Annotated in this window: 60 protein-coding genes and 1 pseudogene; 35 read left to right on the top strand and 26 right to left on the bottom strand. The window is 67.4% G+C overall.

Features of this window, described 5'->3' with window-relative positions; all coding sequences use genetic code 11:
• The first annotated feature begins 148 nt into the window (after nucleotides 1–148).
• The 11 genes from OV208_RS15470 (at nucleotide 149) to OV208_RS15420 (ending at nucleotide 7456) form a co-directional block, all read left to right on the top strand.
• On the top strand, nucleotides 149–1348 hold the full coding sequence (locus OV208_RS15470) for a minor capsid protein (RefSeq protein ID WP_267574611.1): 1200 nt from the start codon (nucleotides 149–151) through the stop codon (nucleotides 1346–1348).
• A 30-nt stretch (nucleotides 1349–1378) separates the two neighbouring features.
• Nucleotides 1379–2128, top strand: coding sequence for a hypothetical protein (locus OV208_RS15465; RefSeq protein ID WP_267574610.1), 750 nt, complete (start codon nucleotides 1379–1381; stop codon nucleotides 2126–2128).
• Between the two features lie 173 nt (nucleotides 2129–2301).
• Nucleotides 2302–3234 (top strand): major capsid protein, encoded by a 933-nt coding sequence (locus OV208_RS15460; protein WP_267574609.1) that lies wholly within the window; start codon nucleotides 2302–2304, stop codon nucleotides 3232–3234.
• A gap of 87 nt (nucleotides 3235–3321) precedes the next feature.
• Nucleotides 3322–3768 carry a hypothetical protein gene (locus OV208_RS15455; RefSeq protein WP_267574608.1) on the top strand — a complete coding sequence of 149 codons (447 nt, stop codon included), beginning with the start codon at nucleotides 3322–3324 and terminating at the stop codon, nucleotides 3766–3768.
• A gap of 19 nt (nucleotides 3769–3787) precedes the next feature.
• Entirely contained in the window at nucleotides 3788–4279 is a 492-nt protein-coding gene (locus tag OV208_RS15450; protein ID WP_267574607.1) for a DnaT-like ssDNA-binding protein, read from the top strand.
• On the top strand, nucleotides 4276–4662 hold the full coding sequence (locus tag OV208_RS15445; protein ID WP_267574606.1) for a hypothetical protein: 387 nt from the start codon (nucleotides 4276–4278) through the stop codon (nucleotides 4660–4662). The genes OV208_RS15450 and OV208_RS15445 overlap by 4 nt, the downstream gene beginning before the upstream one ends.
• Nucleotides 4659–5078, top strand: a complete 420-nt coding sequence (locus tag OV208_RS15440) for an HK97 gp10 family phage protein (RefSeq protein WP_267574605.1) — start codon at nucleotides 4659–4661, stop codon at nucleotides 5076–5078. The genes OV208_RS15445 and OV208_RS15440 overlap by 4 nt, the downstream gene beginning before the upstream one ends.
• The gene (locus tag OV208_RS15435; RefSeq protein ID WP_267574604.1) at nucleotides 5075–5494 is read left to right on the top strand and encodes a phage tail terminator-like protein; all 420 of its coding nucleotides are present in this window, start codon (nucleotides 5075–5077) and stop codon (nucleotides 5492–5494) included. Before OV208_RS15440 ends, OV208_RS15435 begins: the two co-directional genes overlap by 4 nt.
• A gap of 16 nt (nucleotides 5495–5510) precedes the next feature.
• Nucleotides 5511–6659, top strand: a complete 1149-nt coding sequence (locus OV208_RS15430) for a phage tail tube protein (protein ID WP_267574603.1) — start codon at nucleotides 5511–5513, stop codon at nucleotides 6657–6659.
• 42 nt (nucleotides 6660–6701) lie between these two features.
• Entirely contained in the window at nucleotides 6702–7154 is a 453-nt protein-coding gene (locus OV208_RS15425; protein WP_267574602.1) for a hypothetical protein, read from the top strand.
• Between the two features lie 47 nt (nucleotides 7155–7201).
• Nucleotides 7202–7456: a phage tail assembly chaperone gene (locus tag OV208_RS15420; protein ID WP_267574601.1), complete on the top strand. Its 255-nt coding sequence runs from the start codon at nucleotides 7202–7204 to the stop codon at nucleotides 7454–7456.
• A gap of 25 nt (nucleotides 7457–7481) precedes the next feature.
• On the opposite strand, the gene OV208_RS15415 is transcribed toward OV208_RS15420, so the two are convergent.
• Nucleotides 7482–8048, bottom strand: a complete 567-nt coding sequence (locus tag OV208_RS15415; protein ID WP_267574600.1) for a hypothetical protein — start codon at nucleotides 8046–8048, stop codon at nucleotides 7482–7484.
• 107 nt (nucleotides 8049–8155) lie between these two features.
• Here OV208_RS15415 and OV208_RS15410 point away from each other — a divergent pair, with 107 nt between their 5' ends.
• The 5 genes and pseudogenes from OV208_RS15410 to OV208_RS15390 form a co-directional block, all read left to right on the top strand.
• Nucleotides 8156–11878: a phage tail tape measure protein gene (locus OV208_RS15410; protein ID WP_267574599.1), complete on the top strand. Its 3723-nt coding sequence runs from the start codon at nucleotides 8156–8158 to the stop codon at nucleotides 11876–11878.
• A gap of 641 nt (nucleotides 11879–12519) precedes the next feature.
• Entirely contained in the window at nucleotides 12520–12684 is a 165-nt protein-coding gene (locus tag OV208_RS15405) for a hypothetical protein (protein ID WP_267574598.1), read from the top strand.
• A gap of 87 nt (nucleotides 12685–12771) precedes the next feature.
• Nucleotides 12772–13083 (top strand): hypothetical protein, encoded by a 312-nt coding sequence (locus OV208_RS15400; RefSeq protein WP_267574597.1) that lies wholly within the window; start codon nucleotides 12772–12774, stop codon nucleotides 13081–13083.
• Between the two features lie 220 nt (nucleotides 13084–13303).
• Complete coding sequence (locus OV208_RS15395) at nucleotides 13304–13621, top strand: HNH endonuclease (protein ID WP_267574596.1); 318 nt, start codon at nucleotides 13304–13306, stop codon at nucleotides 13619–13621.
• Between the two features lie 34 nt (nucleotides 13622–13655).
• Nucleotides 13656–14102, top strand: a pseudogene (locus tag OV208_RS15390) (transposase); the annotation flags it as partial.
• 350 nt (nucleotides 14103–14452) lie between these two features.
• Here the strand turns inward: OV208_RS15390 and OV208_RS15385 are convergent.
• Nucleotides 14453–14962 carry a hypothetical protein gene (locus OV208_RS15385; RefSeq protein ID WP_267574595.1) on the bottom strand — a complete coding sequence of 170 codons (510 nt, stop codon included), beginning with the start codon at nucleotides 14960–14962 and terminating at the stop codon, nucleotides 14453–14455.
• Between the two features lie 554 nt (nucleotides 14963–15516).
• Between OV208_RS15385 and OV208_RS15380 the strand changes: the two genes are divergently transcribed.
• The 4 genes from OV208_RS15380 to OV208_RS15365 all read left to right on the top strand — a co-directional run bounded on the left by OV208_RS15380 (nucleotide 15517) and on the right by OV208_RS15365 (nucleotide 18558).
• A complete protein-coding gene (locus OV208_RS15380; protein ID WP_267574594.1) occupies nucleotides 15517–16104 on the top strand; it encodes a phage tail protein in 588 nt (195 codons plus the stop codon).
• On the top strand, nucleotides 16101–16796 hold the full coding sequence (locus tag OV208_RS15375; RefSeq protein WP_267574593.1) for a phage minor tail protein L: 696 nt from the start codon (nucleotides 16101–16103) through the stop codon (nucleotides 16794–16796). Before OV208_RS15380 ends, OV208_RS15375 begins: the two co-directional genes overlap by 4 nt.
• Before the next feature lie 261 nt (nucleotides 16797–17057).
• Nucleotides 17058–17426, top strand: coding sequence for a hypothetical protein (locus tag OV208_RS15370; protein ID WP_267574592.1), 369 nt, complete (start codon nucleotides 17058–17060; stop codon nucleotides 17424–17426).
• A 226-nt stretch (nucleotides 17427–17652) separates the two neighbouring features.
• A complete protein-coding gene (locus OV208_RS15365; RefSeq protein WP_267574591.1) occupies nucleotides 17653–18558 on the top strand; it encodes a GGDEF domain-containing protein in 906 nt (301 codons plus the stop codon).
• A 391-nt stretch (nucleotides 18559–18949) separates the two neighbouring features.
• Here OV208_RS15365 and OV208_RS15360 read toward each other — a convergent pair whose 3' ends face one another.
• Nucleotides 18950–19183: a hypothetical protein gene (locus tag OV208_RS15360; RefSeq protein WP_267574590.1), complete on the bottom strand. Its 234-nt coding sequence runs from the start codon at nucleotides 19181–19183 to the stop codon at nucleotides 18950–18952.
• A 46-nt stretch (nucleotides 19184–19229) separates the two neighbouring features.
• Entirely contained in the window at nucleotides 19230–19580 is a 351-nt protein-coding gene (locus OV208_RS15355) for a hypothetical protein (RefSeq protein ID WP_267574589.1), read from the bottom strand.
• A gap of 362 nt (nucleotides 19581–19942) precedes the next feature.
• On the opposite strand from OV208_RS15355, the gene OV208_RS15350 reads away from it, so the two are divergent.
• The 7 genes from OV208_RS15350 to OV208_RS15320 all read left to right on the top strand — a co-directional run bounded on the left by OV208_RS15350 (nucleotide 19943) and on the right by OV208_RS15320 (nucleotide 28899).
• Entirely contained in the window at nucleotides 19943–20635 is a 693-nt protein-coding gene (locus OV208_RS15350; RefSeq protein WP_267574588.1) for a hypothetical protein, read from the top strand.
• Nucleotides 20635–21798, top strand: a complete 1164-nt coding sequence (locus tag OV208_RS15345; protein ID WP_267574587.1) for a hypothetical protein — start codon at nucleotides 20635–20637, stop codon at nucleotides 21796–21798. The genes OV208_RS15350 and OV208_RS15345 overlap by 1 nt, the downstream gene beginning before the upstream one ends.
• A 111-nt stretch (nucleotides 21799–21909) precedes the next feature.
• Entirely contained in the window at nucleotides 21910–22641 is a 732-nt protein-coding gene (locus OV208_RS15340) for a C40 family peptidase (RefSeq protein WP_267574586.1), read from the top strand.
• Nucleotides 22641–23696: a hypothetical protein gene (locus OV208_RS15335; RefSeq protein WP_267574585.1), complete on the top strand. Its 1056-nt coding sequence runs from the start codon at nucleotides 22641–22643 to the stop codon at nucleotides 23694–23696. The genes OV208_RS15340 and OV208_RS15335 overlap by 1 nt, the downstream gene beginning before the upstream one ends.
• A gap of 1 nt (nucleotide 23697) precedes the next feature.
• Nucleotides 23698–26178: a host specificity protein J gene (locus tag OV208_RS15330; protein WP_267574584.1), complete on the top strand. Its 2481-nt coding sequence runs from the start codon at nucleotides 23698–23700 to the stop codon at nucleotides 26176–26178.
• Between the two features lie 9 nt (nucleotides 26179–26187).
• Complete coding sequence (locus OV208_RS15325) at nucleotides 26188–28362, top strand: Hint domain-containing protein (protein WP_267574583.1); 2175 nt, start codon at nucleotides 26188–26190, stop codon at nucleotides 28360–28362.
• Nucleotides 28363–28371: 9 nt separating this feature from the next.
• The gene (locus OV208_RS15320) at nucleotides 28372–28899 is read left to right on the top strand and encodes a hypothetical protein (RefSeq protein WP_267574582.1); all 528 of its coding nucleotides are present in this window, start codon (nucleotides 28372–28374) and stop codon (nucleotides 28897–28899) included.
• A 29-nt stretch (nucleotides 28900–28928) separates the two neighbouring features.
• Here OV208_RS15320 and OV208_RS15315 read toward each other — a convergent pair whose 3' ends face one another.
• Nucleotides 28929–30686 (bottom strand): hypothetical protein, encoded by a 1758-nt coding sequence (locus tag OV208_RS15315; RefSeq protein WP_267574581.1) that lies wholly within the window; start codon nucleotides 30684–30686, stop codon nucleotides 28929–28931.
• 153 nt (nucleotides 30687–30839) lie between these two features.
• Here OV208_RS15315 and OV208_RS15310 point away from each other — a divergent pair, with 153 nt between their 5' ends.
• The 5 genes from OV208_RS15310 to OV208_RS15290 all read left to right on the top strand — a co-directional run bounded on the left by OV208_RS15310 (nucleotide 30840) and on the right by OV208_RS15290 (nucleotide 33061).
• Nucleotides 30840–31376 carry a hypothetical protein gene (locus OV208_RS15310; RefSeq protein ID WP_267574580.1) on the top strand — a complete coding sequence of 179 codons (537 nt, stop codon included), beginning with the start codon at nucleotides 30840–30842 and terminating at the stop codon, nucleotides 31374–31376.
• Nucleotides 31377–31488: 112 nt separating this feature from the next.
• Complete coding sequence (locus OV208_RS15305) at nucleotides 31489–31941, top strand: NlpC/P60 family protein (protein WP_267574579.1); 453 nt, start codon at nucleotides 31489–31491, stop codon at nucleotides 31939–31941.
• 52 nt (nucleotides 31942–31993) lie between these two features.
• Nucleotides 31994–32263, top strand: a complete 270-nt coding sequence (locus tag OV208_RS15300; RefSeq protein WP_267574578.1) for a hypothetical protein — start codon at nucleotides 31994–31996, stop codon at nucleotides 32261–32263.
• Between the two features lie 55 nt (nucleotides 32264–32318).
• Nucleotides 32319–32831 carry a hypothetical protein gene (locus OV208_RS15295; protein WP_267574577.1) on the top strand — a complete coding sequence of 171 codons (513 nt, stop codon included), beginning with the start codon at nucleotides 32319–32321 and terminating at the stop codon, nucleotides 32829–32831.
• A 38-nt stretch (nucleotides 32832–32869) separates the two neighbouring features.
• Nucleotides 32870–33061, top strand: a complete 192-nt coding sequence (locus OV208_RS15290; RefSeq protein ID WP_267574576.1) for a hypothetical protein — start codon at nucleotides 32870–32872, stop codon at nucleotides 33059–33061.
• Nucleotides 33062–33453: 392 nt separating this feature from the next.
• Here the strand turns inward: OV208_RS15290 and OV208_RS15285 are convergent, their stop codons facing one another.
• Nucleotides 33454–33801, bottom strand: a complete 348-nt coding sequence (locus OV208_RS15285; RefSeq protein WP_267574575.1) for a hypothetical protein — start codon at nucleotides 33799–33801, stop codon at nucleotides 33454–33456.
• Between the two features lie 221 nt (nucleotides 33802–34022).
• Between OV208_RS15285 and OV208_RS15280 the strand changes: the two genes are divergently transcribed.
• Nucleotides 34023–34730, top strand: coding sequence for a DNA-methyltransferase (locus OV208_RS15280; RefSeq protein ID WP_267574574.1), 708 nt, complete (start codon nucleotides 34023–34025; stop codon nucleotides 34728–34730).
• A gap of 366 nt (nucleotides 34731–35096) precedes the next feature.
• Here the strand turns inward: OV208_RS15280 and OV208_RS15275 are convergent, their stop codons facing one another.
• The 6 genes from OV208_RS15275 to OV208_RS15250 all read right to left on the bottom strand — a co-directional run bounded on the left by OV208_RS15275 (nucleotide 35097) and on the right by OV208_RS15250 (nucleotide 40858).
• On the bottom strand, nucleotides 35097–35564 hold the full coding sequence (locus OV208_RS15275; protein WP_267574573.1) for an SMI1/KNR4 family protein: 468 nt from the start codon (nucleotides 35562–35564) through the stop codon (nucleotides 35097–35099).
• Nucleotides 35565–35574: 10 nt separating this feature from the next.
• Nucleotides 35575–36213 (bottom strand): hypothetical protein, encoded by a 639-nt coding sequence (locus OV208_RS15270; RefSeq protein ID WP_267574572.1) that lies wholly within the window; start codon nucleotides 36211–36213, stop codon nucleotides 35575–35577.
• 99 nt (nucleotides 36214–36312) lie between these two features.
• Nucleotides 36313–36720, bottom strand: a complete 408-nt coding sequence (locus OV208_RS15265) for a hypothetical protein (protein WP_267574571.1) — start codon at nucleotides 36718–36720, stop codon at nucleotides 36313–36315.
• Nucleotides 36721–36722: 2 nt separating this feature from the next.
• Nucleotides 36723–37757: a hypothetical protein gene (locus OV208_RS15260; RefSeq protein WP_267574570.1), complete on the bottom strand. Its 1035-nt coding sequence runs from the start codon at nucleotides 37755–37757 to the stop codon at nucleotides 36723–36725.
• Nucleotides 37758–37968: 211 nt separating this feature from the next.
• Entirely contained in the window at nucleotides 37969–40332 is a 2364-nt protein-coding gene (locus tag OV208_RS15255) for a PKD domain-containing protein (protein WP_420715023.1), read from the bottom strand.
• A 310-nt stretch (nucleotides 40333–40642) separates the two neighbouring features.
• Nucleotides 40643–40858, bottom strand: a complete 216-nt coding sequence (locus OV208_RS15250) for a hypothetical protein (protein WP_267574568.1) — start codon at nucleotides 40856–40858, stop codon at nucleotides 40643–40645.
• A 192-nt stretch (nucleotides 40859–41050) separates the two neighbouring features.
• On the opposite strand from OV208_RS15250, the gene OV208_RS15245 reads away from it, so the two are divergent.
• Nucleotides 41051–41602, top strand: coding sequence for a nuclease-related domain-containing protein (locus OV208_RS15245; protein WP_267574567.1), 552 nt, complete (start codon nucleotides 41051–41053; stop codon nucleotides 41600–41602).
• Nucleotides 41603–42190: 588 nt separating this feature from the next.
• Here OV208_RS15245 and OV208_RS15240 read toward each other — a convergent pair.
• From OV208_RS15240 to OV208_RS15180, 13 genes are all read right to left on the bottom strand, one after another.
• A complete protein-coding gene (locus OV208_RS15240; RefSeq protein WP_267574566.1) occupies nucleotides 42191–42529 on the bottom strand; it encodes a hypothetical protein in 339 nt (112 codons plus the stop codon).
• 90 nt (nucleotides 42530–42619) lie between these two features.
• Nucleotides 42620–43240, bottom strand: a complete 621-nt coding sequence (gene tmk, locus OV208_RS15235; protein WP_267574565.1) for a dTMP kinase — start codon at nucleotides 43238–43240, stop codon at nucleotides 42620–42622.
• A complete protein-coding gene (locus OV208_RS15230; protein WP_267574564.1) occupies nucleotides 43233–44840 on the bottom strand; it encodes a hypothetical protein in 1608 nt (535 codons plus the stop codon). Before OV208_RS15230 ends, tmk begins: the two co-directional genes overlap by 8 nt.
• An 87-nt stretch (nucleotides 44841–44927) precedes the next feature.
• The gene (locus OV208_RS41365) at nucleotides 44928–45341 is read right to left on the bottom strand and encodes a cell wall protein (RefSeq protein ID WP_420715024.1); all 414 of its coding nucleotides are present in this window, start codon (nucleotides 45339–45341) and stop codon (nucleotides 44928–44930) included.
• 139 nt (nucleotides 45342–45480) lie between these two features.
• Nucleotides 45481–46542: a hypothetical protein gene (locus tag OV208_RS15220; RefSeq protein WP_267574563.1), complete on the bottom strand. Its 1062-nt coding sequence runs from the start codon at nucleotides 46540–46542 to the stop codon at nucleotides 45481–45483.
• A gap of 150 nt (nucleotides 46543–46692) precedes the next feature.
• A complete protein-coding gene (locus OV208_RS15215) occupies nucleotides 46693–47112 on the bottom strand; it encodes a hypothetical protein (RefSeq protein WP_267574562.1) in 420 nt (139 codons plus the stop codon).
• A gap of 303 nt (nucleotides 47113–47415) precedes the next feature.
• Nucleotides 47416–47634: a hypothetical protein gene (locus OV208_RS15210; RefSeq protein WP_267574561.1), complete on the bottom strand. Its 219-nt coding sequence runs from the start codon at nucleotides 47632–47634 to the stop codon at nucleotides 47416–47418.
• A gap of 2 nt (nucleotides 47635–47636) precedes the next feature.
• Nucleotides 47637–48413, bottom strand: coding sequence for an ERF family protein (locus OV208_RS15205; protein ID WP_267574560.1), 777 nt, complete (start codon nucleotides 48411–48413; stop codon nucleotides 47637–47639).
• Between the two features lie 12 nt (nucleotides 48414–48425).
• Nucleotides 48426–48575, bottom strand: a complete 150-nt coding sequence (locus OV208_RS15200; protein ID WP_267574559.1) for a hypothetical protein — start codon at nucleotides 48573–48575, stop codon at nucleotides 48426–48428.
• Between the two features lie 110 nt (nucleotides 48576–48685).
• Nucleotides 48686–49042: a hypothetical protein gene (locus OV208_RS15195; RefSeq protein WP_267574558.1), complete on the bottom strand. Its 357-nt coding sequence runs from the start codon at nucleotides 49040–49042 to the stop codon at nucleotides 48686–48688.
• Nucleotides 49039–49206 carry a hypothetical protein gene (locus OV208_RS15190; protein ID WP_267574557.1) on the bottom strand — a complete coding sequence of 56 codons (168 nt, stop codon included), beginning with the start codon at nucleotides 49204–49206 and terminating at the stop codon, nucleotides 49039–49041. Before OV208_RS15190 ends, OV208_RS15195 begins: the two co-directional genes overlap by 4 nt.
• A complete protein-coding gene (locus tag OV208_RS15185; RefSeq protein ID WP_267574556.1) occupies nucleotides 49199–49462 on the bottom strand; it encodes a hypothetical protein in 264 nt (87 codons plus the stop codon). Before OV208_RS15185 ends, OV208_RS15190 begins: the two co-directional genes overlap by 8 nt.
• A 52-nt stretch (nucleotides 49463–49514) precedes the next feature.
• Complete coding sequence (locus tag OV208_RS15180; RefSeq protein ID WP_267574555.1) at nucleotides 49515–49706, bottom strand: hypothetical protein; 192 nt, start codon at nucleotides 49704–49706, stop codon at nucleotides 49515–49517.
• Nucleotides 49707–49966: 260 nt separating this feature from the next.
• Between OV208_RS15180 and OV208_RS15175 the strand changes: the two genes are divergently transcribed.
• A complete protein-coding gene (locus OV208_RS15175; RefSeq protein ID WP_267574554.1) occupies nucleotides 49967–50314 on the top strand; it encodes a hypothetical protein in 348 nt (115 codons plus the stop codon).
• A gap of 463 nt (nucleotides 50315–50777) precedes the next feature.
• Here OV208_RS15175 and OV208_RS15170 read toward each other — a convergent pair.
• Nucleotides 50778–51081, bottom strand: a 304-nt coding sequence (locus OV208_RS15170) for a hypothetical protein (RefSeq protein ID WP_267574553.1), incomplete at its 5' end; no start/stop codon positions are given.

The following is a 51081-nucleotide window of genomic DNA, read 5'->3' as shown; positions in this document are numbered from 1 at the left end:
TGCAGGACCCGGCACATGACGCCTACTGGTTCCGCCCGAACCGGCGCGGTGCGCGCAAGGTGCGCCGCTGCCTGCGCGAGCTGCGACAGGCGCGGCTCGCCCGCGAGCGGATCTCCAATGCGCCCACCCGGGCAGGACAGGGGACGTGGTGAGCACCTCCCTCCCCACGGTCAGCGAGGCGCTGCTGGAGCGCTCCGTCATGCACGCCGTGCAGTTGGAGCGCTACAAGGCTGGCGTTGCCCGGCGCGTGGTGGGCCTCCTCAACGACACGGAGGAGCGCCTCACGGAGCAGCTCGCCGCGCGCCTCCAGGCGATCGAGGACGCGGGCGGGTATGACGCGGGCCGGGAGACGACGGAGCGCATCGCGGGGCTGCTGTCCGAGGTGCGTGTCCTCCGGGCGGGCGCGTACGCCGCCGCGGCGGGCGTGCTGGCGGAGGAGGCGGCGGCGTTCGCCACCTACGAGGCCCGGTGGCAGGCGGCGCTCCTGGAGGAAGTCCTCATCGTGGACATCTCCATCGCCGCGCCCACGGCGGAGGTGCTGGAGGCGGCCATCTTCTCCCGGCCCTTCAACGGCGCCCTCTTCGAGACGTGGGTGGAGGGCATGCCCCCGGCGGACCTGGCGCGCATCGAGCGCGCGATTCAGGCGGGCGTGGTGGAGGGGCGGACGACGCAGCAGATCGTCCGGGACATCGTGAGCGGAGAAGGCGCGCTGGAGGGCAGCCGCCGTGGCGCGGAGGCCGTGGCGCGCACCGCCCTCAACCACGTGGCCACCCAGGCCCGGGAAGAGGTGTACCGGGCCAACGAGGACCTCGTGCGCGAGGTGCGGTGGGTGTCCACGCTGGACGGGCGCACCACCTTCCTCTGCGCCTCGCGCGACGGGCGCACCTTCCCCGTGCGCGAGGGGCCCCGGCCGCCCGCGCACTGGCGCTGCCGCAGCACCACCATCCCCGTCATCGACGGCGTGCGCCTTGTCGGCGACAGGCCCACCGTCCGCGACACGCGCGACAGGCGAAACCGGGAAATCGACTTCCGCGCCGAGGCCAAGGCCAAGGCCGGCGACGCCTGGAAGGACATGACGGAGAAGGAGCGCGGCGCGGCCGTCACCCGCATCCGCGAGAAGTGGGCGCGGGAGAACATCGGCTCCGTGGCGAAGGGCGTGTCCTACGAGGACTGGCTCCGCCGTCAGCCCACCAGCTTCCAGGACGAGGTGCTGGGTCCCGCGCGCGGACGCCTCTTCCGGGATGGCGGGCTCACCGTCGGCAGCTTCGTCGACGCCAGCGGCAGGACGCTCACCCTGGACGAGCTGCGCAAGGCAGAGGCGTCCGCTTTCAAGAAGGCACAGCTGTAGCCGGCCCACCGGGCCGAGAGAGGAAGGCACATGGAGTTCGAGTGGCAGCCCGAAGTGGAGACAGCGGACGTGGTGCCGGAGAAGTACCGGGCCCTGTACGCGAAGGGGGAGGGCGGGAAGTTCGTCCTCGACCCGGACATCGCGAAGCGCATGGACACCTCGGGCCTCAACGGCGCCCTGGAGAAGGAGCGCAAGAAGGCGAAGGAGCTGGCAGCGGGCCAGGTGGCGTGGACGAAGCTCGGGAAGACGCCCGAGGAAGTGGAGAAGTCCCTCGCGGACGCGAAGGCCGCGCTGGCGAAAGCCCAGGAGGGGAAGGAGGGGGCCGCCAACTTCGAGAAGTTGAAGGCGGACCTCGAAGCGGGCCACACGAAGGCGCTCGGTGAGCGCGACATCCTCGTCGAGCGCATGCGCGGCTCGCTGAACAAGCACCTGGTGGAGGCGGAGGCGACGGCCGCCATCGCGGAGCTGAAAGGAAGCGCGGTGTTGCTCTTGCCCCACGTCCAGAAGCATGTGAAAGTGATTGAGGAAGGTGGTTCATTCTTGGCTCGGGTCGTTGACGCGGAGGGCGATCCTCGCGGCAACGGCAAGGGCGGCTTCCTGACGATTCGAGAGTTCGTCACGGAGCTCAAGAAGGACACCAACTTCGCTCGTGCCTTCGACAGCACGAGTGCCTCCGGAAGCGGGACGCAACCGGGGCCGAAGACGGGCGGGATGCCCAGCGGTAGCGACAAGCTGAACCCGACGCAGCGCATCTCGGCGGGCTTGGCCAATCGCAAATAGGAGTAGGCCCCGAGGACGCGGGATGCGTCACCGAGGCGAACCGGGCGGGATGCCCGGCAGTGCCCCTCTCGTCCAATCCCTTTCATCCGCCCGGGGGCCCTGACACCCCTTCGCCCTTGGCGCGTCTTCCCGCCCTGTTTCACCTCCCTCTCCCCGAGGAGGAGTCCGCCCGCATGCCTTCCATCACCCTCGTTGAGTCCGCCAAGCTGTGCAAAGACGACCTGCTGGCCGGTGTCGTCGAGACCATCATCACCACGGACCGCCTCTATGAGCGGCTGCCCTTCGATGAGCTGGAGGGCAACTCGCACACGTGGAACAAGGAGTCCGTGCTCGGTGACGTGCAGGTGCTCGGCGTCGGCGGCACCATCACCGCGAAGAACCCGGCCACGGTGGAGCAGTCCACCGCGACGCTGACGCGCATCATCGGTGACGCGGAGGTGGACGGCCTCATCCAGGCCACCCGCAGCAACGTCAATGACCAGCGGACGTACCAGGTGGCCAGCAAGGCGAAGGCCGCAGGGCGCCGCTTCCGCAACATGTTCATCAACGGCACGGGGCTCAACGACGAGTTCCCCGGGCTCCTCACCCAGGTGGCGGCGGGCCAGACGCTGGTGGCCGGCACCAACGGCGCCCTCTACGACGTGGGCATCCTCGACGACCTCATCTCGAAGGTGAAGGCGAAGGACGGGGAGGTGGACTTCATCACCATGGCGGAGGTGCTCCTCAACCGGCACTACGCCTACCTGCGCAAGCTGGGGGGCGCGAGCATCAACGACGTCCTCACGCTGCCCAGCGGGAAGACGGTGCCGGTGTACCGGGGCATCCCCATCTTCGTGAATGACTCCATCCCCACCAACCAGACGCAGGGGACGGCCACCGACTGCACCACCATCGCCGCGGGCTGCTTCGACGATGGCAGCCGGAAGGTGGGCATCGCCGGGCTGACGGCGCCGGGCGACAGCGCGGGCATCCACATCAAGACGGTGGGCGAGGCGCAAGCCAAGGACGAGAGCATCGACCGCATCGTCTGGTACTGCGGCATGGCCAACTACAACGACTACGCCCTCGCGGTGGTGAAGGGCGTGCGCGTCGCGCCCCTCGCCTGACGTCGCCTGACGTCGCCTGGAGGAGTCGGCCGCGTCGGCGGCCCCTCCTCCTTCCCTCACACCTTCGGCAGCACAGGAGCCTTTCGCATGGACGGCATTCGTATGGTTTTGGTGGGCCCGAACGCGGGCAAGGACATCGAGCTGGGCGGCTTCACTTTCGAGGATGGAGAGCACATCCTACCCTCGCGCGGCAGTGAGCACGCGCAGCGCCTCCTCACGCGCTACTACAGCGCCTACCCCGAGGGCAGCCTGGAGGGGCGCGAGGCGCACCGCGCCTGGCTGGAGTCCCAGGGGGAGACGCTGTCCGCCCGTGGGGCATCCTCAGCGGCGAGCTCGCGCGACGTGGAGGACCTCGAAGCCCAGCTTGAGGAGGCCCGTCGCGAGCGCGTGGATCTGGAGGCGCGGCTGGCGCGCGCGGAGGCGAAGGCGAAGGCGCCGGCCGCCACCGAGACCGGCGGCAAGGGCGCGGCGGCCACCGAGACGCCTGCCACTGAAGCCCAGGACAAGGCGCCCAAGGCCGCCAAGGCGAAGTAGCCCGCGCGAGCACACCTCCATGGCGCTCGACACCACAGCCGGCGGCCCGTCCGCCGATTCCTACTGCACCGTGGAGGAGGCGGACGCCTACCACGCGGTGCGCGGCCACAACGCGACGTGGGACACCACCGACGTGGCCCAGAAGGAGCGGCATCTGAAGTGGGCCACGTCCCTTCTGGACACCCGCTTCGAGTACCTCGGCTCGCGCGCTGACGCGGAGCAGGCCCTGGTCTGGCCGCGCCGGGGCGTGGTGCTGGACGGGTGCCCAGTGGGGGAGGGCAGCGTGCCCCGGCGGGTGAAGTCGGCCGTGGCGGAGTTCGCCTTCCGGCTGCTGGCCGAGGACTGGACGGCGGGCCTCGGGCCCGTGACGGACGAGGGCGTGCAGGTGGGGCCCTTGAAGACGTCCCCGGAGACGCACCGGCCGATTCCCTCCCAGGTGCTGGCGCTGCTGGGGCCCCTCGTCCTGGGCGGCAACGGCGGCATCCGCAGCCTCACCACGGTGCGTGGATGAGCGCCCAGGCGGACAGGCTGGCCGCGAAGTCGCTGGCGCTGCTGAAGCGCTTCGGCCAGGCCGCCACCCTCACTCAGCGCGCGGCCGGCGTGTACGACGTGGCCACCTCGAAGGTGGTGACGTCGGCCACGGAGCACCCCGTCCAGGTGGTGGTGCAGGCGGACAGCGGCCAGGACAAGGAGGGCGACGGACTCACCGAGGGCGGCACGGCGCGCGCGGACAGGCGGAAGCTCCTCGTCGCGGCCGACGGGCTGCCCGTGACGCCGGCCCCGGGCGACACCGTGGGCCCGCTGGAGGGCCGCACCTGGCGCGTGCTGAAGACGGATCCGCCGACGCAGCTGCAGGGCACCCCCATCCTCTACACCCTTCGGGTGAGCGCATGAGCAAGGTGGACGCACGCATCCGCAAGGGCGCCCGCTTCAGCAAGCAGGTGGAGGCTTTCGCCCAGGCGGCGAAGGGCCGCGCCAACGAGGTGGTGCGCAAGACGGCGCTGGGCATCCTGGCCAACGTCGTCACCGTCTCGCCGGTGGACACCGGACGCTTCCGGGGCAACTGGCAGGTGGGCATCGGCGACAGGCCGGCCGGCACCGTGGACACCGAGGACAAGGACGGCGGCGCCGTCATCTCCCGCGAGGGCGCGAAGCTGGAGGGCGTGGAGGTGGGCGAGACGCTCTTCATCACCAACAATCTGCCGTACGCGCGCCGGCTGGAGTTCGGCCACAGCCAGCAGGCCCCGAAGGGCATGGTGCGCACCACCCTCGCCAACGTGCGGGAAATCCTCGAGGAGGCGGTGAAGTGAGTACCGCCCTCCTCGACATCCCCCAGGCACTGGAGGCGCGGGCCATCGAGGTGCTGACGCCCCTGGTGGGGGCGGACGCCATCGCCTACCCCAACGTCCTCTTCGAGCCGAAGGGGGGTACGCCCTGGGCCCGGGTGGACCACCTGCCCGCGCGCACGTCCCCCGCAGGGCTCGGCCAGGACGCGCAGACGCGCCACCCTGGTGTCTTCCAGGTGTCCCTCTTCTTCCCCCTGGGCGATGGGGCCGGCGCCGCCAACGTGGCTGCGCAGGCCGTCTGCGACGGCTTCGCGCGGGGCACCACGCTTCAGGCGGGCGCCACCCTCGTCCGCATCCAGTCCGCTTCCGCCGGGCCCGCGCTTCGCGAGGAGCCCTGGTGGATGCGTCCCGTCACCGTCTTCTGGTTGGTCCACGCGTAGCACTGAGGAGAAACCCATGCCTTCCGCTTCCGGACAGCGCACCGCGCTGCGCTTCACCCCCGAGGCCACCTTCGGGGTGCCGGCCAGCACCGCCTACAAGGCGCTGCGCTTCACCTCCACCGGCCTCAACCTCTCGAAGGCCAACTACCAGTCCAACGAGATTCGCGCTGACAGGCACCTCTCCGACTTGCGCCACGGCATGGTGAGCGTCGGCGGGGACATCGGCGTCGAGCTCTCCCTCGGCACCTTCGACGACCTCCTGGAGGCCGCCCTCAGCGGCACCTGGGCCACGGCCACCACCGGCAGCGTCTCCCTCGCCGCGGACGCAGCCACCGGCACCCTGGTGCGCACCGCCGGCAGCTTCCTCGCCGACGGCTTCCTGCCCGGGGACCAGGTGCTGGTGTCCGGCTTCGCGGAAGCCGCCAACAACGGCCGCGCCCGCGTCGAGGCCGTCACCGCCCTGGCCCTCACCGTGGACCGGGAGCTGGAAGACGACGTGGCCGCCGCCGGCCGCACCGTGGCGCTGGTGGGCCGCCGGCTGAAGTCCGGCACCGTCCTGAAGACGTTCTCCTTCGAGCGCGCCTTCACGGACATCAACCAGTACGCCCTCTACCGCGGGTGCGCGGTGGACAGCCTGAAGCTCTCCATCAAGCCGGAGGAGATCATCACCGGCACCTTCGCGCTGCTGGGCAAAGACATGCAGATGGCCACGGCGACGCACGCGGCCACCGTCACGCCCCCGGGCACCAACAGCCCCTTCGACGCCTTCACCGGCAGCCTGCGCGAGGGCGGGCAGCTGGTAGCCAACGTCACGTCCCTGGACTTGGACATCACCAACGGGCGCTCCACGAAGGGCGTCATCGGCCAGCGCTCCGCCACGGAGATCCACGAGGGCGGCTTCGGCGTGTCCGGCACCCTCAGCGCCTACTTCATGGGGCAGGACCTGCTGGCGAAGTTCCTCGACGAGGCCGAGTCCTCGCTGGAGGTGGTGCTGCAGGACGTGAACGGGACGGACTTCCACACCCTCCGGATTCCCCGCCTCAAGTACACGGGCGGCGAGCTGGACAACCCGAAGGAGGGCCCCGTCCAGGTGTCCATGCCCTTCACGGCCCTGCTGGACGCCACGTCCGGCGCCTCCATCCTCTACCAGCGCAGCAACGCGTAGCCCTGCGGCCGCGCCCCAACCCCATCTCACCAGGAGCACCGCATGAGCACCGCCCCCGCCTCCAGCTTCGACCTCTCCAGCCTCACCCGCCACGACACCCTGCGCGTGGACATCCTCCACCCCATCACCGGCAAGCCGACGGGCATGGTGGTGGAGGTGGCGGGCATGGACTCGCAGCGCTACAGCGAGGCCACGCGCTCCATCATCGACAAGGCCACCGCCGGCGCGCCGCGCACGAGCCGGCGTGCCCGCCAGGAGGCGACGCGGGACATGGAGGCCGACGCCCTGGAGTTGCTGGTGGCCTGCACCGTCTCCTGGACGGGCGTCATGGAGCGCGGCGCGGAGGTGCCTCTCACGCCGGAGAATGCCCGGCGCCTCTACGCCGCCCACCCGTGGCTGCGCCGCCAGGTGGACGAGGCGGTGTCGGACCGTGCGAGTTTTTTCGAGGAGAAGCCGAGCAACTCCTCGGCTTCGCCCGCCACGAATTCGGCCTGAGCCGGACGGACGCGAGCGGCGTCTCCGTCCGTGCCCACCTGGAGCAGGTGGAGAAGGCCACCGGGGAGGTGCCCGCAGAGCTTCTCGGCGAGCACCAGCTTCCCGATTCCCTGGCCCACGTCTGGGGGTGGTTCGCCGAGCTGAGCAACGCACGCGGGGCCGGGGCCTTCTCGCTCAACCCCATCTCCTTCCAGGACATCGAGTCGTGGGCGCGCCTCACCGGGAGCCGGCCCACCTCCTTCGAGGTACAGCTCCTCCGCCGGCTGGATGAGGCCTTTCTCGTAGAGACTTCAAAGAAGTGATGCTGGCGGGGAGGCGGGACGGCAATCACTTGCAGCGATCCATGATCTCCTTCCACTCCCGAAAGTTATCGCGCCGACACAGGATGAAGACGCATTTGCTGTTGATGTAGGAACAGCAGGTGCTGGAGCCCTTCTCGGGGCAGTATGCCTGCTTCGCATCCTTGTAAATCGCGGGCGCCTTGGGCGCCCACGGTGGGACAGGAGAGGTGGGCTTGTCATCGGCCCCGTCCACGAAGGCAGCGGCCATGCCCCGAAGTTCCGTGACGGGCTTGGTCATCATGACGTTCGTATCCCTGTCGCGAATCCCAATGTGTGTGAATCCGTCCCGCTCCATCTCCTCCTTGCCTGCGTCCAACCCCTGCATGCTTTTCAGCATGTCCTCGCGGATCTGCTCTGGGGTCATCGGGCCGTAGTTGCGGACCGCCATCCACGTGGAGTGCTTTTCACCGGTCGCTTCCCAGTAGTGCTCACCGTCCCCGTCCTTCTCGTTCATCTTCTGGATGTAGGCGATGCGTTCCTGCTCCATGTCCTTCTCCCGCTGGTTGCAGGCGGAGAGGGAGAGCAGGCCGATGAAGATGAGGTGCACGCGCATGAGCCGAAGCCGACCACAGGCCGCCGCTCGTGGCCACTGCCTACGTACGCCGGGGTTTGGCGTGACCCCATCACCAGTCGATACCCCTGTGGTCCCCTAGGAGAACCATGTCGCTCGATCTGGCTGAGCTGAGCATCCGCATCGACAGCTCGGACGCGAAGGAAGCCGTCACGTCCTTGGGCGGCCTGGAAGTTGCCGCCGAGAAGAGCGAGACGTCGACGTCGAAGCTCGAGACGGCCACGGAGGCGCTGAGCAAGGCCTTCGCGAAGGCGACGCGGGACGTGGGCAACACCACCAAGGCGCTGTCGGACATTCGAGCGGCCACCACGCAGCTGTCCGCGCTGGAGCAGGCGGCCGCGAAGATTCAGGCGGCCTTCGCTGGCACGGCGACGGCCACTGGCGCTCTCGAAGCGCAGTTGATGTCGCTCGGCGGCGCCGCGGGCAAGCTTCAGTCGGCACTCGCGGACACCTCGGCCCTGTCTCGCTTCCTGGGGCACGTGGAGCACCTCAACCAGCGGTTCAACCAGATGGGGGAGGAGAAGAAGCGAGCGACGGACGCCATCAGGGACGTGAAGGGCGCGGCGGATGGCGCGGAGCCCTCCGTGTCGCGCCTGAAGGCGGGGCTGGGAGGGCTGGTCAGCCAGTTCATCGGCTTCGCCGCTGCCGGCGCCGCCATCAAGAGCGCGACGTCGGAGGCCCTGGGATTCAGCACCGCGATGGCCCAGGTAAGTACAGTGCTGGAGCAGGACCAGCTCGGGATGATGGGCGATCTCACCGCCAAGGTGAAAGCGCTGGGCGCGGAGTTCGGGCGCACGCCCACGGACCAGGCCGGCGCGCTGTACGAAATCCTCAGCGCGGGCGCGAGCGATGCCGCGACGGCCACGGACCTCCTCCGCGTGTCCAACAAGCTCGCCATCGGAGGCGTGACGGACGTCCGCACGGCGGCGGATGGCCTCACCGGCGTGATGGCCAGCTACGGCAGCCAGCTTCGCAACGTCACCCAGGCGGCGGACATGATGTTCGTGTCGGCAGCCGACGGGAAGACGTCCATCGATGAGCTTTCACGCTTCATCGGGCGGGTGGCGCCCATCGCTTCGCAGACGGGCATCAGCCTGGGGGAGTTGCTGGCGGCGACCGGCGCCCTCACCAAGAACAATATCCAGACGTCCACGTCGATGGAGGGGCTGCGCGCCATCATCGCCGCTGCTGCGAAGCCTTCTCATGAGGCCTCAAAGCTCGCGAATGCTCTCGGTCTGGAGTTCTCCATTACCGCCCTCAAGGCCCGGGGGCTGGCTGGCTTTCTCGCTGACGTGAACGAGAAGACGCATGGCAGCGCCGAGGAGATGGCGATGCTCTTCGGTGGCGTCGAAGCACTCCTGCCGGTGATGACCCTGACGGGCACCGCCTCGGCGGACTTCGCGGCCTCGCTGAAGCACATGGAGGACTCGGCCGGGCGCACCGAGGCGGCCTTCCAGAAGATGGCTTCAACGCCGCAGTTCGCCCTGGACCAGCTCCGGGCGCGCTTCTCGGAGCTTCAGGGCGAGGTGGGCAGCGACATCCTCTCGGGGGCGGAACCGGGCATCCGGTCGCTGGTGGAGAACTTCGACACGGCGACGGCCGCAGTGAAGCTCTTCGGCGAGGCATTGGTGGTGGTGGCGGCCATGCGCGGTGCGGCGTGGGCCCAGGAGTGGGTGAAGGGGCTGGTTGCTAAGGCCTCGGCCCTCACCCAGGCGCGCGAGTCCACCACGAACGCGGCGCTCGCCGAGGCCAAGTACACCCGGGCTGCCGACGAGAGCCGCATTGCTTCGTTGCGCTCGGCGCAGGCGATGCTGGAGAAGAAGTACGCGGCACTCCAGGCCTCGGCGGCGGTGGAGGGCAGTCTCATGTCGGCCACGAAGCGGGCCACGCTGGCCTCCACGGAGTTGGCCCTGGCGAAGGTGAAGGAGGCTGCGGCCATCGAGAGCGCGTCCCTGGCCGCGCGGGCCGGCAAGACGGCACTGGAGTTCATGGGCGGGCCCATCGGCCTCATCACCGGCGCACTCACTGCGGTGGTCGCCCTCTGGCACGAGTACAGCAAGGCCTCCGACGAGGCGCGGGAGAAGACGCGGCAGTTCGCCCAGGAGAGCGGGGCCAATGCCAGTCGGGGTGGTCAGATTGCTGAAGACCTCATCCGCGGGAAGCATCTTCTCGGGGACTATGCCAAGGCGGCCGCCATCGCCCGCAAGGAGATGGCGGCGCTGGGCGGTGAGTATCAGGACGCCCTCAAGGCGGTTGGCGACTCACCCACGGACATCGTCAATGTCTACGAAAGCCTTGTTCAGAAGGATCTGACGGCGGCCCTGGCGGAGATTAAGCGACTTGATGAGAAAATTAATCATCCTACCGAGGGCGTGAAACGAAAGATTTTGGTGCTTAATTATAAAGTGGAGGATGGGAAGAATCTCGATCGAGATGTGCCTTTCTCGAAAATCCGAAACAACCCAGCTTACACCAAGGACATTGAGGAAAAGCTTGCCCCTCTGGAGAAGGATTACGGTGTTCAACTGCAACTCGCGGCCGATTACGAGAAGGCCCTTCAGCGGGTGAGGGCGGCGAGGGCAGAGGACGCCAAGGATAGCGTCGCCGCCGCAGCAAAGAATACCGCGACGACAAAGGAATCCCTCAAGCAGGCCGCGGAAGAGGAAAAAGCCCGCGAGAAACTGCTCAAGCGCCAGGAGCAGTGGCTGATGAACCTGGAGGAGGAGGCGCGCACCCTCGGCAAGACGAAGGACGAGGCGAAGCAGCTCTCCGACGAGTACCGCTCGCTGACGGACCCGAAGATGATCCGGCGCGCGGACTCAGCCATCGCGCAGCTGGAAGCTCTCCGGCAGCAAAAGGAGGAGACGGAGAAGGTGAAGAAGGCGGAGGAGGAGCGGGCACGCGTCCTCCAGAGCCTCAACCGCGAGCTGGGCAACCAGGACACCGAGAAGTACACCCAGGCCCAGAAGGTGCTCGGAGAGGAACTCGCCGCGCAGCGCATCAAGGCGGAGGAGTTCGCGGCGGCGATGAAGAAGGCGCGCAGCCTCTGGACGCCGGAGGGCAAGGCCGAGACGCAGTTGAAGATGGAGATGGACCAGCTGGCCAAGCAGCTCAACCCCATGGAGGAGATGCAGAAGCGGATGGAGATGGTGAAGCAGCTCTTCACCGACGGGCGCATCACTGCGGAGCAGTACCGGAAGGAAGTCGAGCGCCTCCAGGACCAGATCAACACCGGCTTCAACTACACGAAGGAGATCGTGGGCACCGCCACCCAGCACATGGCGGACACCTTCGCGAACTTCGTCACCACGGGCCGGCTGGAGTTCGGCTCCATGGTGGACAGCATCCTGAAGGACCTGGCGCGTCTCATGGCCCAGAAGGCCTTCATGGCCCTGGTGGATGCCGGGCTGAGCGCTTTCGGGGGCATGGGCTCATCCGGGGGCAGCGCCACCATGGTCGGCGGGGCGGACATGAGCGGCATGTACTCCTTCATGCTGGGCGGTGCCCGCGCGGCCGGCGGCCCAGTGCGCGCGGCGCAGGCGCACATGGTGGGCGAACTTGGGCCGGAGCTGTTCATCCCCTCCAGCAGCGGCCGCATCGTCCCCAGCGACGCCCTGGGCGGCGGGGACGTGCGGATGAGCGTCAGCATCACGGTCAACGCGGACGGCTCGTCGCAGGTGGGCGTGTCCTCGGAGGGCGGGCGCGCGGATGCGGAGCGCATGGGGCGGAACTTGGCGGGCGCCATCCGCCGAGTGGTGCAGGAGGAGATGGCCCCGGGTGGCGTCGTCTACACCTTCGTGAGAGGGCGGTAGGTCAGTCCGAACGGGCAGCCTCCCTGGTGAGCCGTCTCATTTACGGGGGATATCCCGGCGTGGTGACGTCACCTGTTTGAAGGTCGGCCGACCAAACGAAATGGACACCGATACCGTTTTCTGTGGAATCACCTGACGCCAAGAGCATGCGGAAGCCACGCTCCTTTGCCTGGGCCGATAGCCACCGGTCGGTAAGGATCTTGTGTGCGTCAGCCTGAGTCCACGTCTCCGAGTAGGCGGAGAGTTCGACATCTCGTGGCGCTGCATAGGCTCTGAACGTGACGGTTGGGAACGAAGGATGCTTCAGGGTGCCAGCCCAAGCGATGCGCTGCTCAGCCGTGTAGCTGGAGGATGGCCCGGACGTCGAGCTGCACGACCAGCTACTCTCCTCCCAATCACCACAGGTGCTGTCACGGCACAGGATATATAAGCATGAACTGCTGTCGTAGGAACAGCAGGCAATGTCATCAGTCTCTCGGCCCGAACACCCGGTGAGCCGTGCGCCTTTGTAGGTTGAAGGAGCGGTGTCGTTGCAAAGGTTGCAGCTTGCAAGCGTGGCGACGGGTGCTGCCAGAGCCAACATTAAGAGCGTGCGCATCAGGCGAAGCCATCACAGCCTGCTGGCTGGTGCCACTGCCCTCGTGTTCAGGCTTCTGCGGCACCCCGCGCGCTTCGGCAGTTGCGTGGCACAGACAAGACAGGTGGACGGCGGGCTGGCCGCGCTCAGGCCGGCGCGACTCCACGGGTACGAGGTGAAGGCGGACGCGGACACCCTGCGCCGCCTGCCCGCCCGGGCCCACTGCTAAAGCGCCGTCCGGGACAGGTGCACCCTCGTTGCGGGAGCCCGCCACCTGGCGCACGGCCGGGCCCTGGTGCCGAACTGGCGGAGGCTGGTGCTCGCCCGCAGTGGCGCGGCCGGCGTCGTGATGGAGAGCGTGCGGCCGGCGGCGGACAACCTCAGTCCGAGCCCGGGGGCCACGCCGCATCCGCTCTGGCGGGCGGAGTCGCTGGCGCTGCTGGAGGAGGCGGGGAGGGGGGCGCGAGGCCTACGCTCCGCCGGGAAGGCGTGGATCGTGGCGCGGCTGCTGGAGGTCCTGCTCGAGGACGTGCTGCGTGCCCATGGTCGCGAGGCTGTGTGCGCCCGAAGGGGCTGGCGGACGTTCAAGACCGCCCCGGGCGGATGCTTGGAACCCGCAAGCGCGTGAGGCGAGGCGCTGGCGCGCAGCGGTGGCCACCGACCTTCGCGCGATAGTGGACGTGAGGGCGGCTGCGCTCCACGTCGCAGGGGCAAGGGCGTCAGCGTGGCCTGGCCGTCATCCGCCGGGTGGACGACACCCTCGATGCGGTGGTTATATGTGGGCTATTGTGGTATACTGGGTGGGTCCTTGAGCGGCATTCCCGCCGCCTAGGCATCCAGGAGGCCGCATGAGTTTCGGGAGGAAGAACGGTTACAAGACGTTCCGGGATCGCGACGGACGGACGTGCTTCGTCCACATTCGCGTGATGGAGAAGACGCTCGGTGGTCCTCTTCGGGAGGGCCAAGTTGTCCACCACATCGACGGCAATAAGGCCAACAACCGGCCCAGGAACCTCACCGCGCTGTCGCGAGGCGTCCACGGCCGCGTCCACAGCACGGGGGCCCTCGTGTGCTTCAACTGCGGCCACAAAGGGCACCGGGCCGCGAACTGCTACGCCACGCGGGACTACGCGGGCAGGCCCTTGCAACGGCGCGAGCTGAGGTAGCTGCGGCTGGCACGAGGCGGGCTGCCCCGAGGGCTTGGTGCTGCATTCGGACAACGGCGGCCCCATGAAAGGCGCCACGATGCTGGCCACGCTGCAATGGCTGGGCGTGGCCCCTTCCTTCAGCAGGCCTCGCGTCTCGGACGACAACGCCTTCTCCGAGGCCCTCTTCCGCACGCTGAAGTACCGCCCCTGCTTCCCCCAGCGAGCCTTCGCCTCGACGCAGGATGCGCACACGTGGGTGGCGCGTTTCGTCACCTGGTACAACACCGAGCACCGGCACTCCGCCATCCGCTTCGTCACGCCGGAAGCCAGGCACTTCGGCCTCGACGCAGCCCTGCTCGCCCAGCGCCACCAGGTGTACCTGCGTGCTCGCGCACGTCACCCCGAGCGATGGAGCCGCGACACGCGCGACTGGACGCCCGCGGGCCCCGTGCGCCTCAACCCCTCACCGGAAGGACAGGAACTGAAGCGCATCGGCTGAACCCTTTCATGCGACAACTACCTTGACGCTCACCGGGACCATGCTGCGGCAGCGCCCACCGGCCCTCGTCCTCGGGCCGCACCGCTACCTTGAAAAGGGGGCAGTCCTCCCGGTGACAGCGACGCACTTGGAAGTGCAGCGCGACGATGCCCTCCAGCGTCACCACCTTGCGCTGCTTGCGGTAGTCCGCACGAATCGGACCTCGGCACACCATGCATCGCGTCCGCGGCGACTTCAGCTCGATGCGCCAACGCTCTTCGCCTCGGCCTACCGTCCGGCCGATGGCTCACCTCTTGGTGGCTCTCCACTCTGCCATCAAGCCCTCTCTGCCGGTGTAGTATTCTTGTCGGTCATGGCGTGGGCACCGGTGCGGGGGCCGGTGCGGGGGCCGCTGCGCGGCGCCAGTAGAGGAAGGCGGCCGTGATGGGAGGGATCAGCAGGCTGACCATCCAGCAGTAGAATCCCACGGCGAGGTGCCGGAGTTCGTGGCGCGCGGCGGCCTCTTGCACGGTCTGGGGCTCGACATAGATGAGGAGGGACGACAGCCCCACGAGGATGGCGGCTCCGCCCAGGGCGAGCGCAGCCCGGTCCATACCCGCCAGCAGCAGCACGACGGCGAAGCACCCCAGCGGATTGGCGAACCAGCCGAACTCCATGCTCGACACGGCCGTCCAACCGAGCGCCAGCAGCTGCCACCCGGCGTAGGACTCCTGCACCGTCCCGAGCGAGCTGAGCACGTTCAGCGCCGGGGTCGCGCACGCGAGGATGAAGAACCCGGCCGTTGCCAGCGCGGCGATGTTCCGTTGGGACCCGTGGGGGATGGGGGAGGCGCGGCGGAGGACAGGACGTGGAAGTGCCATTCATGCCTAACTCTATCATCACCGCTCCCCCCGGAACATGGCGCGTGTGTGGCATCACGCCACTTGTTATCGCCCGCTCTCTCAGTTGGTTGCCGCCAACTTTCAAGCGCGTCGTGGGTGTTGAGCCCGTTGTGGCTAAACCAGAGCCAGAGGGCTGCGAAGGTAAGCTCATCCCCTTTGCCCGGTCACGCTTGCTGTAGCAGGCTGTTGAAGAAGGACCGGGACCTCTCTGGACCTACGACCTATGGGGCGCACCCAGGGTCATATTGATCCGGTTGTGGGGTGCTGGCGTTGCTGTTGACTCTTTCAACAGCCTGCGAGAACGCCTTTAAGCAACGCGCGCGTTTGCCCTCCGTTCCGCGTTAAACACATCCATGCGCGCGCTCCATTCGAACATGAGGAAGGCAGTCCGGTAAAGTAGCTCGCCTACCTGTGCCGGTTTCGTCGGGAACTGAGTCGCGACTCGTCCCAGTGCAATGCTGTGGCCTCCGTCCACGCCCCCACCGAAGATGGCCCGCATGAGCAGGCTGACTCTCGGCTGGGGGCGGTAGGGCATGGAGCGCTTCCCCTTCACCCCCGACTACGGCGCCCAGGCGGACGCGGTGCCGCGCCTGCGCAGGGCGCAGTTCGGCGACGGCTACACGCAGCGCTCCGGGGATGGCCTCAATCCCGTCCTTCAGCGCTGGGCCCTTCAATTCACCGGGAAGACGAAGGCGGATGCGGACGCCCTGGAGGCCTTCCTGAGCGCCCGCGCGGGCCGCGAGGCCTTCGAGTTTGTCACTCCGGACACGGCCTGGGCCGTCACCGGGCAGCCCTTCGGCGTGGGCGACGGGGCGCGGACGCAGTTCCCCCTGCAGCGGCCCCTCTCGCCGGAGATGCCGGAGCTGCTGGTGCCCGCGACCGCGTGGACGGTGCCGCCCGCCGTCGCCGTGGGTGGAGTCGCCCTGGTGGAAGGCGTCGACTACGTCCTTTCCAACTCCGGGCTCGTCAACTTCGCTGCGGCGCCGGCCGCCGGGGCCGCGCTCACCTTCACCGGGCAGGGCGCGCTGGTGGCGCTCGTCACCTGCGGGGAGTGGCACCGCACCGCGAAGGACTTCAACGTGTACGACTTCACCGCGACGTTCCAGGAGGAGGCGGGGTGAGCATCACCAGCGACATCCAGCGGCTGGACGCAGGGGCCCTCGTGGAGCTCTTCGTCCTGGACGCCAGCCACCTGTCCGGCGGGGGCGTCAGCTACTTCCATGCGGGCACCAACGGCCTCCGCGGGCCCGTCGTCTGGCAGGGCATGGCCTACCAGCCCTGGGCGGTGCAGGCGAAGGGCTTCGACAAGTCCGGCATGGGGCGGCTGCCCCGGCCCACCCTGGCCCTCGCCAATGTCGCCGGCACCATCGGCGCCATGGCGCGGGACTTCAACGATCTGCTGGGCGCGCGCGTGCTGCGCAAGCGCACCTTCGTCCGCTACCTGGACGCGGTGAACTTCCCCGGGGGCGCCAATCCCACCGCGTCCCCGCTGGACGCCTTCCCGGACGACGAGTTCGTGGTCGACCAGAAGACGACGGAGAACAAGCACATCATCGAGTTCAGCCTGGCCGCGCGGTGCGATCTGGACGGGGTGCGCATCCCCCTGCGCGTCATCACCCAGATGTGCGGCTGGGAGTACCGGGGCGAGGGCTGCGGCTACGTAGGGCCCCCGGCGGCGAAGCTGGACGACGTGCCGACGTCCAGCGCTGCCGAGGACCGCTGCGGGAAGCGCCTCGCGAGCTGCAAGTTGAGGTTCGGGGAGACGGCGTGCCTTCCGTACGGGGGCTTTCCAGCCTGCGGGCTGATCCGATGAAGGAGACGAGAGATGCCATGCAAGCTTGACCTGTCCGGCCAGGTATTCGGTCGCCTCGCCGTGGTTGCCCCTGGCCACCACAAGGGGAGGGAGACGGCGTGGGTATGCCGTTGCGAGTGCGGTGCGACGACTACGGTCACTGTGGGAAAGCTCCGAAGCGGCCACACCACGTCGTGCGGCTGCCTGCGGCGGGAGCAGGTTGCGGAGAGAAATCGCACTCACGGTCAGGCGCGGTCACCAACGCACATCTCGTGGAAGGCGATGCTCACGCGCTGTACCAACTCGAACTACCCGGGCTTCGACAAATATGGCGGACGCGGCATCACCGTCTGCGAGCGATGGACGTCCTTCGAGAACTTCCTCGCTGACATGGGCGAGCGTCCAACAGGCATGACGTTGGACCGTATCGACAACAATGGGTCCTACGCACCGGGAAACTGCCGCTGGGCCACGCTCAAGCAGCAGAGTCGCAACAAGCGCTCCAGCAGGAATGTGACCATAGACGGCGTGACGTTGACGGTGGCGGGCTGGTGCGAGCGGCTCGGTGTGAAGCGGGCCACGGTCTACGACCGTCTCAAGCTGGGGTGGTCTATCGAAAGAGCGCTGACGATACCGCTCCGCGGCGCATGATGTGCTCCGAAGGTATTGCCATGTGCCGCCATCATAGGTCGGATGCCCACGCCCTGTCGTTGGACGCATCCTGTAGGGCGAGCTTCGCTCGCCCGGGTCGCGGACACCCCGCAGCACTCCGCCGGATCAGAGCATCGTGCTTCCTCCCGGCTAACTTCGCCCCGTATGGTTCGCGGCCTACGCAGGCGTTGCTACCTGCGAATGGCGCAAAGGGGACTCATCTAGCATGGCCGACTACAAGCATGACGCTCGCTTCCGGGAATTACAGTTCATTGCTCAGTTTGAGCAGCAGCGCTCGATAGATGTTTCGTTTCCACAAAATGGAAGCACATTTGAGTCTGCCAAAGAGCGGCAGATGGTCCTCTCGCTGGTGCTGCGGGGAATGTTCGGCGGCCCTGATATTCGCACTAGGCCGTACACGAATTACTACAATCGAAATCCCAATGATCTCCCAAGCAGCATCGAGAGGCAAGACCAAATGGAGCGAGCGCAGATTATTGAAGCCCTCGTTTCCGGCCAAACTGTCAGGCTGGAGATGGGGCACTTAGGTCGTCTACGGCTGGCAGAACTTCAGGACCAGCTTCGGGCGTCTCGCCTGCATGAGCCGTTCGGGATCCTCTACGATGGCCGTCACGCCGAGCGGGACTTGGCGATTGCCATCATGAACGTCCAATCGGAGTCGCCGGTGTCGGTGGCCTACCTCGACATGAACGGGCTCAAGGCGTTCAACGAGGATGGCGACCATGCGACGGGTGATGAGGCCATCAAGGCGTTCTTCCATGCCATCGAGAAGGCGGTTTCCGACGTGGGGGATGCCTACCGGAAAGGTGGCGACGAGGTCGTTGTCGTGATGCCGGCGACGCCGCTGGAGCAGGCCCGGATACGGATGCGCGCGGCCTTGGCGTCGCTCGCCGGCGAAGCGGTCAAGGTGAATGGTACGCCGCGCCCTCTCTCGTCCTCCTGTGGAGTGGTGGTCGTGAACGATGTGAAGGCGGAGGCGGCCGCCACGATTCACCAAGCCGATCTCGTCCAGAAGGTCGCGAAGGAGCGGTCGAAGACGGGTCCAGGGCGGCGTAGCGTTCTCGTGGCCCGAACTGCAGCCGCCGCCGAGCCGACCGTCGAGGTCATCTGAGACCAGCCCCTTTGTCTTCGAGGAGGCTAATTGGCGCGAGCGGATGTCCGGCGCGAGCGTGCGGTGGACGTTCGGTGGGTGAGCCGTCGTTACATCCTCAAGTTCATAGGTTTGTAAAATACAACGGCCGTCCTGGCATCATGCCAGGACGGCCGGTGCTCTACGAAAGGCCAAGTTTCTTATTGCAGTACTGAATGACTATTCCGGCGACCACAGTCATAATGAATGCGAATACCCATTTGATGGATTTTACTGCCATTGCCTTCGCTGTTGCTGGATTCCAATTTATTTTTATATATTTTAGCATAATCTCTATGTCTTTCTGCGGACTCTGCCGCCAACATAAAGATTGTTATTGTGGTCTTTGTACTCATTGTGGCCAGCATCCTCCCTACTCCGCAGGCATGTTGAACCCCTGCACATCGTGGGTTGGCAGGGCGTCCTGGTGGGCGATGGCCCTGGTCGCATCCAGCCATGAGCCACAGGTCGCACAGAGGTAGACGCGGCAGCCCCCGGCCAGCACTTGGGCGGCCACCTCTGGATGCAGCACCAACAGGTCGAGCGCGCCGGACGGATGGGCGTGCGGGATACCGGCGCGGCGGAGCTGGGCCGTCAGGGCTTCCACCCGAGCCCGTGCATTGCGGGAGAGGCGCAATTCAACCGATGTCGCCTCAGCAGGCCGGCACGCGGATCGCCCGCCACGCGGAGTTGGACTGGTAGCTCTCCTGCAGGGCGCGGATGTACCGCAGCGTCGCCAGGACGAGGTATCGGTCCCGGGGAACGGTCATTCGCCGGGCGGAGTCCATGGCGAGCGCGTACTCCCTTTCGCCCATCTCCACCATCAACGACTGTGTGAGCACCTCTGGCGCCCGAAGCGGCGCAACGAACTGGCCAATCCACCCCGCACCATCGACGGCAGCATGTTCAACGAGTCGGCCAGGAGGGATGCCTCCTGCGCGCGCGGCTTCAAGAATCGTCGCCACCTCACGCGGCAGGGCACGGATGCTGAGCGAAACGGGCATGAGCCAACTCCTGGCAGGTGGTCCGCGCGAGCTTTGGTTCTGAGCGCATCCTCCGTCAAGGCTCACTGGCGCAAGTTAGTGGAGCACAGGAACGCCACCAGCCGGCTGACCCATTCGTTCCAGCGTGTCAAGAGCCTTCGTTCCGACGAGCCGCTGCACCTGTAGTTCCGGGGGGCTCGAGGGTTGGTCGGTGGAGATGGATCGCGGTCGGGACGGCATCGCGGGGCACGCGTGGCGCGCCGGTGGACCGAATGCGCCAGAGATGAGGCTCGGTTCTGGGATCCGGCCCCTGGGCGCGGACGCTGAGCTTCGGGAGACGGCCTCCGTCTAATCACGGCGACCTACTCCAGCATATGCACTCAGTGAGTCGCAACTGTATCGGCCGCATCGACTTCGCTTTACAGCGAAGGCAGAGTATTCTCGATGAAGGGATAGCACTGAACTCGGAGCCTGTTGAGCTAGGAGAGGATGCTTTGGGACGACGAAATGTAGCACGAGATGACACAGAAAAGGATGTTGCCGGCTCTCTGCCGCCGCTCGACTCTCTGCACGAGCGTCATTCAGGCGTAACGCCAATTGTCTGCGCGTATTTTGGTGAAGCTGCGCGTTGTATGCTTTCGATGCATCATGTTAGCCCATGCCTGCTCTCGATTCGGAACAATCAGTCAAAAAAGAAGCGAACAATTTCCTGGAGTGCTGTTTCAGAAAAGGATCGATATGCGCATGCGAACCTTGACGATGCTACTAGGGACGGTGCCTACATAGTTGCGGTCGCGGTTGTTGAGGCAGAATTGGGGCTGTTTACGGTGGAGCGGGCAACGACTCGAACCGGCTGTGACTTCTATGCATCACCGCATCAAGATCCGGATGATCTCGAGGAAGCATATCGACTTGAGGTTTCAGGTACGAATCTGGGAAATGAATCCGATGTGCGAACGAGACTCAAGGAGAAAATCGAGCAGACAAGGCGTGCAGGTGCTATTTTGCCTGCGGTAGCATGTGTGGTCGGCTTTGAGGCTCGCACCGTCATGATTGAAAAAGCTGAAGCTGACTGATGAGAACTCCCGAACATAGACAAGCCCAAGAACTCGACGTTGTAGCCTCTCTTCTTTTTCGACAAGGGAAACGAGCGGAAGCGCGAGCTCGCTTTCGGGAGGCTGCTGCGTTTGAAGTTAAGGCGTTGGAGTCCATACCGGCTTCAAAGCCAAAAACACGTGGGATTATTGGCGTGAGTGCTGCTGTGCTTTTGTATAAGTCGCGTCAGATGATCGAGGCTGAGAATTTAATATATAGGCTTCTGTCGGAACCGCTCATTGGTGTTGCTTATCGACAACAGCTTCGGGAATTGCTTGAGGTTGTATGGGATGAGCAGTCTCTTCCATCGGGGATGACTTACTCGGGAGAGGAGATACTTGTCAGTCTGAGGGGCGGAAGCGTAGGATATGGAACTGCTCCGCTGGAGATGGCGCTGAGCAAGAGTTCCGAGATCAGGAACCTGCTCTTCCGTGCAACCGAGTGGGTGCGCGGCGATAAATTCCGCCACCGCGGACCTGTTGATGATGGGGTTGTTGATTTTGTCCAAGCCCGAGCAACGCAGCCCTCTGCGGGGAGTTATCGGTTTTCAATCAGACTCGTTGAGCCCGAGCAATTGGAGATGTTCGGGCCTGAGGTGGTGAGTGCGGCCGTTTCGGCTGCGGCCGTGTCTGATGCTGTGTTTGGTCTTATTCGAACTATTGTTGAGCCGAGTCCGATCATGCGGCAGCAATTACTTGAGCTTGTTCCGGATGCTGAGTACAGGCAGGCACTTGTGAAGCTAGTCAGAAATGTTGCCCCGAGTGATGGTGGACTAGGCGAGGTGGAGTTTTCGCGTGTCCGCCGGCATGAGGGGCAGAGCGAGCCTGAGCGAGAGGCTGTTCAGCTTCGCAGGGAGGTTCGACAGGTTATTACTGAGTTAGTTAGGCAGGAAGAAGCGCCGCAGGTTTTGGAGGCCAGCGAGGAAAAGGGAGTTCTGAGGGGAATTTTACGCGCGCTTCATTTGGATGAAGGCTGGTTGGTGCTCTCTGTTGGTGGTGGTGGGAAGCAGCGTTGCGAAACCCGCGAGAATGTTCTCGATGACGTCGTCGGCCCGATGGTAAATCGCCGTGTGCTGATTCATGGTGTATGGATAAGGGGTCGGTCGAGATTTCAGGTGATTGATATTGATTTCGATGATGGTTGAGATGCGGTTTGGGCGTGCGGATATCGTCCTTCCCGGTTGATGGATGCCATTGCTTGTGGATGGTGTCGCCTTGCTGCGGAAGCTGTCCACGCCCGCCCTCACCATGCCGGCATGAGCGACCCCTGCCGGTTGACGCTGGATGAAGACGTCCTTGCGGCTGCGCGCGCCCATGCCCAGGCGGACTACCCTCGCGAGTCGTGTGGCCTCGTGGTCCTGGTGGACGGTGTCCAGCGGTACCGCCCCTGCCGCAACCTCGCCGACGGCCAATCGCACTTCGTCTTGGCTCCGGAGGACTACGCCCAGGCGGAAGGGGAGGGCGAGGTGCTGGCGGTGGTGCACTCCCACCCCAACGCCGCGCCGGAGCCGAGCGAGGCGGACCGGGTGATGATGGAGCGCTGGGGCCTGCCCTGGCTGATCCTCAACGTCCCCGTGGGCCACTGGTGCCTGTGGCACCCCGAGGGCTACCGGCCGCCCCTGGTGGGCCGCACCTTCAGTCACGGCGTCCTGGACTGCTTCTCCCTCCTCCGGGACTACTACCGGGAGCGCCTGGGGCTGGAACTGCCCGACGTCGAGCGGCCGGACGACTGGTGGGCGAAGGGCGGCAACCTCTATCTGGAGGGCTACGCCCGCGCGGGCTTCGTGGACGTCACCGGGCAGGCGCTGCGGGAGCACGACGTCCTCCTCATGCAGCTGCGCGCCCCGGTGCCTAACCACGCGGGCGTGTACCTGGGCGATGACGTCCTCCTGCACCACGTCATGGGCCGGCTCTCTACCCGGGAGACGTACTCTGGCTTCTGGCAGCGCATCACCCAGCGTGTCGTGAGGCACGCCTCCCTGTGCTGATGACCATCGTCCTGGGAGGCCCCCTGGGGAAGCGCTTCGGCCGCGTCTGGCGGTTGGACTTGTCCGTGCCCTCGCCCGCGGAGGCGGTGCGCGCCCTCTCCGCCGTCTGCGAGGGCTTCCGCCGCTACCTCACGGAGAACAGCCAGCCCGGCTACCACGTCTTCGCCGGTCGGCGGGACGTGGGCGAGGAGGACCTGGCGGTGCCGACGGGCGCGCGCGTCCTCACCCTCATGCCCGCGCTCGCGGGGGCGAAGTCGGGCTGGTTCCAGGTGGTGGCGGGCGCGGTACTCATCGCCGCCGGCGCCGTCCTCACCGTCTACGGCTACGGCGCGGGCGTGCCTCTCATCACCGCGGGCCTCTCCCTGGTGGCGGGCGGCGTCTCCCAGCTCCTCTTCGCCCCGCCCAGCGCCACCGGGCCCAACGAGAAGGACGCGAACAAGCCCAGCTACACCTTCAACGGCCCCGTCAACACGCTGGCCCAGGGGCACCCAGTGCCCATCTGCTACGGAGAACTGGAGGTGGGAAGCTGCGTGGTGTCCGCTGGCATCGTCACCGAGTGGAGCGCGGGGGGCGGCTTCGGCGGCGAGGGCGGCAGCGGGCAGACAGGCCCGGGCGGCGCCCCTCCCGTCGGCGGCGGCTGCCCCGCGCCGTGGGTGCCCATCCTCCTGGCGGACGGACGGGAGGTGCCCGCCGGCGACGTCCAGGTGGGCATGGTGGTGCGCACCCAGCACGAGGAGACGCTGGCCTGGGGCGACTTCCCCGTCACCGCGGTGGAGGTGGTGGAGGGCGTCCACTGGCTGCTGGAGTTGGAGGACGGGCGGCGCTTCGAGGGCACGGGCAACCACCGCGTGCGGACGGACGCGGCCTGGGAGGAGGTGCGGTACCTCGCGGTCGGCGCGCGGCTCGTGGGCGCGCAGCCCGGCGTGGTGCGCCAGGTGACGCGGGGGGAGCGCGGGCCGGTGGTGCGCATCACCGTGGCGGGCGCGCACACCTACGTCTCCTCCGGCTTCCTCTCCCACAACGTGAAGAAGGCGGACCCAGTGGTGGTGGACTGACATGGGCGGAAGCAGCGGCGGCAAAGGGGAGGGGGGCGCGCAGCGGGCGCCTGTCGAGTCCCCCAACACGTTGAAGTCCACCAGCCACGCGCGGGTGTTGGACCTGCTCTGCGAGGGCGAAATCCAAGGCCTCGTCGCGGGCCTGAAGTCCGTCTACCTGGACGGAGTGCCCATCCAGAATGCGGACGGCACGTACAACTTCACCGGCGTCACCGTGTACGACGTGAAGGGGACGCAGTCGCAGGAGTACATCCCCGGCTTCCCCTCGGGCGAGGCGGAATTCACCGTGGGCGTGGAGGTGAAGCACGCCACCCCGGTGGTGCGCACGGTGACGGACGCCCAGGTGGACGCGGTGCGCGTCACCCTTCAGGTGCCGCAGCTCACCTACCAGGACCCCACCACCGGCGACTTGAAGCCGTCCTTCGTCCTCGTCTCCGTGGCCGTGCAGTCCAACGGGGGCGGGTACGTCGCCCAGAATCTCCAGGGGGCGGAGTACTTCCAGGGGAAGTGCACCAGCCCGTACGAGAGGACGTACCGCGTGGAGCTGACGGGCTCGCCCCCGTGGGACATCCGCGTGACGCGCGTCAGCGAGGACGCGGACAACGTCACGAAGCAAAACAAGGTGGTGTGGAAGTCCTACGCCACGCTGCTGGACGAGAAGCTGTCCTTCCCCAACACCGCCCTGTGCGCGCTGCAGGTGAGCGCGCACCAATTCAGCAGCATCCCCACGCGCAGCTACCGGATTCGCGGGCTGAAGGTGTGCGTGCCCGCCAACTACAACGCCTCCGCGCGCACGTACGAGGGCACCTGGGACGGCACGTGGAAGGTGGCCTGGACGGACAACCCGGCCTGGTGCTTCTACGACTTGCTGACGACGAAGCGGTACGGCCTGGGCCGCTTTCTCAACGAGGCCGCCGTCGACAAGTGGGGCCTCTACACGGTGGCCCGCTACTGCGACGAGCTGGTGCCGGACGGGCAGGGCGGCCTGGAGCCGCGCTTTCGCTGCAACCTGTACCTCCAGACACAGGAGGACGCGTACAAGGTGGTGTCCAACCTCGCGAGCGTCTTCCGGGGCATGACGTACTGGGCCTCCGGCGCCGTCTTCGTCGCCCAGGACGCGCCGCGCGACGCCGAGTACCTCTTCACCCCGGCCAACGTGGTGGACGGCCTCTTCACCTACGCCTCCAGCGGCAAGCGCGCCCGCCACACCGTGGCCCTCGTCACCTGGAACAACCCCGCCAACCACTTCAAGGCCGCCCAGGAATTCGTCACCGACGAGGAGGGCCTCGCCACCTACGGCTACAACCCCACCGACGTGGTGGCCCTCGGCTGCACCTCCCGGGGCCAGGCCCAGCGCGTGGGCCGGTGGCTCCTCTTCACCGAGAGGCTGGAGACGGAGACGGTGACGTTCCGCACCGGCCTGGAGGGCGCCATGCGCAACCCGGGCGCCGTGGTGAAGCTGCAGGACCCGTACAGGGCCGGGCGGCGCTGGGGCGGGCGCGTGGTGGTGGCCGCCCCCGGCCAGGTGGAGCTCGACGCGGACGTGACGCTGGAGGCGGGGAAGACGTACTCCCTCGCGGTGGTGCTGCCGGACGGCACCGTGGAGGAGCGCCCGCTGGCCGCACTCGCCCCGGCGACGTACCGCTCCCTCACGGTGGCCAGTCCCTTCACCGCGGCGCCCCAGGCCCAGGCCGTCTGGGTGCTGGCCGCCTCGGACTTGGAGCCCACGCTGTGGCGCATCCTCAACGTGGCGGAGGTGGAGTCGCACCTCTACGAAATCACCGCGCTGCGCCACTCGCCGGGGAAGTACGCGGAGGTGGAGTACGGGGTGAAGCTGCAACCGGTGCCCACCTCGGTGCTGCCCTCGTCCGCGCCGCCCGCGGGGCTGGTGGTGGGGGAGTCCCTCTACAAGACGACGAATGGCGGGCTGAAAGTCATGCTGACTGCCCGCTGGACGCAGCTGCCGACGGCCACCGAGTACCGGGTGCGCTGGCGGCGCGAGGGCGGCAACTGGACGTCGGAGCCGCCCGTCCAGGCCCACTTCTGGGAGCTGCCGGACTGCCTGCCCGGGGAGTACTCCGTCCAGGTGGCCGCCGTCCTTAACGGCCTCGTCACCACGTACGCCTCCGCCGGCTACACGGCCCAGGGCAAGGCCGCGCCGCCCTCCAACGTGACAGGCCTCACCTACGCCCTCAACGGCAACACCGCCACGCTGAGCTGGGCGGAGGTGCCGGATTTGGACAGGGACACCTACGAGCTGCGCTACGGCAGCGCCTGGGAGGCCAGCACCTTCATCGGCAAGGTGCCGGCCACCACGCACGAGTGGGCCCTGCCGGTGCCGGGCGTCAACCAGCGGGTGCACGTGAAGGCCATCGACACCTCGGGCAACTACTCCACCGACGCGGCGAGCGTCCTCGTGCTGGCCGCGCCCACGGTGCCCGCCACCCTCACCCTGGGGATTTCGTCCACGCCCCCTCCTTAGAAGCAGGGCGTGCGCTCGCGCGAGCAGGAAGAGGCGGCCGGCATCATCGACGTCACGGACGGCCCCATCCGCTCCCCGACGCTCATCAAGCCGCGCTACCTGGACATCCACTGGACGCACGAGGAGCTGCTGCCCGCGCACCTCCTGGCCGGCTTCCAGGTCGTCGTCTACGAGGGGGACGACCCCAACGACACCGACGCCTACCTCGTGGAGCCCCGGAAGTTCGGCCCCACGGAGCGTCGCTGGGTGGCTTCCCTCAAGCTGAAGACGACGGTGGAGGTGAAGTGCGCCGTCCAGGCCCTCTACACCAACGGCAACCAGAGCAGCTGGCGCGTCCTCGGCGGGGGCGTGGTGGCGGACCCCGACACCGTCACCATGGCGACGGCGGACTTGGCCAACGTGCCCGCCGGCAGCGTCTCCGCCTCGCACCTGGCGGCCGGCAGCGTCATCGCCAGCAAGGTGGCGGCGGCGGCCATCTCCTTCGCGCACCTCCTGCTGCCGCCCACGGACAACCTGGTGCCCAACGGGTACTCGGAGGCCGGCGCCGCGGCAGTGGGGAAGTCGCCCGAGGGGGACGCGCTGGTGGAGGAGCCGGCCAACGCGAGGGAAGGGCGCTGGTGCCGCAAGGTGGTGCTGCCCTCCACGCTGGGGCTCAACTTCACGGGGGGCTTCCGCAGCAGCGGGCCCAGCCGGCTGAAGTGCGCGGCGGGAGACTCCTTCTACGCGGAGCTCTGGGTGAAGTCCTCGGCCGCCCTCACCGGGGCGGGCGGCGTGGTGTACCTGCTGTGGCTGGACGCGTCGGGCTCCTTCTCCGGGGCGAACACGGGCAAGCCCCTCAATGGCAACCTCGTGGACGCCGCGGGCGTGGGCGGCCGCAGCCTCTCCACCACCTACCAGCGGCTGAAGCTCTCCGGCACGTGCCCGGCGGGCTGCACCGGCGTGGAGCTGTACTGGGAGCCGCCCGCGTCGGTGCCCGGTGACGCGGGCAAGGCGGTGTGCTTCGACGCCATCAGCCTCCGGAAGATGGTGACGTTCGACTTGCTGGTGGCCAACACCCTCCAGACGTCCAACTACGCGGAGGACGGCAACGGCGTGCCCGTCGCCGGGGCGAAGCTGGACAACGTGGGCACCGCCTTCAAGGCGGCGGCCGGCAACGTGCAGATTGGCAGCTACCTCCTCGACGCTCCCTTCTTCCGCGCCAACCAGGCGCTGGACGGCAATTCCGCCGCGGGGCGGGTGCACTACCGGGGCAGCAACAACACCGGGGTGCGCGGTGGGGCGCCGCTCATCGACAGGCTCGACGTGCACTGCTCGGACTACTTCCGGTACACGACGCCCTTCGTCCACTCGTGGATCATCCACAACTTCGTCCTCCAGCCGAGCAGCGTGGACGACAACCTGGATGCGCTGCGCTACCTGAAGGTGGACTACTTCAGCGGCACGTCGAGCATGGCGGCGACGTACCGGGGGACGCGCTTCATCGCGCTCGCGGACCGGAAGTACGCGGCCCTGCCGGACAGCAACGCCGCCAATCGCATCGTCATCAGCCACAACTTCAACTACCCCGCCGCGCTCTCCGGCCTCTCGGGCTCGGGCCTGGGCGAGTACCTGGCCCTCCTGTGCGAGGTGCACAACGTCTACGGGCAGAGCGCGTCCATGTGGTTCACCCCCGTCTTCGGTGGAGGGGTGGGGGTGAGCTTCGCGAAGTCGTCCACCTCCCCCTTCACCGGGGGCCCGGCCGGTGGTGGCGGTGGCGGCTCCGGTGGGACGGGCGGCACCTGCGTGGCGCCCGAGACGCTCATCGCCCTGGAGGACGGCCGCGAGGTACCCGCGGAGTCCATCCGCCCGGGCATGCGCGTCCTCACCCAGCACGAGGAGACGCGCCGGATGGGCGTCTTCGAGGTGGTGGCGGCCTCCAGCCACCGCGCCGTGCGCTGGCGGGTGGAGCTGCGGGACGGGCGCGTGCTGGTGGCGACGCCCAACCACCTCCTCTTCCGGCGCTTCGCGGGCTGGGCCGAGGTGCGTGCGCTGAAGCCCGGCGACTGCCTGGAGGGCCTGCGGCCCGGCGTGGTGCACCGCGTGGCACCGGCGGGGGAGGGCGTCGTCGTGAAGCTCACCGTGCACGGGGCCCGCACCTACGAGTCCGCGGGGCTGCTGTCCCACAACATCAAGCAGTCCATCTAGGAGAAGCCCGTGGCCCTGTCCGACGACGTCTACGCCCTCAACGCCAACGAGGCGCGCAAGCGCGACTTGCGGGAGCGCATCGCCCGCATCCGCGGGCAGCTCGACGCCTCGGCCGCGCTCTCCCGGGCCTGCGCCCAGGTGAACCAGGACACGGTCCTGTTGAAGAGCGGCCTGGAGGCGCAGCTGGTGCAGTTGGAGAGCGGCGGCTCCCCGGGCATCTCGGACGAGTGGGGGAAGTTCTCCACCGTGGAGACGGCCGCCCAGGACGAGCGCTACTACGCGAAGGACAAGGGCTACGACTGGCTGGTGGGCAACCCGCTCGCCACCTTCGAGGAGACGGTGGCCGAGTTCGAGCGCTTCATGCTGGAGCAGCGGACCGCCGTCGGGCGGCCCTGGCTGCTTCAGCGCGGTGAGGGCCTCGTCCGCGAGTGGCAGGCGAACGCGGTGGCTCGCGGGCTCATCGCGGAGGGGACGTGGCCCGCTTTCCGCGACTGGCTGCTCAACGCCGGGAAGGAACGGGCGGTCGGGACAATGTAGTAATTATGCGCCGAGTGGGATCTGGCAATTTATGAAAAGTCCAAATGTGGCCCACAGTGTCCGATTGCAATTATTTTCGCTTCGGCATCCCAGTGAAAGTGGATGCGAAACGATCTGGCTGGGCTGTCTTTGACTCCGATTTTCAGGTGTTGAAACATTTTTATGTCATTTTCATTGTATCTAAAGGTCCGGCGTTTGACTGCCGCTTTGTTTTTCATGACACTTTCAGACTCGGTGGCGGCAAAATCGTCTCGTCCGAATGCTTGTCGTGCCGTATCGTCGCCTCTGCCTGAGGTCAATGCATTATGGTAATCTACTGCCAGTGCCTGTAGTAGTTCGCCAACCTTTTCGGGGGTCTCAAAAGCATCTGAGTGCTTTGCCGATTTCCATGCCGACGGCAATACCGCTAGGCGGTCGTGGTAGAGTTCTGCCGCGATAGTGAGGTAATGTACTGGTCTTGCGCGAGTTTTGATTGTTGCCTCAAGGGCAATGCGGAGTTCGGGGGTAATGCATTGTTCGGATTTGCTTGCTTTTAGTTTGGAAAAAGCGGCCTGCATTCCGTCGAGTGCCGCGGTGTGTGCCTCGTTGTCGTGTTTTATTTTTATCTCGATTTCTGAAACAGCTTCGAGATGTTCGAGTTCTCTGTATTCGATTTGGTCCTTGAGATCCTTTATTTCTGATTGAAGGCCCTTGAGTTCTGTGTCTTGGTTTTCTCTTTCTGAGATCAGGACCTTGAGCGCGCTTTCAACCTCGGAAGCTCTCGCTTGCTCGCTGTGAAGTTGATCTTGAATAGAACCGATGGCGGCCGATCCTCTTTGCCGCATTTCCAGTATTGCCTGTGCATGTCTGACGCTCTCTGTCCGGTCATGTTTGTCGACGACAGACATGAACATGTCGGGCATTGCTTTTCGGATGAGCCGCTGTGAGATTTGAGATGCGACGATTGGAAGACGTTCGCTCTCTGTGTGCTCCAATAGCTGTTCGGGCAGAATGTAGGGAAGAAGTGTTCCCGGTGTCAGGCGAGGGGGGAAGACCCGGATGGCCCCGCCGTAGCAGCCAAATCTTCGATCGAAGCCCTTCTGAGTGAGGGCTCCGGTCCAGCCTTGCTCGGTGCTGCTGTCTTTCAGGACAACGACGCCAGCCATTCCTCGAAGCCATTCGGTTAGCTTCTTTGGGTTGACAAGGGGGGTGTTGTTGCCAGGAAAAGGGGAGAGTACGACTAGCGGAATCTCTCTCTTTTCTCCGAGTAGTTGGTATTTGACGAAATCTCGCACGTCGAAGGGTGAGAGGTTGGTGGCATCTCGATCGATGTCGAGCGGTAGTGTCTTTGGTCCGTATGATTCGAGTAAGTCTTTGAGGATTCTAGGCCGGGGAAGGGATTTGAGTAGCGGCAGGCTGCTTCGTCCGCCGGAACGGGAGAGCGCGTGCTCTATTTGGACTGAGTCATCTATGGTCTGAAGACGAACGACATTGCGCCATAGGATGTTGTCCGCTGCTGAGTCGCGGTGCTTTAAGTGAAGTAGGAACAGATTCTCCTTTGTGCGGGTCTTGATTTCGTAGTCGAGGCGTCCAGTTAGGGTGACGCCTGCGATTAGTTGTGGCTTGATCCAGTCGCGGAGCACTCCAGCGTCTAGTCGCCCCGCCCTCATTCTGCGGTAGTCGCCAAATCCAAGAACCCAGTCGATGTATTTATCTGCTGCTGATTTAGCGTTGAGTCCTTCGATCGTAAAACGCGAAAAATAGACGACTTCCATTCGCCCTCCCTGTTGAGGCTGGTCGTTGTTCATGCGCAGCCTACCCCTTGTATCTTCTGCTGCGGATGGGTCAGCCATGCCCTCCCTTGGTCGGTTTGAACCCACATGTCGCTCGCTGGCGTTTCTTGGTGCGGTGCGTTGCTGCCCGGCGGACACAGTCCACGCAAGCGTTGACCATGCGTCGGTATGCCCCCCGACGCCCGCCGCCCCACCAGCACGACTCGCGAGGAACTCGCCCGCCTCGGCGCGAACCAGGAAGCTGCGAAGGAAGCGTCCACCCGTCTTGCGGTGGACCTCCACCGCATGCTGGAGGGTGTGAACGAGGGGCTTCGCGACGTTGGCGATCGCATGGCCACCGCCGAGCAGGTGCACCGGCTGGAGGATCGGATCGGTGACCTGGACCGGCGGGTGACGGAGCACACGCCCGCCGTGCGCGCGGTACCGGAACTGCGGGAGAAGGTGGAGACGCTCGACAAGGCGGTTTCCGCCATGGCGGAAGCGGTGAGGGCTGTCCCTGCGCTTCAGCAGCGCCAGGATGCGCAGGAGCACCGCAACTCCCGGTTGGCCGGGGCCCTCTGGGTGGTGGGTGTTGTCGTCGGCCTGCTGGGCCTTGCCGGGCTGCGTGACTGCGGCCGCTGGTTCGTCCAGGCCCAGGCCCCGGCGCAGCATCTGCCTGCCACCCAGAACGCGCCCGAGGCCGCGCCGCCCACGAGGCGTCGGTGAGCCTCGTCCTCTTCGCCGCGCACGTGCTCGTCGCCTGCGTCGTCCTGGTCCTGTCCACCGGCTCCTGTGCTGGCCTGTGACGCCCCCCACCCACCGCTCCAGGAGTTCCTCCATGCCCGTGACGTCCCAGCGCGCCGCCTTCCTCCAACTCGTCCTCGCGCAAATGCACTCGCCCTACCGCTGGAACGCGAAGGGGCAGCTCGCGGCGGAGAACGGCCCACGCCTCTTCGATTGCAGCGGCCTCGTGACGTGGTGCTTGAACCAGGTGGGCGGGCCCGACTGGCGCGCGACGCACAACACGGACCGGCTGTGGACGGCGTGCTTGCCGGTGGCGAGCGTGGCGGACCTCCAGCCCGGGGACCTCGTGCTGTACGGCAAGGCGGGCGACCCGGACCACGTGATGGTGCACGTGGGCGCGGGCGTGGTGGTGGGCGCCTCCGGTGGCGGCCGCCGCACGCTCACCCTGGAGGACGCGGCCCGCGCGGACGCGAAGGTGAAGGCTTTCGCTCGCGTGGCGTACGGGCCCGACGTCCTCGGCTTCCGGCGCCTGCCCTTCGTCTCCTGAGCACGCCACACCCCTTCAACCCCAGTCCCACCCGCAGCCGAAGGAACACCTCATGTCCATGTCCACCCCCACGCCGTACGCCCCATCCCCCGAGTTGAGCGCCCACGCGGACGCCATGATCACCAATGCCAGCGCCGCCGAACTCCAGATGGCCGCGCGCGCGTACACCGCCTACGGCAGCGTGACCGGCGGGCGCTCCGCCGTGACGGGCGCCGAACTGCCCACCTTCGACGCGTGCAAGCCGCTGGTGCGGGCCGGGTGGCTGGCCACCGTCCGCGAGCTGACTGCGGCCCTGGTCCTGGCGACGCCGGTCGCGGAGTAGCGCGCACCGCCCCATCCTCTCCTCGTAGCCCACCCCCAAACAGGAGCATCACCCCATGAAGAAGCGCATCATCCTGGCCGCTGCGTTGGCGGCCGTCCTCACCGCACCCGTGGCCATGGCCCAGGCCACCAGCGGCGCCGGCAGCAGCATCCTCGACGCGCTGCTCACCCCTGCGAACATCGGAATCGCCCTGGGCGTCATCGCCAGCGGCGTGGGCCTCTTCTTCGGGGGCACCTGGCTCACCACCGCCCGCAAGCGGCGCATCGCCATGGCCGCGTACCACGCCTTCCACATCGTGGAGGACGTGGCGTCGGAGGACCCGGCGGACAACGGCCTGGACAAGGCGTCCCGCGGGCTCAAGGTCATCGACAACTGGATGAAGGCGAACGGCTGGCGCGCCCTGAAGCCGGGTGAGCAGGAAGCTGCGAAGCTGGAGTTCCGGTCCATGCACGGCGCGCAGGCGGCCGAGGTGAAGGTGCGTGCGGAGGCGATGGAGGTGGCGCTCGGCGCCATCGGCAGCTCCGCCGCGCTGGCGCCGGCCGCCGCTGCGGTGGCGGCGGTCCCTTAGACGCCCCGCGGCTTGCGGTCGCCGCGGGGCTGTCGCGGGTGCTGAGCGATGTGCAGGTGCGCACCGGCTACCTGGAGGCCTCAGCCGGTGTCTCCTCCCTCACGGGCGCGTACGCGTGCCTGGAGGGTGGGGCGCGGCTCCGGCAGAACCTGGGCGTCTTCGCCTTCGCGGAAGCCAATCAGCGCGAGCGGATGGCTGGCGCGGGCGTGCGGTGGACGTTCGGCCGGTGAAACACAGCGGTCCGCCCTGGGGGTTCCCCGGGGCGGGCCGCAAACGTTTCAGCAACCACTTACCACGGCGGGTACGGGATACACATAGGCTCGTGGTCCACGCACGCGGGTTCGTAATTCACGGGGCACATAATGTTTGCGCACGGGTCCTTGATAATCCCCTGCTTGGCTTCTGCCGGTTCGCCCATGGACTGTGTGGTCGCAACGTCGGCGCCAATCTCGGCGTCCACCCCTTCCGACTCACCTCCACCACATCCGGCGATCAGTCCGACGGCGATCAGTCCTGCAATGATTGCCACTCGCATGTGCGTCTCCTAGTTGTAATGCCACTCCAGGATAGCCGGGATTCACCAGTTTGAGGGCGCCTTCGCCTTGTCATGCCATCTGGCGCCTCACGTCCGCATCGGTGGCACGCTGAGCCCCTGCACCTCGTGCGTCGGCACTTCGTCCTGGTGTGCGATGGCTCCGGCCGCGTCCAGCCACGTGCCGCAGGTCGCGCAGAGGTAGACGCGGCAGCCGCCGGCCAGGATCTTGGCGGCGACCTCTGGGTGCAGCACCAGCAGGTCAAGCGCGCCGGACGGATGGGCGCGCGGGATGCCGGCGCGGCGGAACTGGGCCGTCAGGGCTTCCACCCGCGTCCATGCCTCCCGGGAGAGGTGCAGCCCGTCGATGCGGACGGTGCTCCCTGCGGGTGCCTTGCGCCGCTCCGGTGGTGTCTTCGTCTTGTCGTGGGTGGGCACGGGGAGGACTTCGCACGCGCAACTTTTGAAGGGCAACCTCCGGTTCAACGAAAGGCCTTGAGCGTGGTGCGCGTGGCCGTTGCTCAGATCTGAGCAACGCCTCCGGGCCGCGAAGGGGGGCTTCTCTACCGCCCTCCTTCGCGGCAGGCGGTCCGGCATCCCTCATGCACCACGCGCGCGCGTGGTGCGACTCCGCGCCACGTGCCCCACGAGGCCCCAGAGTGAAGCCCTACTTCCAGACCGACACCATCACCCTGTTCCACGGAGACTGCCGCGACCACCTGCTCGGACTGCCGTCCGAATCCGTGGACGTGCTCCTCAGCGACCCGCCCTACGGCATGGCTTACGAGGCGAAGGGCAGGAGCGGCGCGGCCATCCGCGCGGACGGCTCCCGCCAGGGCATGCGCGTCTTCCGCCAGGCGCTCACGTCCGCGGGCCACGCGCTGAAGCCGGACATGCACGCCTACGTCTTCTGCCACTGGGAGAGCTGGCCGGACTTCTACGACGCGGCGTCGGCGCACCTGCGCATCAAGGGCGCGCTGGTGTGGTGGAAGGCCCGCGGCGGCATGGGCGACTGCGCGGCCAGCTTCGCGCCGGACTACGAGGTGGTGCTGCACGGGGCCGGGCCGAAGCGCCGCCCGCTCACCGGGAAGCGCCACGGCGCCGTGCTCGCGGGCTACCCGCCGGTGCCCGCGCGGGCGCGGACGCATCCGACGGAGAAGCCCGTCAACCTGCTGGCCTACCTGGTCGAGCGCTCCTGCCCGACGGGGGGCCTCGTCCTGGATCCGTTCGCCGGCACCGGTGCGACGCTGGTGGCCGCGCAGCAACTCGGGCGCCGGGCCGTGGGCGTGGAGCTCGAGGAGCGCTACTGCGAGGCCGCCGCGCGCCGGCTGGAGGCGCGCGAGTCCCGGCCCGCCCTGGCGGCCTGACCGTTCCTCGGAAGGGAGGAATGCCCGTGCTGATGCCCTAACAACCAGGGAGGTCATCGGCGCGGAGCGGCGTCCTCCGCGTCCCTCCGGTCCGGTCCGCGCCCGACCGTCGGTGATGCCGACGGTCGGCACCTGCCGCCCCTTCTGCCCTGGCATAGACAACACGGCAGATGGCCAGTGAGATGGGCGGCGCAGCGAGACGACGCAGCGCCTGCGGTGGTGCAGGCCATCCAGCTTGCCGGGTGCACGATGGAGCGCGTCTCGACACTTGGCTTCCCGGACCTGCTGTGCTGCCGACGCGGGCAGGATGCAGGCGGTTCAGTGGCTCGCCCCGATCGCTGGTCCAGCGCTACGAGGGAGGGAGGTTCACTCCTCCAGCCAGAAGTAGGAGTCCCCGCTGGCCAGCGCCTTCTCCAGAAACGCGCTGAAGGACGCGGCGATAGGCTCCACCGAGGGGTACGTCTCGTGGAAGGCGTCGAGCAGGGCGTACCGTCCGCCAGCGCGCTGAGCGACATCCACGAGCACGTAGTCGCCGTCCTGGAGGTACAGCAGCGTGTACCAGGATGCGGCCCCGAAGGTATCGGTGTCCTGGTGCCGCATCCTCACGCGAGCGCGTTCGACTTCGCCGAGGGGGAGGACGCGGTAATTGGGCGCCTTCTCGCGCGGGGAGAAGAGCGTCGCCCCATCGCAGTGCAGATAGAAGGCACGTAGGTCCTCATCAAGGGACCAGCCGACACGCGCCTCGAATGCGGCGAGTTGCTCAGGCGTCGCGGGCGGCTCCGGGAAGTGGCTCCGGGAAATCTCCGCCAGCAGACGGTCCATGTTCGTGGGCATGACGCCGACCTCAGTCCGCGTAGGGTCGCGCTGGGCCCGGAGTGAGCCACTTCCCGCCTGGCGCGTAGCAGGCTGGGTACTCCTGGGTGAAGACGTCGTGCACGTTCCCAGGAGCAGGCAGGATGTTGTCGGGCGCGGTGGCGGGGCCGCCGTGAGCAAGGTCGAAGATGTGGTGTCCGGGCCAGGGGTCCTTCCCCGAAGGCCAGGCGCCGAACTCCTCGGCCCAGGACTCACGGAACGAGATTCGGGCGTTGTTCCACCTCGTCCGCTGCTGTTTGACGTTGGAGACGGTGGGGTAGTCGCAGCAGCAGTGGGTGATGGCGAGCCGCCCGCCGGCCTCCGCGGGCATCAGCATGAAGCGGCCCTTCCAGTCGCCCTTGATGTCGGCGAGCCACATGCAGCCCATGAGCGCGTGGCCCTGGGCTGCGCACTTCGACTCGCAGCGGGTCATGAACGCGGCGCTGCACTGCCAGGGCCCGTAGTAGATGGTCGTCTGCACCTGTCCGCCGGCCGGGCTGGGCATGAACGGGCTCGTCCACTTCGCGGACGCAGGGGGGCCGACGGTGCCGACGGTGGCTGATCCACAGCCCACGAGGGCGAGGATGGCGACGGCGCTCGCGGCGAGCGGCAGGCGATGGGTGGTTGGCATGGTTTACCATGCCAACACGGACAAATCAGGAAGTTAAGTCACAGCCGCGAGTACGTCCTGACGGGTAGGGCGCGCGGGGCAACCTGGAGGTGGCGCCTGCTACTTCTCCGGCCGGACCACCCCATCCTGCCCGACAATGAAGCGCAGGGTGCCGGCCGCCTCGCCGGAGACCTGGATGCGGTAGAGCCTCCCGCGCTCCAGGGGCTGCGCGGTGTCGACCACCTCGAAACCCTCGGGCACCTCGCCGTAGACGATGCGACGAGCCTGCTTCTCGCCGAAGGACCGGGCGCGGGTGAACCAGATCTGCGTTCCGTCCTCGGCCAGGACGTAGATGGCGTTGTACCTGGGCAGGCCTCCGTCCTGGGACGGCTCCTCGACAGCGAAGGCGGGCGCCGGCAGCTGCTCGCCGCCGGACGCGAGCACCACGTCCAGCCAGGGCTTGCAGGCGGTGAGGAGGGACACCTGGGCCAGGAGAAGTACGAGGGGGAGGGCACGGTGGAGACGCATGGCTACGGGGCTCCCTGGCCAGCGTGGACGGACTTCATCGCGGCCGCGAGCTGGGCACTGTAGTCCCTGCCGTCGACGATGAACGGCGCGGGCGGCGTCTTGAAGCAGCCCTTCGCGTAGGCCTGCTCCAGCATCTCCGCCTGCTGCTCCGGATTCATCTCCTCCCAGGCCTTGCCCTCGCGCAGGGCCTTCTCGAACTTGTACCCGTCGCCGAAGAGCTGCGCGGCCAGCGCCTCGCTCATGTAGTCGTTGCCCCCGTGCTGGTGCTGCCACACGTGGGCGGCCTCGTGGACGAGGGTGTCCGGGGTGAGGGGCAGCCAGCCCTCGGGGACGTAGATGGTGTCGCCGTGGGTGAACGGCCGGCCGCCCACGGTGAGCAGCCCTGCGTTGCCCTCCTTGAGCTGGATCTTCGTGTAGTCGATGGAGTCCCCGTACACGGCGTGGAGCGCGGCCATCTCCTCGCCCGTCAGCTTGCGGCCCACGGGCTCGATGAAGAGCAGCGTCTGGATGGCGCTGAGGACGCTGCCGCCCAGCCGGAGCAGCCCGTCCGTCGGCGTCTGCACCGCCTTGAGGATGCTGAGCCCGAGCTGTGCGAAGCCCTCCCCGAAGCGGCCGGTGAAGATGTTCACGATGCCCTTGCCGAACGTCTCCGCCATCTCCCAGGTGTTCTTGAGGGTGCCGACGACGGAGTCGTAGACGCCCGTCACGACGCCCGACACGCCGTCCACGATGCGCTCGCCCACCCCCAGGAGGGCGTCGCCGATGTCCCCCAGCAGGCCCTGGGCGGACACGCGCTGCTCGCCTTCCGCCTTCGTGATGCTCGTCGCGGGCGGGCTGACGATGGCGGGGGCGATGGCGCTCACCGTCCTGGCCTTGGCGACGAGCGTGCTCGGTGTGCTCGCGCTGAAGACGTCGACGGTGTTCGCTGCGCGCGAGGTGGCGGCCGTCTGCGGTGCGGGGCGCGGCGGCTCCGCGGAGCCGCCGCAGTAGGTGGTGGGGAGGAGGGTGGTCCTGCTGCGTGACGAGATGGGGTCCATGCTGGCTCCGTGGGACGTGTCCCTCCGGAGCTGTGCAGCGCCCGTGCCTCGCCCCCTCCCTCTATGACTGGGTAGGCGCCCCATCCCGGCGTTGGGATGGGCGTCCGTTTCGAGGAGACGAGGCTGGAGCGGCTATCTCGTTAATGCGACGGCACGACTTGCGCCATGACGGGTTGGGGCCCGCCTAAATCGGCAGGCTCCCAGCGAGCCGTCAGTTCTCCAGTCCCTGCACCTGCACCGGCGTGAGCCGGTTAGTTGTCGTCCCATCTCCAAGCTGACCGCTGTTGTTCGAACCCCATGCCCAAACAGTTCCGTCCTGCTTCAAGGCGAGCGCGTGGCTGCCGCCTGTAGCGATAGCCGCAACATTTGTCAGGCCCTGGATTTGCACTGGAGTAAGGCGGTCCAAGTTCGTCCCGTCGCCAAGTTGACCACTGCGGTTGTATCCCCAACCCCACACAGTACCGTCTTGCTTAAGTGCGATCGTGTGGTAGCGGTCCGCAGCGATTGCTGTGACCCCAGTTATTCCTTGTACTTGCATTGGTGTCAAAATGTACTCGTATGCAGCGTACCCCAGCCCGAGCTGTCCTTTGCTGTTGTCACCCCAGGCCCAAACGGTGCCATCGTGTTTCAAGGCGAGGGAATGGAAGGAACCGCCAAACATAGTCGCCACGCCCGTCAACCCTTGTGCCTGTGCTTGCTGCGGCAGATAACAATACGCTTTGGTTCCGTCACCGAGCTGGCCCATGGTGTTATCGCCCCAGCCCCACACCGTATCGTCGTACTTCACGACGAGAACGTGGAATCCACCTGTGGTAACCTTAGAGATTCCCTGCATCGGCACCTTTACAGGTGTAGTCTTTATGGCGCTTGCCGACCGGCCTGGGTCGTAGAATCCCCAAGCCCATAATGTCCCATCCTGCTTCACTGCGATGGTGTGCTGGACAGCTGCGCTCAAGGCCACTATTCCAGTCAAACCCTGTACTTGCACTGGGGAGTGGCGCTCAGTTCTCGTTCCATCCCCGAGTGTTCCCTGGTCGTTACGACCCCAGCTCCATGCGGTGCCATTGGGCTTCAAGGCCAGCGTGTAGTCATAGCCGGCAACAACCGTCGCAATGCCCGTCAGACCCAGCGGTTGCACAGGTGTACTGCGGCTCGTGGTCGTCCCGTCACCGAGCTGGCCGTTAGTATTGCGGCCCCAGGTCCAGATGGTGCCGTCCTTCCTCACGGCCATGCTGTGATGCGTACCTGAATCGATCCTGATCACAGCGTTATCGGAGGTCGAGCATGTAGTGCCTCCTGTCAAAACAAGCGAAGCGCTCGTGGACAAGCCCAGTGCATTGGTGACGGTGGCCGTCACTGCGGGCGTGGAGTTGGCGGGCACGCACGCTGACGCCGTCCAGAGGACTTCGCTAGTTGTCGCGCCGCTCGTGGCTGTCCCCAGTGTTCCCGTATTGGCGGTCCACGCGAAGGTCAGCGCGCTGCCCTGCGGGTCCTTGGTCCTCACCCGGAAGACGACGGTGCCGCCCGCCGAAGGCACCGTTGCGATGGACTGGAACGTCTCCACCACCTCCGGCGGGAAGCGCACCGTCGTCCCTGGGCCCACGTGGATGCCCAGTGTGCCCGTCCCCTGTCCTCCCCGGCCGTCCGAAACCGTCACCGTCAGCGCGCATCTGCCTCCTGATGGCTGCGCCGTGGGCGTGAAGTTGGCGCTCGGCGAGGTGGCATTCTTCCACGTCCCCTGGCACCCGGCTGTCCACTGGTACGAGAGGCTGTCGCCGTCCGCGTCGCTCGCAACGGCAGTCACCGCAGTGGCCTGTCCGACGGCTACGGAGGACGGCACTGCCGTCACGCCAGCCACATGGGGCCAGGTGTTGAATGAGACGTTGACGGCTGCACTCCCGGCACCGGTGCTCACCGTCACCGTCGCGCTGAGGGCCGCAGTGGCGCCCTTGGAGTCCGTCACCGTCAGCGTCAGCACCAACGAGCCCGGAGTCGCTGGCGCCGTCCAGGTAGTGGTGAGGCTGGAAACCGCGTTGAAGCTGCCCGCGCCCGCCGTCCACGCGTAGGTGAGCGTGTCGCCCGCGTTAGGGTCCTCCGCGGTGGCCTGCAAGGTCACGATGCCTCCGGGGTCTACCGTGCCGGGACTCACCACCAGCGAGGTGATGAGGGGCGCCACGTTGTCGAAGGGCGCCGGGGGATTCACCTCCTGCAGTAGCAGTGTCACCGCCGTCGTCTGGCCTGCGGTGATGGTGACCTCCGTCACCTGGCCGGCGTACCGCACGGTGTTGGATGCGTCGAAGGCCTGGGCGCTGAAGGTGCGGCCGGCGCCTTCAGGAATCTTCCCCAGCACTCCGCCCCACTGGGCGCCCGTCTTCACCAAGGCGTCGGTGCGCGTCGTCATGCCAGCGCCGCTGACGATGAGTTCTACGCGAGCCACCTCGTTGGCGCTCAACCCCTGCGGCAGCGTCACCACCGCCTGGGCGTCTCCCGTCGCCTCTTCTGCGCTGCACCCTGCCAGCGTGACCAGCAAGGCCGCTGTCAGACAGAGCAGCCTGCTTTTACTTTCTCGGTACATTGACGCTCCAAGTGTGGATTGGCGTTTGCCCTGTCCTGGGCTGTCCGCCGCCCATATGTGCGGAGGTGCGAAAGAGCAGGATTCCGAGAATGTACAATGAGCGTACGGGCCAAGCTCCTGAGTCGTTCAGGCACCATAGGAAGTCCACATTGACCATGCCCTGCGGTCGCCTATGAAAGATCTCGATGGGCCCTCAGCGTGCTGCGAAGATAGACTGCCTGAGCGCGATTTGTCCTCGCCACTACGTTGCCCGCTGGCTCTCGGGCAATAGCTTTCATTTGAGGAAGAGTCGGCTCTCCTTGGCGCCTCGTCATGGCGCGTAGGCAAGTTGCTCGATTACCTCCAGCGCTTGATGCGCGCCGAGCACCCGTAGAGCTTCCTGCTCCGCTGCGCGGTACTCGATCCGAGCCTTCGCCAGCCGCGTCCGCGCCGTCGGACTTCCGTCCAGCCCGCGCATCGCCTTCTGCAGCCCCAGTTCCGCCTGTCCCAGGCGCTGTGCCAGCGCCTCCCGCTTCGGTATCGTCATGCCGGGTGCGGAGAGCAGGTCCCGTGCCGAACGTGGGAACCTAGCCCGGGGGAAACTCGACACGGGTTGTACGATGGTCCCCATCAAACAGCCGGGGGAACAATGGCAAGATGGGGAAATGGGTCTGGAGACTCGCGTGACGTCCGCGAGGCGCGCAGGGCCGGGCAGAGCGCGCGTGAGAAGCAGGAGCAGTTGGCGCAAGAGTCGCCCATCAAGACGTTCTTTGCACGGCTCCTGAACATCCATACCGACGAGAGGGCCTGGAGACGCGGCGCGGACGGCGAGGAGCACATCGGCGCGCTTCTGGAGGGGCTGCGCCCGTTCGGGTGGACCATTGAGCACGACGTGAAGATCGGCCGTAACGGCGCCAACGTGGATCACCTCGTCATCGGGCCGCCCGGAGTTTACGTCGTCAACACGAAGCTCGTCAGCGCGGATGTCTGGGTGGCCGGCCCCGTCGTCAAGGTGGGTACGTTTCGTACGGACTACGTCGAGAAGCTGGAGGCCGAGGCGCTGCGCGTTCGCCAGAAGCTGTTGGCGGTGACGAAGCGCCGCTCCCTCTGGGTGCAGGGCCTCCTGGTCTTCGTCCGCCCGACGCTGACGGTGAAGCGGCAGCCACAGCATGTGGCCGTGCTCGCAGACCACGAGCTCGTCCCGGCCCTACTCCAGCAGAAGGTTACGCTCGAAGGCGCCGAAGTGGAACGGCTCGTCCGCGCAGCCAGGCAGGCTTCCACCTGGGGGTGACGGGCGAGCCCTGTGGGGCGCCCAGTCCTCCGGTGGCTGTCCGCGCACATCGGCGGACGCCTTCCGGTCCGCCTCGCGCAGCGCATCGTCCACGAGGTGGGCGACACGAACCACGTTGGCCGGCAGCTTCCCACCCGTCTCGCATGCCGCCACGTGCAGGCTCGCCGCAGCGGCGGTGAGGTGCAGCTTCACGACGGACATCCGGCTGGCGCGCATGGGCTTCCTCCTCGGGGGATGCCCATGCGCGCGCACTCCGGCAACGGCAATTCCTGTCAGTCCGCGCGATGCGCTTCCTGGATGCGCTCATCCGCGCTGCCGTCGCAGTGCGCTGCGCGCCACCGCGCGTCCGCTCCTATAGGCATTCTGCGCAGGCGGCCACTGCGCCCCGGGAGATAGAGGTTACGGTCCTTGCGCCCGGGCCCCGCCGCGTGGCCCCCACCGCACGCGAGGAATCCGCCGGGAAGAGGGGAGAGGCGCTGACCGCAGACGGGGCAGCGGTAGGTGATGGCGGAGGTGGGCGTCATTTCCCTGAAGACGCGGGCCGCGGCGCTTGTTACCTGGCCGGGCCCGCGCTTCACCGCGCGTCCGCTATTCGGGGTACCCGGGTGGCGCGGGAGTCCAGTTCGCGGGCGGCACGTCGTAGGGGAGCCATCCGACTTCGCCCCGCGCGGGACGCCATACCTGGACGTCCTCGCCGTGCACGTCCTGCAGCGTCTCCATCGGCACGCCCGTCACCCCGGCTGCGATGCGGAGCAGCTCGTCCGCAGGCAGGCGGGGGCGGTTGTGGCTGGGCATGGCGAAGTGCCTCGTCGTGATGACGGCCTTGCTGATGCGCGTGACCAGTGCGTGCCCGAGTTCCGTCTCCTTCTGCCAGTCCGAGGTGAGGATCTTCCTGTAGCGCTCCACTTCCTTCTGCACTTCGTCCATCTGCCTTCTCCTGTCGTTGATGGCGCACGGGTACAGCCCTGCCGGCCGGCGCCGCGGCCGGCAGGTGGTGAAGGGGTTGAGGAGTGCGGGCTACCTGCCGTCGCGCGCGACCAGGGGCAGCACCTGATCGAGGACCGCGCACAGCACCTGCTCCGGGTGCTGCGAGGCGTCCACTCGGACCACGCGTTGCCCGACACCCTCCAGGTACGCGAGGGCGTGCGCGTACCCGCCTGCCGCCCGCGCTGCGACGGCAGGCGTCTCGAAGGCATCCAGGACGCGTGCTGCACCAGCCCGTCCGAGGGCGACCTCGGATGCGCACTCCAGGAACAGGAGCAGGTCCGGTTTCCGCGCTCCGGCGTTGAGGTACGCCACCCGCTCGATTCCCACCTCGGGGCCCTGGTAGGCCAGCGAGGACAGCAGGTAGCGGCTGCACACCACGACCTCCGCGCGCCGGAGCGCCGGTAGGATTACGTCCTCTGAGTGGTGGGCCCGGTCCGCCGCGAAGAGGAGGGCCATCGCTTCGGCGGACAGCGGGCCCGTGGTGAGCAGGCTTCGCAGGAAGACGCCCACGGGCCCTGGGGAGGGCTCCTCCGTGAGGCAGACGCGCAGGCCGCGGGCGGCCAGTTCCGTCGCGAGGGTGCGTGCCACCGTCGTCTTGCCAGCGCCGTCGCCGCCCTCCACGACAAGGAAGGTTCCGGGCAGCTTACCCACGGGGCATCTCCTCACCGGGCAGCGGGAGGGCTCGGATGCGCTCCTCCACTTCGATCATTGGGACACTGCCGGCGGTGCGCGCCGCCAACTCGCGCATGTCCTCCGCCGCGCGCCGCACGGCATCGCTGGCCACCGGCACCGGCAGGCCCGGGTAGACGGCCCGGAGCACGGCCACCGCCGCGCCCTCGTCGGCTGTCGTCACGTGCAACGAGGGCCACACCTTGGCCAGCGCCGTGCCGACCTGGACGCGCAGCTCGTAGGCCTGGGTGGTGTTGTGCGCGAGCCCCGTCACCGTCCGCTCCAGCGTCGCCAGGGCGGCGCCCGCTTCGGCCACCTCTTGGCCCACGGGCGGGAGCTCGCAGCCCACCGTTGCGAGCGCGGCGTTGATGCGCTCCGCCAGGGGAGGCACCTGGGGCGGGAGTGAATGGTGCCGGCGACGGCGCTCCCCTCGCTTGCGGGCCAGGTCCTCGGTCGGCACCGTCGCGTCCGCTGAGGGCGGATTGGGAAGCCGGAACTCCGCCAGCATCAGCGTGTCGCGCAGCTCGCAGCGCTCCCGAGCCAGCGCGGTCAGGGCCCGATGGGCGTCACGCTGGACGGTGGGCGGGGCGTACTGGATGGCGGTCCAGACCGCTTCCGGGCCGAGCCATCCGCGCATGTCGATGGCGGGCAGCTTCGCCCCCTCGGCGGGCGGGGTGGAGAGGGCGGCTCGGGCCATGCGACCGAGCGCCTTGGCGACCTGCGCAGCACGGCGGTAGGCCGCGCTCAGGTGTCCTTCAGGGAGGTCCTTGGCCGAATCGGCGTGTAATTGCTCCAGGAACTCGCTCTCGCGCACCAGAGCCTCCGCCTGCGCGCGGAGGGCGTCGCGCTCGGCCCGCGCCTCGTCGCGCTGCCCGGCCAGGAGGTGGATGCCCTCGTCCGGGGACTGTGCCGGGTGGAAGCCCGGGAGGTGCTTCTCGATGGCCTGAGCCATGGCTTCGACGGCGGCGCGATCTTCGTCCCGCTCGCGCGTCAACTCCGTCACCCGGGCCTGGAGGGCGGACACCTTCGCCTCGTGCTCCGCGAGCAGTGAAGCGCCGGGATGGGGACTGGCCAGCACTACATCCACGCGCCCCACGTTGAACGAGCCGTCGCATGTGCAGGGGCGCTCATCATCGCTGGGGTCGAAGCGGCAACCTTCCTCGTGTAGCCACTGAGTCCACCCCTCGCGGTCGCTGTTCTCCGTGAAGATGCGCACCGCTTTCACCAGCGCCGCGTTGTCCGCCACCAGCTCCGCCACCTGGTCCTCAACGATGGTCTTGGCGCGCCGCACGCACGAGAAGAACGAACCGATGCGCTCCGCGAGCGTCAGCATGCGCGTTTCGGGCTCTGTGATGGCGCGCGCCACGTCCAGTTCGTCCAGCCGCGCGTGGGCTTCCGGCACCTGGGTGCCCAGCAAGGCGGCGTCGCGGAGGTGGGCGAGGGCAACACGGAACGAACCGCCGTAGCAGGTCTTGGGGTGGCCATTCTCATGGCCGCACAAGTGTTCGACTGCGTTGTCCATCTTCGCCACGTCCCGCTCCACGTCCTCGGGCGTCAGGGACTTCTCTTCCTTCGTCGTCATGGAGTGCTCGGGTCCAGCGAGAGGGGCGCGCCGTGTATGACGGCGCGCGGAGAAACTGGACGGCACATGCACCGCCCAGGGAAGGTGTCAGACGCCGCTGGTGGTGTTGGACTCCGCCAGCGCCTTCGATGCGGCGCGGCCACGGGGCAGCACCACGTCCTTCACCGAGTTCGGCCCCGCGTTGTCCGCCCATGCATCCGGGCGACGCTTCGTCTTCTCCAGGCTGCGGAGCTTCTGGTAATGCGCCGCGCAGTAGCCCTTGGTGCGACTGGGCTTGCCGCAGTCGATGATGGCGCACGCACGCGCTCCGTCGGGCTGGGGTGCCTTCGCCTTGCCGGAGCTGGGCGCCTTCGCCGCGCTCGCTACCGGCCTCGGTGCGGGGGCTGCGACGGCTCCGCCGCCCAGTTGGGCCACCGTGTCGCGCAGCATCCGCGCGGCTTCCTCCAGCGTGTCCGCCAAGTGCAGCAGACCACCACCACTCGTCTTCTTCGTCACGTTCATCTCGTTGTTGGGGTTGAGCGCGCCGTGCGTGACGGCGCGCGGGAGGAATGCGGGCGGCCCGTGCTGCGCCGCCCGCTCGATGCATGAAGCCGTTGGACGCCGCGGCGGGCTCACCCTCGCGGGGGCGCCACGTCAGTCGCTACAGCGGCCCGTCGTAGCCCTTGTTGGGCCGGTACTTCTCGACCAGGTCCCCGCCGATGAACGGCAGGGGCAGGCTCGCGGGGCTCAATCCGCCAGACGCGGCGGTCTCCACGATGATCTTGGCGTTGTTGATGAGCCTCAACATGCCGACGAGGGCCTTGTCCGCCTCGGAGCGCATCACCTCCAGGCGAGCGTCCTCTTCGGTGCGGCGCATGTACCTGACGCCCAGGTTGTCCGAGTCGTCGCACTTGCCTTCGGCCTCGTCCTGGATCCTGTTCGTCGTGTCCTTCACCCAGCCCGGCGTCTCGATGGAGTTCGTCCGGAGCTTCTTCCCCAGGAGGGCCGCACGGGCGTCGATCAGGCTGGTGCTCGCCCCGGAGGCGCGGGCCATGCGGGTCCAGGCAATGCACTTCGCCCCCGCCTCATCCAGCCGCCCCTCGCTCTTCATCAGGTACGCGCTGGAGGCCAACGCGCGAGCCTCGGTGATGGCTTCGTTGCGCCACGCCGCCCAGACCTCCTGCGCTTCACGGGGGGCGTCGAAGGCAGCGGCCTTGGCGGGGATGAACGACTCGAAGTCCCACGTCGGCGCGGCGTCCTGCGAGCGATTGACGGCCCTGTTCCCGAAGGTCTCCCAGCGGTCCCCGAGGCGGGCTCCGATGGCGCTCTCCACCTCCATGGCCGCCATCCTGACCTTGGAGTCCGAGCATGCCGGGTGTTCGTTGAGGTCGCTCAGCGTGTCCCCGGCGAGGGTGTGGTCCCACTCGCCGGGGAAGTGGACGGAGATGAGGCCCGGCGCATCGGGCCGCTTCTTCCGCACGTCGAGGACCTTCTCCATCCTCGCGAGGCACCGCTCCTGGAGCCTCACCTCCAGGCAGGCGCGCTTCTCGGAGGAGAGGTCCCGCGCCTCCGGTGCGGTCCTCGCGGTGGTGGCGGCGGCCTTCTCGCAGTGGTCGGAGACGGAGAACGGGATGCCGGGCAGGGTCGGCCCGACGGAGCTGCACGCGGAAAGGGACATCAGGCACACGAGTGCCAGCGCGGAGAATCGCGGAAGGGAAGACATACGACTCCTGGGGAAGGGTGCTGCGGTTGCGGCTGGACGGATTGCCGAGGCCGGAGTCGAACCGGTGCGCTGCGCTTCGCAGCGGGGCCCATGCCCTTCATCGGCGGGTGCTTCGGGTACGGCGCGCGCCAGGTGCTGGCGCGATGCTTCTCAGCGCGGTGCGGGCTCCTCTGCCGACTCCGGCACCTCGTGCTGCGTCACGTCCTCCAAGACGAACCAGCGCGGGCGGACGTCGTGCTTCTTGGCCCACGCGTCGATAGCGGCTTCCAGCTCTGCCACCGCCTCGGCACCGACGGCCACGGCGATCCCCCGAAAGCTGTCACCCTCGGCGTAGGCGTCGCAGCCGTCCGGACAGCCACCGTCGGAGATTGAGTTGTCGACGGTGTCGAGCAGCGCGGCCGCCGTGAGCTCGTTGGCCGGAGCGAGCGCGCAGCCCACCCAGAACGTGTCGCCGGCCGCTAGGTCCAGGGCTTCCGGGCCCTGCGCGAGCGCCTCCTCTCGCGAGGCGAAGCTCGCTCCGCTGCGCCAGTCCGCCTCGTCTTTCGACGCGTACCAGTCTCCGATGGACATGCGACCTCCTTGTGCTGCGTGAGAAGGGCCCGGCGAGGTGGATGGGGGGAGTACCCACGTCGCCGGGCAGGCGCCCAACCGCGGCGCCGCGAGAGAACCCCGTGCGGCCCAATGCCGGCGGGGCGTGGTGGGGCGGTCCGTCCAGCCCTGTGCTGGCCGCACCCACCGACAAGGCCCGGTCCCACGATTGGGGCCGGGTTGCAGCCGCGCGCGTCGCGCAATCGGCCTCCCGGGCCGGGGAGACGGAAAGACGCGCGCGGCTGCCCAAGGGCCCGACGGCATGCCGCCGCCGGGGAACTGCTCTCAGCCGTCGTGCAGGCCCCAGCCGCAGAAGAGCCCGTGCTTGCCTCGAAGGAAGGGAGCGCCGCAGTGGCAGTAGCCGTCCGGGGCAGGACGCGCGCTCGGCGGAGGCGTGGGCTCCGCCGTGCCCTTCAGCTTGTCCAGGTCGCGGAAGTACTCCTGCCGGTTCGCACGGTGCTGCTGGACCTCGGGCGAGGGTGTCCGTGGGCGGCGGCAGCGCATCGTCAGCCCTCCGCCCCGGGCTCGCGCGTGGCCGGCTTCTTCGTCTCGATGCCCAGCCGCTTCGCGGCTGCCTGAAGCGCAGCGGCCGCGCGCTTCTTCAACGGGCCGTCCGGCAACTTCCTCGCGCGGACACCGAGGGCCTTGCACTCGGCTTCCGTCGCCGCCTGTTCCGCCTCGGCGACGATGGCCGCTGCGTCATCATCTGCGCCGCCAGCCTGGGACGCAGGCCGGGCGGACGCGGAGCCTGCGACGACTGCCTGCGCGACTTCCGACGGCTGACGGGCGCGCGGGGCCCCTCCACGCCGAGGCAGGTCCTTCGGCGAGTGCCCGTCATCTTCCGGATCGTCACCGGTGGGAATCAGGAAGAGCTTGAGCAGCGCGTACTTCACCGCTCCGGTGAGCGCCTTGTACGTGGCCTTGTCCCCCTGGTCCTGTCCTTCGCCCAGCACCTCGAACGATTTCTCCTCGCCGCTGTCTCCGTCGTGCAGGGTGAATTGGACGGTCAGCGTGACGAGCCGGTCCTTGCCACCCTTGGACCGCTCCACCTCGTGCCACTCCGTCTTCACCACGGAAGGAATCAGCATCAGCGCGCGGTCCGCCATGGCCTTTCGGACCGCGGAGACGATGTCCGCCTCCGTGGCGTAGTCGTAGCGATGGAAGTCGTTGCGCCCGGACTTCGGGACGCGCTCTACCTCACCCATCACCTCGGCGAGCTTGCGGACCAGGCTGCGCCGTCGCGGGTCGTCTGGAGTGAGTGGGGCTGCGTTGGTGCCTGTCATTGCGTGCCGCTCCTACTCGTAGTTCTCGCCTGCGGCCTGTTCGGCCCGGCGCAGCAGTTCTCGCTCTTCGGCCAGCACCTCCTCTTCAGGGGTGAGGCAGTCCCACTCGAAGCTCTTCCAACGGTGCCGCCCCTCGTGCCCGTACTCGCGCTCGCACAGCACCCAGCTGCGCTCAGGGTGCTCGGCGTAAGCTGGACAGGGAGTTGGTCGTGCTGCTGGCAATCAACCTCCAGGGTCGAATGCCAATCGTCATACCCTGCCAGTCTGACGTGCTACGCGGCGGCCCGCTGTGTTTCGGCCTTCGCCTGCCGGTGCTGCGCGTGCCACAACTGCCGCTCGATTTCGGCGCGCAGGTACACCTCCGCTTCGGCGAGGCGAGCGAGGCGGAGGCGCGTGCCGGTAGCCCGGCGCTGCGTGCGCAGCCAGTGCTCATTCGCGACGGCGGTCCCGTCAGCGATGCACCTCTCCAGCGCGTCCTCGGCGGCGCGCAGAAGCCCTCCCTCCTGAGCTTGCTGCGCCTCCAGCTCGTGCAACTGCTGCTGGAGGTCCGCCGCGTCGCACTCCTGCGGCGTCCAGCCCGCGCGGGCGAGGACGACGAGGCATGCTGCCAGCTCGTGCAGGGGCTTCACTTCGCGCCCTTGAGCTGGGCCAGGTCGGCCGCGAGGCGGAGCGTCAGCCCCTCCACCGTCGTGTCCAGCTCCTGCCAAGCGCGGAGCACTTCAGGCGCCACTTCCTGCTCATCGAAGTAGGCGCGCAGCACCTCGCGCGGCGTCTTCGTCCTCTTCTCAGCCACGGCACTCCTCCTTCTGGGGCACGACGTGCCCCGGGTTGCTCAGTCGCCGCGCGCGGTCGCGCTTCGTGGCGGCCTGCTCGCTGTAAATGTCCGCGTCGCGCTCCAGGAAGATGGCTTCTTCCGCCGAGCACCACGCCGCCTTGGCCTGCCGCTCCTTGTGAGCCGCGCGGGTCTCCAGGTCCTCCGCCTCCTTCCGCAGTTCCGCCGCGTCCTGCTCCTGCGGGCGCACCTCTCCCGTCGCCATGTTGTTGGCCATCTCGTCCTCGGGGTTGATGGAGTAGGGCGGGCCACGATGGGCCCGCGGAGCGCTACCGGCGCACGTCCAGCACGTCGGCGTGCTGGTGCCGGGTGCCCTCGGTGTCCGTGAAGGTGACGATCTGCTTGCCCTGGCGCTTCGTCACCTTCACCGCGCGGATCTGCCGGTCATCCGCGCCCTTTCCGTCGTCCTTTCGGCGGAACCACTGGCCCTCCTGGGCCTTCGCCGCTTCCGTCGCTCTCATGGGCCTACCCCCGCTCCTACGTGTCCTTCCTGCCGTGCTGCTCCTGCTGACGTCCTCGCTGGCCACCCAGCTCGCGCCCGCCGCCGCGCCCTCTCCCGTGTGGAGCCCCGTCCGTCCGTCACCAATGATTCGTACAGTATCTATTTTTGGTACCAAATCAAGGTATTGATAATAGGTACTCTTGAAGGTACCTGTAGTGGGTACCTGGGTTTCGTACCTGGGCGTTGCCTTCGCACCCCAGCGCACATAAGGAGGAGCAGATGGGCGCAGTTGCTGCCGTTGCCAGGAGAGGGATCCCGATGCCGGTTTTTGATGACGCCGATCCGCTGGACGAGGTCATCACCAAGAATGTGCGCTTCCCGAAGCGCATGTGGCTTCAGCTCATCGCCATCGCGAAGTTGGAGCGGGCGCAGGGGAAGAAGTCACCCCTGACACGGCGTGGCGTCTCGAAGAACGACGTCCTCTGGTCCGCAGCGGACGCTCTCGTGAAGGCTTACGTGGCGGAGCACGGTCCTCTCACCCTTGAAGAGATGGGAGACGATGAAGAGGAGTCTGCCCCAGCCCAGGTCGCGAAGAGCAAGTCGCCCGGACGCCCACGGAAGAAGTAGCCCGCGCGGTGGGGTAGGCGCCGTAGAGTCAGGTTGCTGGAGTCCTCTCCAGGCGGACGAGCAGGAGCACAAGATGGGCAAGGGCGTGAATACCCGCCGGGGTGGTACGTCGGACACCTCGCGCGGAGGCGGTGGTGCGGGTCCGGGAGAGTCGCGCGCCAACGAAGGCCGGCAGACTGGCCGTATGGGGCAGTTCCATCTGGGTCGGTGCATCGAGCGCCGGACGGAGCAGGGTGACATCTACTTGGCCCGCGACGTCCGGACGGGGCAACCCGCCCTAGTCGTCCGGCCGGAGGTCGAGGAGGAGCGATTCCTCCCGACAACGTCGGAGGAGGTGCTGGGCCAGTATCCCAGCGCGTCCTTGGAGATCACCTGGACTTCGTCTGACTCACCTGCGTACCGAGCACTCCAGGTGCGCCTGCCTCACGCGGCAGCTCCTGCCAATGTGCACGAGGAGCTGATTTCAGTGAGCGAGGACCTTCCGAAGATTTTGGACCGTGCCATGAACGCGCCAGAGCAGCGGGAGCACCTGCTGTCGCCACCGCTCACCCGCACGCAGCGGTGGCGTGGACTCGCGCGTCGACACGCTCATCGGTCCAGGGATGTCGCTGTTCGCCGATGGAAAGACGCAGCGATTGGACTGCTTGTAGCTGCGTTTCTCGGCAACCTCATCTGGCCTCAGTTCCAGGCACATCCTGTTGATGATGGGGCGCTGCGGACGACTGTGGTGGATCGGCGTGAATCTGAGCCGGTCGTGCTCACGAGTG

This window comes from Corallococcus sp. bb12-1, assembly GCF_026626765.1.
In the GTDB taxonomy this organism is placed as follows: domain Bacteria; phylum Myxococcota; class Myxococcia; order Myxococcales; family Myxococcaceae; genus Corallococcus; species Corallococcus terminator.
The sequence above is the reverse complement of the archived record's forward strand: the minus strand, read 5'-3'. Positions and strand labels throughout refer to the sequence as shown.

Excerpts from the sequence above, each read along its gene's own strand:
- OV208_RS15465 (WP_267574610.1), top strand. The coding sequence starts at position 1,379 with ATGGAGTTCGAGTGGCAGCCCGAAGTGGAGACAGCGGACGTGGTGCCG.
- OV208_RS15460 (WP_267574609.1), top strand. The coding sequence starts at position 2,302 with ATGCCTTCCATCACCCTCGTTGAGTCCGCCAAGCTGTGCAAAGACGAC.
- OV208_RS15455 (WP_267574608.1), top strand. The coding sequence starts at position 3,322 with ATGGACGGCATTCGTATGGTTTTGGTGGGCCCGAACGCGGGCAAGGAC.
- OV208_RS15450 (WP_267574607.1), top strand. The coding sequence starts at position 3,788 with ATGGCGCTCGACACCACAGCCGGCGGCCCGTCCGCCGATTCCTACTGC.
- OV208_RS15445 (WP_267574606.1), top strand. The coding sequence starts at position 4,276 with ATGAGCGCCCAGGCGGACAGGCTGGCCGCGAAGTCGCTGGCGCTGCTG.
- OV208_RS15440 (WP_267574605.1), top strand. The coding sequence starts at position 4,659 with ATGAGCAAGGTGGACGCACGCATCCGCAAGGGCGCCCGCTTCAGCAAG.
- OV208_RS15430 (WP_267574603.1), top strand. The coding sequence starts at position 5,511 with ATGCCTTCCGCTTCCGGACAGCGCACCGCGCTGCGCTTCACCCCCGAG.
- OV208_RS15425 (WP_267574602.1), top strand. The coding sequence starts at position 6,702 with ATGAGCACCGCCCCCGCCTCCAGCTTCGACCTCTCCAGCCTCACCCGC.
- OV208_RS15415 (WP_267574600.1), bottom strand. The coding sequence starts at position 8,048 with ATGCGCGTGCACCTCATCTTCATCGGCCTGCTCTCCCTCTCCGCCTGC.
- OV208_RS15410 (WP_267574599.1), top strand. The coding sequence starts at position 8,156 with ATGTCGCTCGATCTGGCTGAGCTGAGCATCCGCATCGACAGCTCGGAC.
- OV208_RS15395 (WP_267574596.1), top strand. The coding sequence starts at position 13,304 with ATGAGTTTCGGGAGGAAGAACGGTTACAAGACGTTCCGGGATCGCGAC.
- OV208_RS15385 (WP_267574595.1), bottom strand. The coding sequence starts at position 14,962 with ATGGCACTTCCACGTCCTGTCCTCCGCCGCGCCTCCCCCATCCCCCAC.
- OV208_RS15380 (WP_267574594.1), top strand. The coding sequence starts at position 15,517 with ATGGAGCGCTTCCCCTTCACCCCCGACTACGGCGCCCAGGCGGACGCG.
- OV208_RS15370 (WP_267574592.1), top strand. The coding sequence starts at position 17,058 with ATGCTCACGCGCTGTACCAACTCGAACTACCCGGGCTTCGACAAATAT.
- OV208_RS15365 (WP_267574591.1), top strand. The coding sequence starts at position 17,653 with ATGGCCGACTACAAGCATGACGCTCGCTTCCGGGAATTACAGTTCATT.
- OV208_RS15355 (WP_267574589.1), bottom strand. The coding sequence starts at position 19,580 with ATGCCCGTTTCGCTCAGCATCCGTGCCCTGCCGCGTGAGGTGGCGACG.
- OV208_RS15345 (WP_267574587.1), top strand. The coding sequence starts at position 20,635 with ATGAGAACTCCCGAACATAGACAAGCCCAAGAACTCGACGTTGTAGCC.
- OV208_RS15340 (WP_267574586.1), top strand. The coding sequence starts at position 21,910 with ATGAGCGACCCCTGCCGGTTGACGCTGGATGAAGACGTCCTTGCGGCT.
- OV208_RS15335 (WP_267574585.1), top strand. The coding sequence starts at position 22,641 with ATGACCATCGTCCTGGGAGGCCCCCTGGGGAAGCGCTTCGGCCGCGTC.
- OV208_RS15330 (WP_267574584.1), top strand. The coding sequence starts at position 23,698 with ATGGGCGGAAGCAGCGGCGGCAAAGGGGAGGGGGGCGCGCAGCGGGCG.
- OV208_RS15315 (WP_267574581.1), bottom strand. The coding sequence starts at position 30,686 with ATGAACAACGACCAGCCTCAACAGGGAGGGCGAATGGAAGTCGTCTAT.
- OV208_RS15310 (WP_267574580.1), top strand. The coding sequence starts at position 30,840 with ATGCCCCCCGACGCCCGCCGCCCCACCAGCACGACTCGCGAGGAACTC.
- OV208_RS15305 (WP_267574579.1), top strand. The coding sequence starts at position 31,489 with ATGCCCGTGACGTCCCAGCGCGCCGCCTTCCTCCAACTCGTCCTCGCG.
- OV208_RS15300 (WP_267574578.1), top strand. The coding sequence starts at position 31,994 with ATGTCCATGTCCACCCCCACGCCGTACGCCCCATCCCCCGAGTTGAGC.
- OV208_RS15295 (WP_267574577.1), top strand. The coding sequence starts at position 32,319 with ATGAAGAAGCGCATCATCCTGGCCGCTGCGTTGGCGGCCGTCCTCACC.
- OV208_RS15275 (WP_267574573.1), bottom strand. The coding sequence starts at position 35,564 with ATGCCCACGAACATGGACCGTCTGCTGGCGGAGATTTCCCGGAGCCAC.
- OV208_RS15270 (WP_267574572.1), bottom strand. The coding sequence starts at position 36,213 with ATGCCAACCACCCATCGCCTGCCGCTCGCCGCGAGCGCCGTCGCCATC.
- OV208_RS15265 (WP_267574571.1), bottom strand. The coding sequence starts at position 36,720 with ATGCGTCTCCACCGTGCCCTCCCCCTCGTACTTCTCCTGGCCCAGGTG.
- OV208_RS15260 (WP_267574570.1), bottom strand. The coding sequence starts at position 37,757 with ATGGACCCCATCTCGTCACGCAGCAGGACCACCCTCCTCCCCACCACC.
- OV208_RS15255 (WP_420715023.1), bottom strand. The coding sequence starts at position 40,332 with ATGTACCGAGAAAGTAAAAGCAGGCTGCTCTGTCTGACAGCGGCCTTG.
- OV208_RS15250 (WP_267574568.1), bottom strand. The coding sequence starts at position 40,858 with ATGACGATACCGAAGCGGGAGGCGCTGGCACAGCGCCTGGGACAGGCG.
- OV208_RS15240 (WP_267574566.1), bottom strand. The coding sequence starts at position 42,529 with ATGGACGAAGTGCAGAAGGAAGTGGAGCGCTACAGGAAGATCCTCACC.
- OV208_RS15230 (WP_267574564.1), bottom strand. The coding sequence starts at position 44,840 with ATGACGACGAAGGAAGAGAAGTCCCTGACGCCCGAGGACGTGGAGCGG.
- OV208_RS41365 (WP_420715024.1), bottom strand. The coding sequence starts at position 45,341 with ATGAACGTGACGAAGAAGACGAGTGGTGGTGGTCTGCTGCACTTGGCG.
- OV208_RS15220 (WP_267574563.1), bottom strand. The coding sequence starts at position 46,542 with ATGTCTTCCCTTCCGCGATTCTCCGCGCTGGCACTCGTGTGCCTGATG.
- OV208_RS15215 (WP_267574562.1), bottom strand. The coding sequence starts at position 47,112 with ATGTCCATCGGAGACTGGTACGCGTCGAAAGACGAGGCGGACTGGCGC.
- OV208_RS15210 (WP_267574561.1), bottom strand. The coding sequence starts at position 47,634 with ATGCGCTGCCGCCGCCCACGGACACCCTCGCCCGAGGTCCAGCAGCAC.
- OV208_RS15205 (WP_267574560.1), bottom strand. The coding sequence starts at position 48,413 with ATGACAGGCACCAACGCAGCCCCACTCACTCCAGACGACCCGCGACGG.
- OV208_RS15185 (WP_267574556.1), bottom strand. The coding sequence starts at position 49,462 with ATGGCCAACAACATGGCGACGGGAGAGGTGCGCCCGCAGGAGCAGGAC.
- OV208_RS15180 (WP_267574555.1), bottom strand. The coding sequence starts at position 49,706 with ATGAGAGCGACGGAAGCGGCGAAGGCCCAGGAGGGCCAGTGGTTCCGC.
- OV208_RS15175 (WP_267574554.1), top strand. The coding sequence starts at position 49,967 with ATGGGCGCAGTTGCTGCCGTTGCCAGGAGAGGGATCCCGATGCCGGTT.